The 57,671-nt window shown below is 71.3% G+C and carries 48 protein-coding genes, 1 tRNA gene and 2 pseudogenes (2 of these 51 running past the window's edge); 29 read left to right on the top strand and 22 right to left on the bottom strand.

Translation table 11 applies throughout. The features are described from left to right. From SXIM_RS00955 to SXIM_RS27845, 14 genes and pseudogenes are all read left to right on the top strand, one after another. A protein-coding gene (locus SXIM_RS00955; RefSeq protein WP_046722666.1) for a type I polyketide synthase crosses the window boundary here: on the top strand, positions 1–2,267 show its final stretch. 9,010 nt of this gene lie to the left of the window's left edge; only the last 2,267 of its 11,277 coding nucleotides appear in the window; its start codon lies off the left edge, out of view; the stop codon is at positions 2,265–2,267. Further along, the gene (locus SXIM_RS00950; RefSeq protein ID WP_053116057.1) at positions 2,264–4,684 is read left to right on the top strand and encodes a type I polyketide synthase; all 2,421 of its coding nucleotides are present in this window, start codon (positions 2,264–2,266) and stop codon (positions 4,682–4,684) included. Before SXIM_RS00955 ends, SXIM_RS00950 begins: the two co-directional genes overlap by 4 nt. 46 nt (positions 4,685–4,730) lie before the next feature. Next, on the top strand, positions 4,731–6,074 hold the full coding sequence (gene ccrA / locus SXIM_RS00945) for a crotonyl-CoA carboxylase/reductase (RefSeq protein ID WP_046722665.1): 1,344 nt from the start codon (positions 4,731–4,733) through the stop codon (positions 6,072–6,074). Between the two features lie 572 nt (positions 6,075–6,646). After that, positions 6,647–7,486 (top strand): helix-turn-helix transcriptional regulator, encoded by an 840-nt coding sequence (locus tag SXIM_RS00940; RefSeq protein ID WP_046722664.1) that lies wholly within the window; start codon positions 6,647–6,649, stop codon positions 7,484–7,486. 461 nt (positions 7,487–7,947) lie between these two features. Continuing rightward, positions 7,948–9,320: pseudogene (locus tag SXIM_RS28765) on the top strand (aldehyde dehydrogenase family protein). Positions 9,321–9,446: 126 nt separating this feature from the next. After that, positions 9,447–9,653, top strand: a complete 207-nt coding sequence (locus SXIM_RS00925) for a hypothetical protein (RefSeq protein WP_046722663.1) — start codon at positions 9,447–9,449, stop codon at positions 9,651–9,653. Between the two features lie 129 nt (positions 9,654–9,782). After that, on the top strand, positions 9,783–10,853 hold the full coding sequence (locus SXIM_RS00920; RefSeq protein ID WP_078846801.1) for an IS701 family transposase: 1,071 nt from the start codon (positions 9,783–9,785) through the stop codon (positions 10,851–10,853). Positions 10,854–11,031: 178 nt separating this feature from the next. Continuing rightward, positions 11,032–12,576 (top strand): class I adenylate-forming enzyme family protein, encoded by a 1,545-nt coding sequence (locus tag SXIM_RS00915; RefSeq protein ID WP_053116056.1) that lies wholly within the window; start codon positions 11,032–11,034, stop codon positions 12,574–12,576. 224 nt (positions 12,577–12,800) lie between these two features. Further along, positions 12,801–13,742, top strand: a complete 942-nt coding sequence (gene ubiA, locus SXIM_RS00910; RefSeq protein ID WP_246156806.1) for a 4-hydroxybenzoate octaprenyltransferase — start codon at positions 12,801–12,803, stop codon at positions 13,740–13,742. 44 nt (positions 13,743–13,786) lie between these two features. After that, entirely contained in the window at positions 13,787–14,398 is a 612-nt protein-coding gene (locus SXIM_RS00905; protein WP_046722660.1) for a hypothetical protein, read from the top strand. Positions 14,399–14,406: 8 nt separating this feature from the next. Then, entirely contained in the window at positions 14,407–15,828 is a 1,422-nt protein-coding gene (locus SXIM_RS00900) for an FAD-dependent oxidoreductase (protein ID WP_046722658.1), read from the top strand. Further along, entirely contained in the window at positions 15,828–16,202 is a 375-nt protein-coding gene (locus SXIM_RS00895) for a nuclear transport factor 2 family protein (RefSeq protein WP_046722656.1), read from the top strand. The genes SXIM_RS00900 and SXIM_RS00895 overlap by 1 nt, the downstream gene beginning before the upstream one ends. A 529-nt stretch (positions 16,203–16,731) precedes the next feature. Further along, a complete protein-coding gene (locus SXIM_RS28665; protein WP_342783566.1) occupies positions 16,732–17,112 on the top strand; it encodes an FAD-dependent oxidoreductase in 381 nt (126 codons plus the stop codon). 2 nt (positions 17,113–17,114) lie between these two features. Then, positions 17,115–17,687, top strand: a complete 573-nt coding sequence (locus tag SXIM_RS27845) for an FAD-dependent oxidoreductase (RefSeq protein ID WP_246156804.1) — start codon at positions 17,115–17,117, stop codon at positions 17,685–17,687. Positions 17,688–17,810: 123 nt separating this feature from the next. Here SXIM_RS27845 and SXIM_RS00885 read toward each other — a convergent pair whose 3' ends face one another. From SXIM_RS00885 to SXIM_RS00865, 7 genes are all read right to left on the bottom strand, one after another. After that, a complete protein-coding gene (locus SXIM_RS00885) occupies positions 17,811–18,239 on the bottom strand; it encodes an MmpS family transport accessory protein (RefSeq protein ID WP_046722654.1) in 429 nt (142 codons plus the stop codon). Continuing rightward, positions 18,236–18,388 carry a hypothetical protein gene (locus SXIM_RS27185; protein WP_168222738.1) on the bottom strand — a complete coding sequence of 51 codons (153 nt, stop codon included), beginning with the start codon at positions 18,386–18,388 and terminating at the stop codon, positions 18,236–18,238. The genes SXIM_RS00885 and SXIM_RS27185 overlap by 4 nt, the downstream gene beginning before the upstream one ends. Before the next feature lie 434 nt (positions 18,389–18,822). Further along, entirely contained in the window at positions 18,823–20,046 is a 1,224-nt protein-coding gene (locus tag SXIM_RS00880; protein ID WP_218941152.1) for a lanthionine synthetase C family protein, read from the bottom strand. Then, on the bottom strand, positions 20,043–22,856 hold the full coding sequence (locus SXIM_RS00875) for a lantibiotic dehydratase (protein WP_168222737.1): 2,814 nt from the start codon (positions 22,854–22,856) through the stop codon (positions 20,043–20,045). Before SXIM_RS00875 ends, SXIM_RS00880 begins: the two co-directional genes overlap by 4 nt. Positions 22,857–22,975: 119 nt before the next feature. Beyond that, the gene (locus SXIM_RS27180) at positions 22,976–23,149 is read right to left on the bottom strand and encodes a hypothetical protein (RefSeq protein ID WP_168222720.1); all 174 of its coding nucleotides are present in this window, start codon (positions 23,147–23,149) and stop codon (positions 22,976–22,978) included. Between the two features lie 123 nt (positions 23,150–23,272). Then, positions 23,273–24,493: a methyltransferase, FxLD system gene (gene fxlM / locus SXIM_RS00870; protein ID WP_168222736.1), complete on the bottom strand. Its 1,221-nt coding sequence runs from the start codon at positions 24,491–24,493 to the stop codon at positions 23,273–23,275. A 355-nt stretch (positions 24,494–24,848) separates the two neighbouring features. Beyond that, positions 24,849–25,726, bottom strand: a protein-coding gene (locus tag SXIM_RS00865) for an IS5 family transposase (protein WP_246156950.1) whose coding sequence is annotated in 2 segments (ribosomal slippage) — positions 24,849–25,376 and positions 25,379–25,726 — 876 coding nt in all. Because the reading frame shifts where the segments join, the coding sequence is not laid out codon by codon here. A 554-nt stretch (positions 25,727–26,280) separates the two neighbouring features. Here SXIM_RS00865 and SXIM_RS27840 point away from each other — a divergent pair. The 3 genes and pseudogenes from SXIM_RS27840 to SXIM_RS00850 form a co-directional block, all read left to right on the top strand. Next, positions 26,281–26,598: pseudogene (locus SXIM_RS27840) on the top strand (SDR family oxidoreductase); the annotation flags it as partial. Positions 26,599–27,118: 520 nt separating this feature from the next. Further along, positions 27,119–27,424, top strand: coding sequence for a helix-turn-helix transcriptional regulator (locus SXIM_RS00855; protein WP_246156803.1), 306 nt, complete (start codon positions 27,119–27,121; stop codon positions 27,422–27,424). Beyond that, positions 27,424–28,662: a tyrosine-type recombinase/integrase gene (locus SXIM_RS00850; protein WP_046722649.1), complete on the top strand. Its 1,239-nt coding sequence runs from the start codon at positions 27,424–27,426 to the stop codon at positions 28,660–28,662. The genes SXIM_RS00855 and SXIM_RS00850 overlap by 1 nt, the downstream gene beginning before the upstream one ends. A 70-nt stretch (positions 28,663–28,732) precedes the next feature. On the opposite strand, the gene SXIM_RS00845 is transcribed toward SXIM_RS00850, so the two are convergent. After that, positions 28,733–28,806, bottom strand: a tRNA-Pro gene (locus tag SXIM_RS00845). A gap of 58 nt (positions 28,807–28,864) precedes the next feature. Beyond that, positions 28,865–30,319, bottom strand: coding sequence for a lipase maturation factor family protein (locus tag SXIM_RS00840; protein ID WP_046722648.1), 1,455 nt, complete (start codon positions 30,317–30,319; stop codon positions 28,865–28,867). A gap of 96 nt (positions 30,320–30,415) precedes the next feature. Here SXIM_RS00840 and SXIM_RS00835 point away from each other — a divergent pair, with 96 nt between their 5' ends. The 6 genes from SXIM_RS00835 (at position 30,416) to SXIM_RS00810 (ending at position 36,770) form a co-directional block, all read left to right on the top strand. Continuing rightward, positions 30,416–31,402, top strand: coding sequence for an acetylxylan esterase (locus SXIM_RS00835; protein WP_030726730.1), 987 nt, complete (start codon positions 30,416–30,418; stop codon positions 31,400–31,402). A gap of 142 nt (positions 31,403–31,544) precedes the next feature. Beyond that, positions 31,545–33,149, top strand: a complete 1,605-nt coding sequence (locus SXIM_RS00830; RefSeq protein WP_046722647.1) for an ABC transporter substrate-binding protein — start codon at positions 31,545–31,547, stop codon at positions 33,147–33,149. Between the two features lie 83 nt (positions 33,150–33,232). After that, on the top strand, positions 33,233–34,201 hold the full coding sequence (locus SXIM_RS00825; protein WP_030726727.1) for an ABC transporter permease: 969 nt from the start codon (positions 33,233–33,235) through the stop codon (positions 34,199–34,201). A gap of 7 nt (positions 34,202–34,208) precedes the next feature. Then, positions 34,209–35,093 carry an ABC transporter permease gene (locus SXIM_RS00820; RefSeq protein ID WP_030726725.1) on the top strand — a complete coding sequence of 295 codons (885 nt, stop codon included), beginning with the start codon at positions 34,209–34,211 and terminating at the stop codon, positions 35,091–35,093. Between the two features lie 44 nt (positions 35,094–35,137). Next, positions 35,138–36,070: an ABC transporter ATP-binding protein gene (locus SXIM_RS00815; RefSeq protein WP_046725358.1), complete on the top strand. Its 933-nt coding sequence runs from the start codon at positions 35,138–35,140 to the stop codon at positions 36,068–36,070. Continuing rightward, positions 36,063–36,770 carry an ABC transporter ATP-binding protein gene (locus SXIM_RS00810; RefSeq protein WP_046722646.1) on the top strand — a complete coding sequence of 236 codons (708 nt, stop codon included), beginning with the start codon at positions 36,063–36,065 and terminating at the stop codon, positions 36,768–36,770. The genes SXIM_RS00815 and SXIM_RS00810 overlap by 8 nt, the downstream gene beginning before the upstream one ends. On the opposite strand, the gene SXIM_RS00805 is transcribed toward SXIM_RS00810, so the two are convergent. Beyond that, positions 36,754–36,966, bottom strand: coding sequence for a hypothetical protein (locus SXIM_RS00805; protein ID WP_030726719.1), 213 nt, complete (start codon positions 36,964–36,966; stop codon positions 36,754–36,756). The genes SXIM_RS00810 and SXIM_RS00805 overlap by 17 nt on opposite strands. Before the next feature lie 123 nt (positions 36,967–37,089). Here SXIM_RS00805 and SXIM_RS00800 point away from each other — a divergent pair, with 123 nt between their 5' ends. Genes SXIM_RS00800 through SXIM_RS00790 form a run of 3 tightly spaced genes read left to right on the top strand, consistent with a single transcriptional unit; the run spans position 37,090 to position 39,914 of the window. Then, on the top strand, positions 37,090–38,214 hold the full coding sequence (locus tag SXIM_RS00800; RefSeq protein ID WP_046722644.1) for a sensor histidine kinase: 1,125 nt from the start codon (positions 37,090–37,092) through the stop codon (positions 38,212–38,214). After that, the gene (locus tag SXIM_RS00795) at positions 38,211–38,870 is read left to right on the top strand and encodes a response regulator (protein WP_046725357.1); all 660 of its coding nucleotides are present in this window, start codon (positions 38,211–38,213) and stop codon (positions 38,868–38,870) included. Before SXIM_RS00800 ends, SXIM_RS00795 begins: the two co-directional genes overlap by 4 nt. Before the next feature lie 24 nt (positions 38,871–38,894). Continuing rightward, entirely contained in the window at positions 38,895–39,914 is a 1,020-nt protein-coding gene (locus SXIM_RS00790; protein WP_046722642.1) for an MsnO8 family LLM class oxidoreductase, read from the top strand. Between the two features lie 10 nt (positions 39,915–39,924). On the opposite strand, the gene SXIM_RS00785 is transcribed toward SXIM_RS00790, so the two are convergent. The 5 genes from SXIM_RS00785 to xylB form a co-directional block, all read right to left on the bottom strand. Beyond that, on the bottom strand, positions 39,925–40,743 hold the full coding sequence (locus SXIM_RS00785) for an SAM-dependent methyltransferase (protein WP_030726708.1): 819 nt from the start codon (positions 40,741–40,743) through the stop codon (positions 39,925–39,927). Between the two features lie 114 nt (positions 40,744–40,857). Next, the gene (locus SXIM_RS00780) at positions 40,858–41,637 is read right to left on the bottom strand and encodes a bestrophin-like domain (RefSeq protein ID WP_030726705.1); all 780 of its coding nucleotides are present in this window, start codon (positions 41,635–41,637) and stop codon (positions 40,858–40,860) included. A 9-nt stretch (positions 41,638–41,646) separates the two neighbouring features. Further along, positions 41,647–42,348: a hypothetical protein gene (locus tag SXIM_RS27175; RefSeq protein WP_158707973.1), complete on the bottom strand. Its 702-nt coding sequence runs from the start codon at positions 42,346–42,348 to the stop codon at positions 41,647–41,649. 142 nt (positions 42,349–42,490) lie between these two features. After that, a complete protein-coding gene (locus SXIM_RS00770) occupies positions 42,491–43,717 on the bottom strand; it encodes an ROK family transcriptional regulator (RefSeq protein ID WP_046722641.1) in 1,227 nt (408 codons plus the stop codon). A gap of 76 nt (positions 43,718–43,793) precedes the next feature. Continuing rightward, the gene (xylB, locus tag SXIM_RS00765; RefSeq protein WP_030726696.1) at positions 43,794–45,227 is read right to left on the bottom strand and encodes a xylulokinase; all 1,434 of its coding nucleotides are present in this window, start codon (positions 45,225–45,227) and stop codon (positions 43,794–43,796) included. A gap of 122 nt (positions 45,228–45,349) precedes the next feature. Between xylB and xylA the strand changes: the two genes are divergently transcribed. After that, positions 45,350–46,522, top strand: coding sequence for a xylose isomerase (xylA, locus tag SXIM_RS00760; RefSeq protein ID WP_030726693.1), 1,173 nt, complete (start codon positions 45,350–45,352; stop codon positions 46,520–46,522). 52 nt (positions 46,523–46,574) lie between these two features. On the opposite strand, the gene SXIM_RS00755 is transcribed toward xylA, so the two are convergent. Beyond that, positions 46,575–47,636 (bottom strand): LacI family DNA-binding transcriptional regulator, encoded by a 1,062-nt coding sequence (locus SXIM_RS00755; protein ID WP_046722640.1) that lies wholly within the window; start codon positions 47,634–47,636, stop codon positions 46,575–46,577. A gap of 238 nt (positions 47,637–47,874) precedes the next feature. Further along, on the bottom strand, positions 47,875–49,779 hold the full coding sequence (locus SXIM_RS00750; protein WP_046722638.1) for a glycoside hydrolase family 127 protein: 1,905 nt from the start codon (positions 49,777–49,779) through the stop codon (positions 47,875–47,877). Between the two features lie 134 nt (positions 49,780–49,913). Between SXIM_RS00750 and SXIM_RS00745 the strand changes: the two genes are divergently transcribed. Further along, positions 49,914–51,689, top strand: coding sequence for a family 43 glycosylhydrolase (locus SXIM_RS00745; protein WP_030726685.1), 1,776 nt, complete (start codon positions 49,914–49,916; stop codon positions 51,687–51,689). Continuing rightward, complete coding sequence (locus tag SXIM_RS00740; RefSeq protein WP_030726682.1) at positions 51,686–53,128, top strand: RICIN domain-containing protein; 1,443 nt, start codon at positions 51,686–51,688, stop codon at positions 53,126–53,128. Before SXIM_RS00745 ends, SXIM_RS00740 begins: the two co-directional genes overlap by 4 nt. Positions 53,129–53,194: 66 nt before the next feature. On the opposite strand, the gene SXIM_RS00735 is transcribed toward SXIM_RS00740, so the two are convergent. From SXIM_RS00735 to SXIM_RS00715, 5 genes are all read right to left on the bottom strand, one after another. Next, entirely contained in the window at positions 53,195–54,157 is a 963-nt protein-coding gene (locus SXIM_RS00735) for a DMT family transporter (protein WP_030726679.1), read from the bottom strand. Between the two features lie 204 nt (positions 54,158–54,361). After that, positions 54,362–55,150: an alpha/beta fold hydrolase gene (locus SXIM_RS00730; RefSeq protein ID WP_052385030.1), complete on the bottom strand. Its 789-nt coding sequence runs from the start codon at positions 55,148–55,150 to the stop codon at positions 54,362–54,364. A 195-nt stretch (positions 55,151–55,345) separates the two neighbouring features. Continuing rightward, positions 55,346–56,551, bottom strand: coding sequence for an ROK family transcriptional regulator (locus SXIM_RS00725; protein ID WP_030726675.1), 1,206 nt, complete (start codon positions 56,549–56,551; stop codon positions 55,346–55,348). Beyond that, positions 56,548–56,853, bottom strand: coding sequence for an SGM_3592 family protein (locus SXIM_RS00720; RefSeq protein WP_046722635.1), 306 nt, complete (start codon positions 56,851–56,853; stop codon positions 56,548–56,550). Before SXIM_RS00720 ends, SXIM_RS00725 begins: the two co-directional genes overlap by 4 nt. Positions 56,854–56,957: 104 nt before the next feature. Continuing rightward, positions 56,958–57,671, bottom strand: the 3' portion of a protein-coding gene (locus SXIM_RS00715) for a TerC family protein (RefSeq protein WP_030726672.1). It continues 249 nt past the right edge of the window; the window shows 714 of its 963 coding nt (coding positions 250–963); its start codon lies beyond the right edge, outside the window; the stop codon is at positions 56,958–56,960.

The following is a 57,671-nucleotide window of genomic DNA, read 5'->3' as shown; positions in this document are numbered from 1 at the left end:
CAGCCCGCGCCGAGTCCTTGACGGAATGGCCTCCCTCCGGTGCTGTCGACATGGATGTCGAGCAGCTGTACAGGGACCTGGAGGCCGCCGGGCACAGGTTCGAACCTGCCGCACGAGGGATACGCCGTCTGTGGCGTGCGAGGGAGGAACTGTTCGCCGAAGTAGCGCTGCGGGACGACTCCGTTGCCGGGGATGTCACCGGGTTCCCGCTCCACCCGCTGTTGCTGGACGCGGCGACCCATCCCCTGTTGGACGAGGAGCGCGCTGCCGTCGTCTCATGGTCCGGCCTGAGTGTGCTGTCCGAGGGGGCGCGCACCGTGCGCGTCCGCCTGACTCCCGGCCCCGATGGTGCGGCGCTGCTTCTGGCCGACGCGTCGGGGGCGCCAGTAGCCGTCGCGGAAAAGGTGTGTGTCGGGCCGGTGGCCCAGGACGCCCCCCGCGTGACCGACGCCGGAGTGCGGGAATCGCTGTACAACCTGGACTGGAAGAGAATTCCGGTCGATCTGCACGTCACCATGGACCACGGGTGGTCGACACTGCTGCCGCCGGAGCTGCCGCACGCCGCCACCTGGCCCCTGACAGGTCACCCGGATCTCGGATCGCTGGCCGCGGGCGGGATACCGGAGGTCATCCTGTTGCCACTGACCGGGACCGCCGGCCTCGATGTCCCCGCCGAGACCCACGATCTGGTGCAGAGCGTCCTGGCACTGCTCCAGGCATGGCTGGCTGACGAGCGATTCGAACACACCCGGCTGGTGATCGTCACCAGCGGTGCCGGGCCCACCGTCCGTGACAGCCGACAGGTCGCACTCGGCGCGGTGTGGGGACTAGTGCGGACCGCGCAGTCGGAGAACCCGAACCGATTCGTCCTGGTCGACCTCGACGATGTCACTCGCGCTCAGGCGGTTCTGCCCCAACTGCTCGCCACCGGTGAATCACAGATCGCGCTGCGCGGCGACGCGGCGCTGGTGCCGAGGCTGGCGAGAGAACACGCCGAAACCGACCCGGCCGTGACGTGGGACGGCTCCGGCACGGTTCTGATCACCGGCGGAACCGGCGGCCTCGGTGCCCTGGCGGCACGGCACCTGGTCGACGAACACGGCGTGCGCGACCTGCTCCTGGTCAGCAGGAGGGGACCGGAGAGCCCGGGCGCCGATCGGCTGCGATCGGACCTGGAGCGGCGCGGCGCCCGCGTACGGGTGGCGCGGTGTGACGTGACCGATCGTGCCCAGCTCGCCTCCCTGCTCGCCACGGTGCCCGACACCGCCCCGCTGTCCGCGGTGGTGCATACGGCGGGCGTGCTCGCCGACGGCATCCTCAACTCCCTCACACCGGACCAAGTGGCTGCGGTACTGCGGCCGAAGGTGGACGCCGCCTGGGCACTGCACGACCTCACCAGCGACCTGGACCTCTCGGCATTCGTCGTGTACTCGTCGGTCGCCGGCGTGCTCGGTAACGCCGGGCAGGGCAACTACGCGGCGGCCAACGCGTTCATGGACGCACTCGCCACGTACCGGTACACCGCGGGGCTGCCCGCCACCTCCCTGGCATGGGGGCTGTGGGGAACCGAGAGCGGCATGGGCTCTCACCTCAGTGCGGCTGACTTCCGCCGCATCGCCGACACAGGCGTGAAGCCACTCGACGCCGAGCTGGGCATGCGGCTCTTCGACACCGCAGTGGCATCCGGGCAGGCGCTGCATGTACCCGCTGTGTTTGATCTGGAAACGCTGCGGAATGATGGCGACACACCGTCGCCCGTGCTCCGTGGACTCGTCGGAGCCGGCCCACGCAGGCAGGCCTCCGACGGGAACGAAGAGGCCGGACTCGTGGAGAAGTTGGCCGGTCTCCCCGCGGACGAACAGGAACGAGTGCTGCTTTCGTTCGTCCAGCACCACGTGGCCGACGTCCTGGGACTGGCTACCCCCGCCTCGGTCAAGGCGTCCGGCCCGCTCAGGGATCTGGGGTTCGACTCACTGACCGCGGTCACCCTGCGCAACCGCCTCAAGGCGTCCACCGCGTTGACGCTGCCGGTGACTCTCGTCTTCGACCACCCCACACCGAGCAGCCTCGCCCGGTTCCTGCACCGCGAACTGGTACCGGACTCCGCACCCCGGGCCGCCGTCGTCGAAGGGCAGGCGGCCGGTCTGATGGACGCCGTAGCGGCCGAGGGGACTCCTCAGACGGCGTCCCTCGACGACCTGGACGGCGCAAGCCTGCTGCGTCTGGCCGCCCGGCAGTCATCCGCGCGATCCGGAGGAGACAAGTGACGAACGATTCCGTCGAGCCGTATGTCGAAGCGCTGCGCAACACACTGAAGGAAGTGCAGGCACTGCGGCAGCAAAACCATCAGCTGGCGGCCGCGCTGACCGAACCCGTAGCGATCATCGGCATGGCGTGTCATTACCCCGGCGACGCGGACTCCCCGGACGCCCTCTGGCGGCTGCTGCTCGACGAGACAGACGCGATCTCCTCGTTCCCCCATGACCGGGGCTGGGAACTGGACACGCTCTTCGACCCGGACCCGCACCACCATGGCACCTCCTACACCCACCAGGGAGGGTTCCTCAGCCGGGCCGACCGGTTCGACGCCTCCTTCTTCGAGATCAGCGACCTGGAGGCGCTGTCCATGGACCCCCAGCAGCGGCTTCTGCTCGAAACCGCCTGGGAGAGCGTCGAGGACGCCCGGATCGACGCAACGACCCTGCGCGGGAGCAGTACCGGTGTCTTCATCGGCAGCAACGCCCAGGAGTACCCCACGCTCGCGACCGAGCGGCTCGGTGAGGTCGAGGGCATGATCATCACCGGCAGCGCCACGAGCATCATGTCCGGCCGTATCGCCTACCACCTCGGTCTGACCGGCCCGGCCCTCACCGTGGACACCGCGTGCTCCTCGTCGCTGGTGGCTCTGCACCAGGCCGTCCGATCGCTGCGCACACAGGAGTGTGACCTGGCTCTGGTCGGTGGCGCCACGGTGATGTCGACGCCGACAGCGTTCATCGAGTTCTCCCGCCAGCAGGCGCTGGCAGGCGACGGGCGCTGCAAACCGTTCGCGGCCGCGTCCGACGGCACCGGCTTCGCCGAGGGAGTGGGGATCGTAGTGGTGGAGCGGCTGACCGACGCGGTGAGTCGCGGACACCGGATACACGCCGTGATCAGAGGCAGCGCGGTGAACGCCGACGGGACGTCGAACGGACTGACAGCCCCCAGTGGCCCCGCTCAGCAGCGGGTGATTCGCCGGGCGCTCGCCGACGCGCGGATCAGCGCCGCAGAGGTCGATGTCGTGGAGGCGCACGGTACCGGAACCGAACTCGGCGACTCCGTTGAAGCCGCCGCGCTCCTGGCCACGTACGGCCAGGAGCGTCAGGCCCACGAGCCGCTCCTCCTGGGAACACTGAAACCCAACATCGGTCACACACAGGCATCCTCCGGCATCGCCAGCGTGATCAAGATTGCGCAGGCGATGAAGGCGGGAGTGCTGCCGAAGACGCTGCACATCGATCGGCCGCACCCCGAAGTGGACTGGGCCGGCGGACACGTCGAGCTGATCGACAGAACCAGGAAGTGGCCGGACACCGGACACCCGAGGCGTGCGGGTATCACCGCGTTGGGCATGAGCGGAACCAACGCTCATGTGATCCTGGAACAGCAACCGTCCACAGAACCGGATCGCGCACCCGGGCGCACGCCGCCGGTGCTGCCGTGGCCGGTCTCCGGACACTCGGCGGCCGCACTGGGAGCCCAGGCCCGGCGGCTGACCGAACACCTCGACACCCGTCCCGCCCCACACCCCACGGACCTCGCGTGGTCACTGGTGCACACCCGCGCGGCGCACACCCACCGGGCCGTGGTGGTCGGCAGCGGTCTCGACGATCTGCGCGCAGGGCTGGCGGCCGTCGCGGATGCGCAGCCCAGCGCGTCCGTGGTGACCGGTCAGCCCGTCGCGGGCGGGGTCGGTCTTGTCTTCACCGGTCCCGGGAGCGCCCCCGCCGGCATGGGCCGAGAGCTCTACGAGGCATGTCCGGCCTACGCCAAGGCCCTGGACGAGATATGTTCGCACCTGGGCGCCGAGACCGGGACTGCGGTGCGGGCCGCGGTGTGGGGAGACCGTGCGCCGCAGCCGCCGGGATGGACACCGCTGGTGGAGTTGGCCTTCGGTGTCTCCTACTACCGGCTGCTGAGCTCGTGGGGCCTGCGGCCGTCCCTGGTATCCGGGCGAGGAGCGAGCCGCGTCACGGCCGCGCACGTGGCCGGCCTGCTGTGCCTGGCGGATGCCGTACGCCTGGCCGAAGCGGTGGAAAGCGGCTCCCGAAGCGAGGTCCAGCAGGTCCTGGATGGGTTGTCCGTCGCCGAACTGGAATTTCCGGTCCCCTACGTCCACGCAGAGCTGCGCACCGCCGGGTTCTGGTTCGGCACGGACACACCCCCGCCGGACCTCTGGAAGCAGCGGGACGTGGCCACCGTCGTCGAATGCGGCCCCGCGTCGGTGGAGGCCGGACCCGGCGTCACCGTACTGCGCGCGCCCGCGGCCGAGCCAATGACGGCTATGACGCTCCTGGCTCAACTGTACTGCCGAGGCGTGGAGATCGACTGGGAAGCGGTGTTTCGCGAGGTCGAGCCCGGCACCGTCGATCTGCCCACCTACGCCTTCCAGCGCGAACGCTACTGGCTCGCGGAATCACGCTGACCAGTCCTCCCACTGAACGAAACGACCCCTTGCGAAAGGCGAAACGATGACGACTCTGTCGGAGACAGTACTGAGCGGCGGCACACCTGAGGAGATCGAACGTGCCGACGTCCCACGGGAGTACCTGGCCGCCCACCTCGACGCAGCGGACACGGACATGTTCCGCGGCATGCGGGACAAGGACGTCCGCAAGTCGCTGCGCGTCGGCCGTGTGCCGACACCCGAGCTGGCTCCGGATGAGGTCCTCGTCGCGGTGATGGCCAGCTCAATCAACTACAACACCGTCTGGTCGGCGATGTTCGAACCCATCCCGACGTTCCGGTTCCTCAAGCAGTTCGCCCGCCAGGGCGGCTGGGCGACCCGGCACGACCAGCCATACCACGTGCTCGGCTCCGACGCCTCCGGGGTGATCGTGCGCAAGGGCTCCGGGGTGCGCCGTTGGAACATCGGTGACCATGTCGTCGTCCACCCGGTGCAGGTCGATGACCAGGAGCCGGCGACGCACGACGATGCCATGCTCGGTCAGGAACAGCGGGCCTGGGGGTTCGAGACGAACTTCGGCGCCCTGGCCGAGTACTCGGTGGTCCGCGCCAGCCAGTTGCTGCCGAAACCAGCCCATTTGACCTGGGAGGAAGCCGCGTCCAATCCGCTGTGCGCGGGTACCGCCTACCGCATGCTCGTCGGGGACCATGGAGCCCGGCTCAAGCAGGGGGACGTCGTCCTGGTGTGGGGCGCGGCCGGAGGGCTGGGAGGATACGCCGTGCAGTTCGCCCGCAATGGCGGTGCCGTTCCAGTCGGTGTGGTCGGTTCGCCGGAGAAGGCCGAGGCGGTACGCCGGCTGGGCTGTGACATCGTCATCGAGCGCAGTGAGATCGAGCTGGACGGCGACCCCTCCGACGACCCTGCTCAGGTCATCGCCATAGGCAAGAAGCTGGGCACGATCATCCGCGAGCGCACCGGCCGGGACCCGAACATCGTGTTCGAACACGTCGGGCGTGCCACCTTCGGTATCTCGCTGTTCGTCGCCTCACGCGGCGGAACAGTCATCACCTGCGGGTCGAGTACGGGGTACCAGCACGTCTATGACAACCGGTATCTGTGGATGCGGCTCAAGCGGGTGATCGGCAGCCATGCGGCGAACCTGCAGGAGCAGTCGGAATGCGGGCAGTTGATCGGCTCGGGACGGATCGTCTCGACGATGTCCCAGGTCTTCCCCCTGAGCGAAACCGGCGAAGCCGCCCGACTGGTGCAGAAGAACGGGCACATCGGCAAGGTCGCCGTGCTCTGCCAGGCACCGAGCGCCGGCCTCGGTGTCACCGACCAGCGCCTGCGTGACGAGATCGGCGCCGAGCGCCTGGCTCCGCTGGTGGATGTGGGTGGCACGCAGTGACCGTCCCCGCCATCGGAACATCAAGCATCGGTTTCGGATCGAAGATGTGGTGACAGGCGGCGACGAGATCCGGACGCCACGGAGTGAATCGTCCGTGCGACGGGACTCATGAGAGGCGTCGTCTCGACCGAGCCGGACGCACGGACGACGGCCACGGTCTGGCGACTGCTGGCCGGTACCGCGCCCATGGGGTTTCCCGCCCCGGATGCTGCCCCCGCCGTCGTGGAATGGTCGACGGCGGGAGTGCACGTCAGAGCCGCGGCCCCGTCTCTCCGGTGAAGAAGCCGTAGGGCTGTCGATCTTCGCCGGCTCAGACCGAGACGCGGCCGTCAACCAGGACGGGAGCCGAATCAGCGGTGGTTGCGGGTGGAGAGCGTCTGGCCGTGGACGCGGCAGTCGACCCGTGCGGCGCGATCTCGCCGCCGAGGCCGCGCGGGAAGGCCCGCCGACCGTGCCCCGACGCGGCGACGCCTGTCGTAAGGGGTGATTGACAGGCCGTGGATACGCGCATGCACAGGCGATAGAAGTGGAGCAGCACGGAGAAGAGAGCAACTCTCGGAAGGGATAGCGTCATGATCGATCGCGCAGGGCTGGCGGGCTTTCTCCGCAACCGTCGTGAGGCACTTCAGCCGGAGGACGTCGGGATGCCTCGGGGATGGCGCCGCAGAACTACCGGGCTACGGCGGGAGGAGGTCGCGACGCTGTGCCACATGTCACCCGACTACTACTCCCGCCTGGAGCGCGAGCGCGGTCCGCAGCCGTCGCCGCAGATGCTCGCCTCGATCGCCCAGGGACTCCACCTGTCCATAGACGAGCGTGACCATCTGTTCCGGCTGGCCGGGCACAACCCGCCGCCGCGTGACGGTTCCGGTGAGCACATCAGCCCCGGGTTGCTGCGTGTTCTGGACCGGCTGCAGGACACGCCCGCGCAGATCGTCACCGAGCTCGGGGAGACCTTGCGGCAGACACCGATGGGTGTCGCCCTCACCGGCGATACGACGCAGTACACAGGTCCTGCCCGCAGCAGTGGCTACCGGTGGTTCACCGACCCCGGTGCCCGGGACCTGTACGCTCCGGAGCAGCACGCGTTCATGACCCGGATGTACGCCGCGGGCCTGCGCAGGGTCGCCACCCTCCGGGGTCCCGGCTCCCGAGCCGCGTATCTGGCGGACCTGCTCCTGGACTCCAGCGAAGAGTTCCGGCGGGTGTGGGACGACCATGAGATCGGGATCCGTCCGCGCGAGGTCAAGCACTTCGTCCACCCCGAGGTCGGTGCTCTGGAGCTGAACTGCCAGCACCTGATCGATCCGGACCAGGCTCATTCCCTGATGGTCTACACCGCCGTCCCGGGCACGGAGAGCTACGAGAAACTACAGGTCCTGTCCGTCATCGGCACACAGACGCTGCACTGACCCGGCGCCCCGAAGACGTCGCATCCGTGTGCATACCACCAGCCCGTTGGAGAGATGGCAATCCATGGACTCATTCCGACTCGACGCCAGCATCCTTCCCGGCGCCTCCGCCAGTGCTGAGATAGCCGACATCGGTCGGGGCAAGTGGAGCGCAGCCCCCGACGGCACAGTGAGCCGTTTCCAACCTCGGCTTGACGTCGCGAGGTGGCTGCCTGAAGAACGGGACGGATACCGCTGGTTGGCGGCCGCCAAGCGGCCACCACCTGAGGCGGAGACGCTCTGTTCCAGCCTGCGCCGGATGCTCCGCCACGACGCGGTGACCACCGTCTACCGAAAGAGGCTTCTTCGCGGTGAACACCTCCGCTGCCCCAGCCGCGCCCCGTCCTGCCCCTGCTTTCGCGTCGCAGCCACACGGGCTGTTCATCGACGGCCGTGAACAGCCCGCCACCGACGGCGAGAGCATGGCCACGGTCGACCCGATGACCGGCGCCGACCTCACCACCATCGCCGTCGCTGGGCGCGACGACATCGACGCGGCTGTGCGGGTCGCACGACGCGCCTTCGACGATCCGGCCTGGGGGGCCGTCGGCCCGGAACAGCGCAGCCGCGTGCTGCATCAGATCGCCGACGTCATCGAGGCGAACACCGACGAGTTGGCCACCCTTGACTCCCTGGAGATGGGCGGCCCGTTGATGCTGACGCATGGGATGGTCAACCACACCGTCGAGGTCTACCGCCACTACGCCGGCTGGCCGACCCGGATCTACGGCGCCACCGCGCCCTCCGCTCCCGGCCAGCTGAAGTACACCAAGCGCTCCCCGCTGGGCGTGGTCGCCGCGATCGCTGCCTGGAACGGCCCTCTCGTACAGATGGCCTACAAGATCGCCCCCGCACTGGCTACCGGGAACACCGTCGTTGCCAAGCCCTCGGAGCAGACCTCGCTGAGCCTGCTGCGCCTGGCAGGACTCATCCGTGAGCACACCGACCTGCCTGACGGCGTCCTCAACGTCATCACCGCCCCGGCCAGAGCACCGGGGCGGCCCTGATCACCCACCCGGACGTTAACAAGATCAGCTTCACCGGGTCCACCGCAGTCGGCAGGCACGTCCTGGCGTCCACCGCCCGTGACGTCAAGCGCGTCACCCTCGAGCTGGGCGGCAAGTCACCGTTCATCGTCTTCGAGGACGCCGATCTGGAGGCCGCCGCGTTCTCCGCCGCGCTGGGCTTCTGTGCGGGTAGTGGCCAGGGATGCGTGGCCGGAACGCGCGTCTTGGTGCAGGAATCCATCCGCGAGGAATTCACCAGCCTGCTCGCCGAGAACATTGCTGGGTTCCCTCTGGGCGACCCCTTCGACCCGCAGGCTGTGATGGGCCCTCTGGCCTCCCGCGGCCACTACGAGAAGGTCACCAGCTACCTCGATCTGGCCCGCCAGGCTGGCGGGAAGATCATCGGTGACACCCGAGAGGAGTCAGACGACCTGTTCGTGGGCCCCACACTGGTCACCGGCCTGGACAACACCTCACGCGTCGCCCGGGAAGAGATCTTCGGTCCTATCGCCGTACTACTGCCGTTCCAGGACATCGAAGAGGCGGTGCGCATCGCCAACGACACCATCTACGGCCTGGCCGCCACCGTGTTCACCAAGGACCTCAGCCGCGCCCACACCATGGCCGACCGTCTCCAGGCCGGAACGGTGTGGGTCAACACCGTCAACCAGATGAGCAGCGGACCGCTGCCTTTCGGCGGGTTCAAGCAGTCCGGCATCGGCAGGGAGCACGGAACCGAGGTCCTCGACGCCTACACCGAGACCAAAGCCGTCGTCGTCAACCTCTGAGCCCGGAACCGAGCCCGGCCCCGCGGCGCCCCGCTGACGAAGCAACGCCACGGTGTTCCGGCCCGCAGCCGCTCTGGCGGACGGCCGCGGGTTGGAACCTGAGGGGGGAGATAACAGCGGTGCCCCGTGAACGTCGGCGCGGGCTCCTGGCCCCGGTACGCGGGGGCGAAGTCGCGGGTGGCGGCGGTCCGGCGCCAGCTGGACGACGCGCTCGGCCCGATGTGCGGCGGCTGCGATGGCGCCCTCGGCGTCGAGGCCGATCACGACCACTTCACCGGGCTGCTACGCAGGCTCTTATCCGAACTAGTACTCCAGCAGGATTTCGCTGTCTGAGCTGCGGGTTTCGGTGAGCGGCTGGAGTGTAGCGAGTCTGGAATGGTCGGGGGCGGTCTCACGGAGGCCGCCCCTCGATCGTGTGGCAACGTCGTAGTCGGTGGCAGCGCGGGGGAGATTCTTCGCTACGTGATCACTGAGAGTGCTGTCAAGCAATGGGATCTTGAACTGAACGACCTCTTCGTGGCCATCGGACATCGGTTCGGCCGTGTGGAGCTTCGCCGCCGCATGCGTGACTACGTACGCGGGCTGCTCGCCCCGGTGAGCCGGAAGAACAGCTGGCAGCTGGCCGAGCAGGCGGGCCACTCCACTCCCGACGGCCTGCAGCACCTGCTCGCCGGCGCGAAGTGGGAGTCCGACGATATCCGCGATGACCTGCAGGAATACGTCGCCGACAAGCTCGGCGAAGACAGCGGGGTCCTCATCATCGACGACACCGGGTTCATCAAGAAGGGCACAGCCTCCGCCGGGGTACAGCGGCAGTACTCGGGCACCGCCGGCCGTACGGAGAACTGCCAGATAGGAGTCTTCGCCGCCTACGCCACGCCCAGGTGGCGGGCCCTGGTCGACCGCGAGCTGTATCTGCCCAAGTCCTGGACCGGAGACCGCGAACGCTGCCGGACCGCGAAAGTCCCCGACGATCGGGAGTTCGCCACCAAGGGCGAACTGGCCAGACGCATGGTGCTGCGGGCCCTCGCCTCGCCACTGCCCATCCGCTGGGTCACTGCGGATGCCGCCTACGGACAGGAGAGCCGCTTCCGCCGGCTGCTGGAGCAGTCCGGCGTCGGATACGTGCTGGCCGTGCCCAAGTCGCAGTTCACGGTGGGCTGCCCCCGCATCGAGGCCCTGTTCGCACAGGCCCCGGACAAGGCGTGGGAGAAGATCTCCTGCGGCCAGGGCGCCAAGGGACCTCGCGTCTATCACTGGGCAACGGTGCGACTGCCGGCTGCCGCCGAGTTCGACTACCAGGGCGAGGTCCCTCAGAAGAACGAGTGCGGCCTGGATCAGTACGAAGTCCGCTGCTACGTGGGCTGGTACCGGCACGTCACACTCGCCATGCTCGCACACGCCTTCCTGGCCGCCACGGCACATCAGGCCCAGGATGCTTGTGACGCCCCATCACACATGACGGCCGCGAACCAGACCTTCACGATCTTGCAACGCCCCTGGGCCCGACCGGCGGGGCTGTGGGGAAGTTGACCCGGTGCCGAGCTTGAGCGGGCAGGGCACTGTCACTATGACCGTCATCGGGCTCCGCGACACCGTCCAAGACCAGCGGAAACGGTCCGACGCCGCCCGAACCCCTGAGACTCTGGAGATCTGCCCGTTCGCGCCAGCATAATGGCGCAACGTTGCCCGGATGAGACAGGAGCATCGGGTGGACATACCCGAGAACTTGACGCGCCGTTGGGCGGAGCATGCGCGCGAGAAGGGGTGGAGCGAACGGACCGCGTTCCATGCCGACGGCCGGGCGTGGACCTTCGCGGAGGTGTTCGACGGGGCGGCGAGGGTGGCGGCCGGATACCGGTCGCACGGTCTACGCACCGGTGACCGGGTGCTGCTCGCCTTGCCCGACAGTGTGGAGATGGTCTGGTGTCTGCTCGGCGCGTGGCAGGCGGGTCTCGTCGCGGTGCCGGTGAACGTCCAGATGAGCCGGATGGATCTGACGCGCGACGTGGTCACGGCTGAACCGGCGCTTGTCGTGGTCGACCCGGAGACCGCCGGGTGGCTCGGGGACAGCGGGCCGGCTCCCACCACCGAGGTCGTTCCGCTCGTGGCTGCAGAGCCGGAGGAGGCATTCGCCACGGGCGGGAACGCCGCCGCGCTGGCTGTGTTCACCTCCGGCACCACCGGGGCGCCGAAGTTGTGCTTCTTCCGCCACCGCGACCTCGGCGCCCCACGCGCGCCTGGCCTGGTGAGCGGACCCGACACCGTCGGGCTCTCGGTGTCGCGCATGTACTTCGTGGGCGGGCTGAGCGCGTCGGTGTTCACCACCCTCGAAACCGGGCAGGTGGCCGTGCTGTCGCGGCCCCGCGCGACCCCGGCCGCCGCGGTCGAGCTCATGCGGCGCCACAACGTCACCGTCCTGTTCGCGCAGCCGAGCTTCCTGGCGCGGCTGCTGCTCGAACCCGGCCATGCCGAGGTACTGGGTAACGTCCGTCAGGCCTTCTGCGCCGGGGAAGTGTTCACCGCGCGACTGCGCGAGCAGCTGGTCCCGATCATGGGCCCCCGGCTGCTCAACACCTACGGAACGACGGAAGCCGGTGCCGTCGCAGTCGGCCCGCCCGCGGTCTACGACGTGCCGTCGGCGGTCGGTCCGCCCCTGCCCGGCAGGCCGGTGCGTGTCGTCGACGCCGACGGACACGAGCTGCCCACGGGCAGCATGGGCGAGCTGCACATCCGCGTCCCCATCGCCACCCGCGGCGTCGCCCACGGCAGCCTCGGACCCGACATCCTGACCGACGTGTGGTGGCCGACCGGCGACCTCGCCTCCATCGACGAGAACGGTGTTGTGCACGCGCATGGCCGGCTCGACGACATCGAGGTGATCGGCGGACAGAACCTGGTGCCGAGCGAGGTCGAACGCCTGCTGGAGAGCCACCCGCGCGTGCTGGAGGCGGCGGTCAGCTCCGTGTGGCGCCCGGCCGGGGACACGAGCCTGCGCGCCTACGTCGTCGCCGCCGCGGCACCCGGCTCGTCCGACGAAGGGCCGGTGCGGGGTGACGACGCGCTCGCCGCCGAATTGGTCGAGCTCGCCCGATCCACCCTGTCCTGGTACAAGGTTCCGCAGGACGTCGTATGGCTGGACACACTGCCCCGCAACGGCAACGGCAAATTGCTGCGCAGGGTACTCCGCGCACAGGGCGACGAGTTCATCCAGCCCCATCGTCACTATCCGGCGTCGAATGCGCCTCGAACGTGAACACGGTTCGGCAAACACCGTTAGGACAAGGCGGCGTTGACGCAACGGCTTACTGCGCCGCCAACGAATCGATGGCCCATCAGGAAGACACCACAGCCGACAAATTGAGGATAACGGGACGAGATCGGCGCGGCGCGAACAAACGTGTCCGAGATCACGGGGAAACCGTGTTAGCCGAGGTGGGCTTTCTGCAAGAGTCACAACAATAACCCTCGCCCGGTCAGGTGATCGATATTTCCGCTCAACCCTCGCAGCAGAGCACGCGATATCGGTTCGTCGTGCCGAGCATCGCGGCGTCGGTCGTGCCGAGTGCGCCGAAGGCCGTCCTCCCCTATCTACAACTGGCGCGTATGCACGCGCCCATAGGCAGTTGGCTGTACCTCCTCCCCGGCCTGTGGGGGATCGCGCTCGCCTCGGCGGGGCTGCCCGACTGGCGCCAGGTGCTGCTGTTCACGGTCGGTGGGGTGCTGGTGCGCGGCTTCGGCTGCGTCGTCAACGACCTTGCCGACCGCAAGTTCGACGCCCGGGTGGCACGTACCGTCGGGAGGCCGCTCGTGGCCGGTACGGTCACGGTCACGGGAGCGCTTGTCTTCGCCGTGGTGCAGGCGGTGGCGGGGCTGCTCGTGCTGGCTGCGGCCAGCGTTCCGGCGGCGGTGTTCGTGGCCGCCTCCTATCCGCTCGTGGTCGCGTACCCGTTCATGAAGCGGATCACCTACTGGCCGCAGGCCTGGCTGGGGATGGTCTTCGGCTGCTACATCCTCGCGGGTTGGCTCGCGGTGGCCGGGAGGATCGAGACTCCCGCGCTCCTGCTCTTCGTCGCCGGTGTCTTCTGGACGCTGGGGTACGACACGATCTACGCCCACCAGGACAAGGCGGACGACGTGCAGGTGGGGGTGAAGTCCCTCGCGCTGCGCCTCGGCAGGGCGACCCGGCCCTGGGTCGCCGGGTTTTACGGGGCGACCGTGGTCGGGATCGTGGCTGCCGGAGCCGTCGCCGATCTGCACTGGACGTTCTACGCGCTGTTTCTGCCGGGCGTGGCACACCTGCTCTGGCAGGTGGTGACGGTGGACATCGACAGCCCTGCCGACTGCCGGGAAAAGTTCATGGCAAACCGTTTCTTCGGGTGGCTCGTGCTCGTCGCCATCGTTGCGGGGAGAGTCTTTTGAGGCGCGGCCACGCGGTCGCACCGGAGCGACGGCGGAGGAGATACATGTATGCAGGCCCCTGGTCCGTGCGCACGGAGTCGCGCAGCCTGGCCCAGTTCGTGGCGCTCTTGCGGGAGCCGGCGAGTTTGGCCACCGAGGTGCTGGAGGAGTGGTGCGGTGCTCCGGTCACCGCGGAGATCCGCCACCGCGCGGATGGCCAATTACTCGTCCCGCCGGCTGAGCGGACATTCGGCGGGGGTTCGGCGCAGGCGGAGCGAGCCCCCTTCTTACCGCCGGAGCGGGTGGCCGAACTGATGCGGCTCTCGACGGGTGCCCGTGTGCAGTTCCGCACCGTTTACCTGCGCGCCGGGACCGAAAAGGTCGTCACCGCGGGCGCCGTCGTGGCGCTCGAGCGCATAAGCCCCGAGGAACACGCCGTGCTCAGCACCACCAACGCACCGCTGGGGCCGGTGCTGGCCGCGGGCGGTGGAGTGCGGCGCGTGATGGTCACGTCCGAACCGACCCGCCTCGACCCCGCCGTGCGACCGCCCTGCGACGCCGACGCTCCCGTGCTGACCGTCACCGCGCTGCTGTGTCGTGGAACCATGCCCGTCGGCCTCGTGCGGGAGGCTTTCCTGCCGTGTCTCCTCGATCGAGACGCCGTCCACGACGCATGAGGGATCCCATGCCGAACTCTCCCGCCGCGGTCTTCGAGCGGCTCACCACCACCGTCCCGCCGGTCCGCATCGAGGTTCGTCTCGGCACCGCCTGCGTGCTCGGCGGCGGCGTCGCCGGCCTGGTCGCGGCCCGCGTACTCGCGGACCACGCCAACCGTGTCGTGATCATCGAGCCCGACCTGCCGGAAGCCGCGCTCAGCGGCGCGGCTCGTCCCGGCGTCCCGCAGGGCTCCCAGGTGCACCTCCTGCTGCCCGGCGGACGCGCGCAGCTCGAACGCTTCTTCCCCGGTGTCGTGGCAGAGGCCCTCGCCGGGGGTGCTGTGTCGTGCGGTCCGGAGCGCACCGCCACCTACCTCGACGACATCGAGCAGATCGCCACGCCCAACGCGCGGTTCCTGGGGAGCAGTCGCCCCTTCCTGGAGACGCTGATCCGTCGGCGCGCGCTCGCACTGCCCAACGTCGAGCTGGTGAGTGGACGCGTCATTGGGCTGCGGTACGCGCGCGGCGCCGTCGAGTCGGTGCGCTACGCGGTTGGCGGCGACCACGTCGTCGCCCCAGCCGACTTCGTCGTCGACGCCTCCGGCCGCGGCAGCAGGCTGAGTGACTGGCTGGAGCAGGGCGGCTGGCCCCGACCGGAGACGCAACGGCTCCAGACCGACATCCGCTACTTGTCTGCCCGTTTCACGCGCTCGGCCGACTGGGACGGCCCCCTCAGCGGCATCTCCCGCTACAGCCCGCATTTCCCGAAGGACATCGCCGGAGCGGCGGTCAACCCGATCGAGAACCAACAGTGGGTGGTGATGCTCGCCCACTTCGGCAACGGCGCCGAGGGCCGCACGGCCGACGAGTTCGTCGCCCGGTGCCGTGAGCTGCCACCGATCTTCCAGGAAGCCGTCAAGGGCGAAATCGTCGGCGAGGTTGTCCCGTACCGCCACCCCGACAGCAGGTGGCGCCACTTCGAGGCGCTCGACCGCTTCCCCGCCCGCCTGGCGGTCCTCGGCGACGCCGTCGCCTCGTTCAACCCCCTGTACGGGCAAGGTATGTCCTCGGCCGCGCTCCACGCCTCCTGCCTGTCGGAGTTCCTGCGCTCTGGCCCCGACCTGGACGCCCCGGCCCGGCACTTCCTCGAGCTGGAAAAGGTCGTCGTCGAAGCCGCGTGGCAGACGTCCACGGCCGGCGACGCCATCCGGCTGGGCCTGGCAACGCCACCGGCCACCGATCAGGGGCGGCGGCAGGCGTGGGCCCTGCGACAGGTACGGGAGGCAGCGGGCCGGGACGAGCAGGTCGGCACGGCCCTGCGGGCGGTGGGGTTCATGACCGCCCATCCGGCGTCGCTGATGGCACCGGATTTGGTGCTTCGCGCGGCGCGGGTCAATGGTGTGCCGGAGGAGCGGATCCGGCAGGAGTACACGATGATGGAGACGACGTGATGGGCCAGACGACGCACACAGCACTCGACCGCTACATGGAGCTCGCCGACCGCGCCGTGCGGGACCCCTCGGCGCTGGCGGAGCTCCCCACGATCTTCGCGCCCGACGCCACCGTGACGCTGCGCGACGAGCCGGTGACCGGCATGCCCGCCATCATGGAGTTCTACCGGGTGTTCGTGGCGGCGGTGGCCGAGAGCAAGCACTACTGGACAACCACGATCCTCGAGGACGGCACGATCGAGTCGCACTGGGTCGTCGCGGCGCGCCGGGCCGACGGCAGCCTGATGACCGCAGCCGGGGTCGAGCACGCGACCGTCGACACCGATGGGTTGATCACGAACCTGCGCAACCGGTACACCCGTACGCCGGGCTGACCAGACCCGGCGTACAGGCCTTCGCCGATGCGCCGGTAGCTGCCGAGAAGGGTCGGGCCGCGGTTGCCACACGTCCCGCCGCGCCGCCCGAGGTGACGGGTCCGGCCCGCCGCGGTGCTCCGCGGCGGGCCGGACCCGGCTGATGCCCTGCCTCACCCTCGGCGCGGAGGAGGAACTCGACGATCGGCTCGGCGGCGCGGTGCTGGCGCCCCCCTGCTGGTCGGAGGACTCCCCGCACGTGATCTGCCCCGAATGCGGCACCTGCGGCCGGGGCGCGCGAGCGTCCGCTTGTCCCCGGGGATGCGGCGGCGACGCGCAATGAGCGGAACGGCAGACAGTCCGCGCGGCGGCCCACTGCTGGCTGCGAATACGCGTGTGGGGCGACGACCAGGTCCTCGTACCCCAAGTGCGGCCAGCGCCGGGGCGGGCTGTTCACGCAACGGATCCTGATTGTCGCCGCAGGGTTCGCCGACATTCGCGCCCCGCACCGTCGAGTCGCGAGACACCGCGGTGCCGATAGCGTGCGGACATGCGTGTTGTGGTGATCGGCAGCGGGGTCATGGGCCTGTCCGTCGCAGTACTGCTCGCCGAAGCGGTTGCTGAGGTCCGGGTATGGTCGGGCGAACCGAGCATCCGGGGGGTATCAGCGGTTGCCGGCGCTCTGTGGGAGCCCTACAAGGCCGAGCCCAGGGAACTCATCAACGGGTGGGCGGGCGAACGTTCCACATCCTGTCCTCGCTGGCGTCCCAGGAACGCAGCGGAGTTCACATGGTCTCCGGCCTCAAAGCCGGCCGTGGCGGGGTGCCTCAACGACCTTGGTGGCACTCCATCGCCCCCGTTCGGCATGCTTCCGGCGACGAGGTGCCCGCGGGGTTCAGCTGGGGGATGCGCTCCACGCTCCCGCTCCTGAACATGCCCCGCTATCTCCGCTACCTGCGCGAGCGGCTCGCGGCCCACGACGTCGTGATCGAGCAGCGGACCGTTCGCCGGCTGCCTGAGCTGTCCGCATCGGAAACGGACGCCGTCGTCAACACGAGCGGCCTGGGGGCGCGCGATCTCGTTCCCGATTCCGACGTGCGCCCGGTCCAGGGACATCTGGTGGTCGTGGAGAATCCAGGGATCGACAGCTGGTTCGTCGAAGCGACCGGTGGAGGGGAGGAGGCGTTGTACATTTTCCCGCAGTCCGACGAAGGCACGGTCATCCTCGGCGGCACCGCCTACGAGAACCAGTGGTCACTGACACCCGACCCGGCAATCACCAAGCGCAACATCGACCGCTGCGCTGAGATCCACCCTGCCCTCGGCGATGCCCGAGTCATTGAGGAGCGGGTGGGTCTTCGCCCCTATCGCTCCCACGTCCGGGTCGAGCGGCAGGACCTCCCCGATGGTCTCGTCTGTGTTCACTGCTACGGCCACGGAGGCTCCGGTGTCACCGTCTCCTTGGCCAGCGCCGAAGCGGCAGTCCGTCTGCTCCGGCAGGCTTAGCCAACCCCCCCTTGCTCCATCACATTTGGGTAGGTTGGACCCGGCGGCCGGGAGGCAGTGGGCGGGGATGGGGATCAGGCTGCGGCCCTGGGCGGCCCCGGTGGGGTCGGGGCCGGCCTCGGGTCAGGGCGCGGTGCCCTGACAGGTGACGATGGCGTAGGCCCCGCTGCTGGTGGTCGTGGTGACGACGGTGCCGTCCACGGCGATGGTGCACGTGATGGTGCCGTGGCCCTGGTTCTGGGCCGAGACGTACAGCTGGTCGCCGATGCCCGCGGTGGTGGTGATGGCGGAGGTGCCGATCATCGGGACGGTGCGGCCGGCGGCCTGGCTGATCTGGCCGGCGCTGTCGGTCCAGGTGACGTCAGCGGTGGTCGCGTCGCCGGTGATCCGGTACTCCACGCTGCGCGGCGCGGTGAGCGCGTCGTGCCGTTCAGCGACTTCCCGGGCTTCCTCGGCGGCGCGACGGTGGCCGTCCTGGCGTATCTGCCACCACAACATCCCTCCGCCTACGGCGGTGATCAGGACCATGGCGGTGAGGACGGCGCGCCTCATGATCTGTCCGGGTTGGTGGGGTCGATGTCCTCGGCCAGGTCCTCGGCGCGGGCGAGGAGTTCGGCGCGGCGCTTGGTGTCCTCGGGTGGGGCGGTTTGGTGTTCGCGGTACGTGGCCCAGATCGGGCGGTGCTTCTCGGGGAGGGGCACGGTGTTCTCCTTCGGTGGTGAGTGAGGAAGCACAGTAGCGGTCCCCGGCGCTTCACTGCCGGGGGCCGCTGGTGCTGTGCTACTGCTGGGTGAGGCCCCTGAACTCCGACTGTTCTTGATGCGTGGGGCGATGTTGGCGAAGCCCAGGTGACCGAGCTCGGTCGCGTCGTACCGCCGCGGCGGGGGCGACGTCGGCTGTCGACGGGCGGGAGCCGTCGAGGGGAGGAGGTGGTCCAGACCTGCAGCGGGATCAGCACGCAGCTCGTGCCGGGCATATCACCACGCCGGCGCCGATTATGTTCCTTGCGGCACGGGAGGTCTGCCGCTTTCACTCCGGCGTCGTGGTGGGGCGGGGGGAGGGGGCAGCTTGGTGCGTGATCGGACCAGAGAATCGCCCGTTCCTGGTCTGCACAAAAGCCGTTCTGTAACACGCTTTAGGACAGCAGGAGGAGGCAGTCCCAGCTTTCAGCGGGGGAGGTGGGCAGCAGTCCCGCGTAGTCGGCCAGTGCCAGTGCGGTGCCAGCTCGTCCGGTGAGGAAGCCGGGTGTTCTGGAGTGGGGGGTGTTCAGCGTGAGGTAAGTGGCGCGGTCTGCCAGGTTCGGTTGGTGTAGTCGCTGGGCGGTGTGGAGGATGCCGGCGCTGCCGTGGCAGAGGGCTGTGCCTTCGGTGTCCCAGTCTTCTGGTGGGCGGGTGGCGAGTGCGGCCATGGCTTGTGTGGCGGCTCGGTGGAAAGCGCGGTCGCCGACGGCACGGCTGGCGATTTCGAGGGCCCTGGCGATACCGGGGGTGCCGTAGCACCAGGCAGTGGTGCGTCCTTCCGCGTGGGTGGTGGCTTTGCTGTTTCTGTCGAGGGCGTGTCCGGGGATGTGGGGTGGCCATGTGCGCTGGGGTGTTTGCCAGGCGAGGAGCCATTCGCCGGCGGCCCTGATGGCGTCGTCCTGTCCGGGGACGGTGTGTTGGGCCTGGTGCGCTGTGGAGAGAAGGCTGAGGGGTCCGGCGATTCCGTGGGCGAGGCCGGTGGTGGCGGCGCCGGTGGCCGGCACCTTGACGGTGGGTGGGTGGAGGTCGGCGGGGAGCCACCAGCCCGGTCGAGTTCCGATGGGGGTGAGGATCAGGTGGGTGAGCGCGTCCAGCGCGGCGCGCAGTCCTGGTTCGGCTTCGCCGCCGTAGCCACGGGTGTGGGCGGCGAGGAGGGCACGACCGATGCCGGTGAGTCCTTTGATGGCGTCGTAGATCACCCAGGGCGTGGCTTGCTGTTGCTCGGCGCGTTGATGGTAGTGGCGGGTGAGCGCGGTGGCGCGTGCCGAGAGCCAGGTCGTGGCGCGGGGGACCAGGGCGTGGTGGGGGTCGTGGGGTGGCAGGTATCCGGTGCCGATGATCAGGGAGGCGGCGAGGGCGCCGGGGCCGGTGTGGATGCCGTCGGGGGGTGCGGTGCCCAGCAGGCGGCCGGCGGCTCTCCAGTGGGCTGCCGCTGTGGTCGGGGAGCTGGGTTCGGTGTCCGTGAGGCAGGCATGGAGGAGGGCGGTGCCGGCGAGCCCGTAGCACAGGGTGTGGGCGGCCCGATCAGACAGAGTCGCGGTGACGGTTTCGGGGTCACGCAGCTCGTGGGCGATGTTCATCGCTGCCTGGGCGGCCCGGGTGCTGAGGGTGGTGTTCACGGGCGGTGGAGAAGGTCGGCGGCCAGGGTGCGCGCGATCCGCTCGGCCCCGGGGTCGGTGCCGAGCATGCGGTTGGCGTGGAGGTGGATGACGTCGCTGGCGCACCGCGCGGCGGAGTCCTCGTCGAGCACATCGCGGTAGGCGAGGAACGCCGCGTGGCGCGCGGCGCGGAAGGCCATCAGGTGGACGGGTAGAAGGCCGTCCGTGCCGACCGCGAGGCGGGGGCGCAAAGTGTCACGGTGGCGGCGCTCATCCTGGGTGAGGCGGCCGGGCCGCAAGGCGGTACGGGGTTCGGCGGGGGCGAGGGTACGGGCGATGTCGGCGGCCCCTGCCGCGGCGATCAGGAGCCGTTCGTCCTTGGTGTGGGGAAGGGTGGCCAGGGCGAGACGGCTGTCGGCGCAGAAGACCGTCTCGGCCGGGGTGATGGCCTGGGGCCCGCCGTAGCGTTCGGTCTCCCGCTCGTACGGCTCCAGGTGAAGGGCGGCGGGGCGCAGGAGTCCCTGTTTTTGTAAGCGTTCCGCGAGGTGGGCGAGTTGGGGCTGGACACGGGTGGCCAAGGTGTGAGGGTCGGCGTGGAAGCGCACCCGCAGGTGGGGGCCCAGGGCGGGGGTGGTGTAGCGCAGCCAGAACCAGCGTTCCACCTTGTCGGGAAGTCCGCTGAGCAGCGGGATGAGTGCGGTCAGGACGGTGTCGTGAAGGTGAGCGGGCGCGGCCAGGGCGGCGGAGAGCCACGTGCTGCCGGGCAGATGGATGTCGGTGCCGGGGGCGCGGCGTGTTGTTCGAGGGTCCGGCGGTGTGGGGCGGGGGTCGTGGCGCCGGGTGAGGGGGACGACGAGGTCGATCAGGTGGCGCTGTCCGTGCGGACCGTCCATGACGGCCAGTTCTTCGGGAGGGGCGACGGGTTCCGCCAGGAAGCGGGTGCCTCGGCGTACGCTGCGGCGCAGCAGTTCCCGGTGGTTGTCCTGGCGCAGATCGAGGGGAAGGCGGCGGTCGGCTTCCTCGGCGACGAGAACGGGTGGGGGCCCCGGGAGGCTGTTGGTGCGCCAGGCGGCGAGGCGTTGTGCGAAGGCGGCGCGGTCGCCCGCTGCGGTGGTGAGGTGGTCGGGCAGGCGCCAGCGGGCGGGGGCGAGCAGGATGTCGCGGTAGCGCACACGCGGGGTGTGGGGCCAGCAGTCGAGCGGGGCCCAGTTCCACGGGTGCCAGGGGCGGGTTCCGGTCTGGCCGAGCAAGTAGAGGAGATACGCGGCTGACGGCAGGTGGCGGGGGGTGAGGCGGTTGTAGAGCACGGGGAGGACCGGCCGTTGGTAGCGGGTGGACCACAGTTGCAGGTGGGTTCCGGTGGTGGTCACCGCGAGTTCGTCCGGCAGCAGGTCGCCGTCTCGGGTGGGAACGTCAAGGGGGATGCGCCAGCGCGCCGCACCGGTCTCGGCGGTCAGGGCGCCGGCTGCGGCCGTGCGGGGGCGACCGACGATCTCGGCGACCATGGGACCGCTGCCGCTGTCGGCGGCTTCGCCGGGGATGAGTTCGGGCAGCCAGCGGTGCCAGCGGCCGGGCGAGGCCCCGGCGGTCTGGGAGCCGGTGCCGGAGCAGACCGCCAGACGCACCCGGCCGGTGCCGCGCAGCAGCTGGATGTGGATTTCGGCGCTGCGTGGTGGAGGCAGCGGCGAGTTGTGCGCGAGCTGGTCGATGTGATCGTCACTCAGTACGAGTTCGTCCTTGCCTTCGGCGAGGGCGTCGGCCAGGAGGCGGGCGAGGATTGCGGTACGGCGTCCGTCTGGCTCTTCCTCGGCGCCGAGCCCATCGTGTGGCCCGGGCGGGCCGAGGCCGGTGACAGGATCGAGGAGTTCGCGCAGCGGCACAAGCCGCTGGTGTCCGTAAGCGGTGCGAAAGCGCCGATGATAGTCCGTCAGCGCCCCACTACGGTGTCCGATGCGCCACAGCACGGAGGCGGCTTGGGCGGCCTGCTCGCCCACAGTGGGAGGCAGGGTGATCTCGGCATCGGCAACCGTGTCCACCACCAGCGGACGGCCCGTTTCGTACAGCTGGTCCGCCAGTGCGCGGGCCTCTTCAAGTCGGCGCCGTCGCGGTGGGGAGCCGGGCGGCTGTGTATCGCACTGGGCCAACAGCCGGGCGAGAAGGGACAGGGCGTGCCGCGCGCCGGCGGTCGACGGCAGCCTGGCCAACAGGTGGTGCAGCGGCTGGTCCCGCAAATCAGCGGGGAGCAGGTCGGTCAGCAGCAGACTGGTGTCGATCATGTCGAGGATGGCGCGTCGGACCGCCGGTTCCCCGGCTCCGGGGTGGCGTCGCTGAAGTTCCGCCAGCAACTCGGCAGCCGGTACTCCGCCGCGGCTGGCCTCCAGCAGTCGGCGCGAGACCGCGGTAGCACGCACGCTGCTCAGCTGCGGCCCTCGTGGGGTGAGGGTCTCAACCTCCAACCGCTGACCCCGCTTCATGATCATGGAAGCGGAGGTGAGGGTCAGTGCGGGCAGCAGATCCGGTTCCTCGTGGAGTAGCCGGGTGGCTACGGCAATCAGCCAGGCGGGGCTGAGACCCGTCACGGTCCGGTGAGCGCTCCCCAGACGCAAGACCGGCATGGAGCTGGCGAAGGGGGCGGGAGCGACAGCGGCGAAGACTCCGTTCGGGGTGGTCCGGGTACGGGAGCGCAGGTCGTAACCGCGGCGGGTCACCTGTCCGCGCTCGGTGCCGTCGGCCCGCGCGGCACTCCGGCTGGCCAGGAACACGCCTTCGTCCAGCAGACCGCTGCTCTCCTCGGCCGGGGCGGCGGCGGGGCGGAGGGGGATTCGGGCCATCGCCACGGGGTGGGGATCGAAGAGCCTGCGCATCAACACCGTCCGCTCATCGCGCCGAAAGTCAAGGGCAGGCTGGGCACCCGCCGTGCGCGTGCCCAGCTCCGGGGGCCACCCCGCTGTCAGCAGCCGGTCGACGGGCCCTGCGGCGGTGACTCCCCGCAGCCATCCCCCGTGGTGTCGCCGTCATCGTCGTCATCATCGTCGCCGCCGAGCCAGACCCCCAGCGTGCCGATGTCCTGTCCGATGGGGTCCAGGTCGAAGATGTCGGCCAGCTCTGCGGGCAGCTCACTCACTTCTACGGGCGAATGTTCCCGAGTTGTTGGTGCTGCCATCTGAACTCCCTCCACTCAAGCCCCCGGTCTCGTTGCCGGCAGGCGTGGATTCCGGGTCCGCCCGCTGCGGACGGACCCGCGTCGTCAGGCGATCGTCAAGCGCGTGCTCGGCTTGTCGACGGTCACCCCGTGGAGGACCTTGTCATTGTCGCGCCGGTGGGCGCGCACGACGGGCTCCCCCTCGTTCCTGGCCTCGCGGTCGAACCGGACGACAGCATCGCTCAGACGTGACGCGAGCTGTTCGCGGTCCGGACCATGGGAGATGATGCCCAGCTCGTAGCGCCCTGAATCCGCATGTGGTGCCGAGCGCAGGGTGAGGTAGGCCAGTGAGCCGTGGTCCCACGCGGCGGGCATCCCCCGCTCTAGCACCCAGCCGATCAGGCCGCGCTCGGCCGCCTCCTGCGTGGCCCGCAACCGCCCATACGGCGCTACCGCGCCCGCGAGCCAGACCTCCAGCCGGGGCAGCAACCCCTCCTGCTCGCCCAACTCCACACCGGTCCACCGCTCGTGCCGGGGGCCGGCGAACGCCTCGACCAGTGCGTCCGCGTCAGCTTCCTGGTTCTCGTCCACGACCAGCCGCACATCCCGGCCTGCCAGCCGTACGCTGCGCGGGGCGTGCGCGCTGCCGCCCTGGATCGACACGAATCCGGATCGGATCAGCGTGTCGGAACGCAGATGGTCCTCCTCGCGGGCAAACGCGATCGTGCGGGACAAACCACGGAACCGCAGCGGAACCACCAGACGCCCGTCCGCGGCAAGTTGGTCTACCCACGCCGGCACCAGGTCAGCCGCGCCGACCGTGACGATGATCCGGTCGAACCCGCCCTCGGGAGCGCCCGGGAGCGGCTGCGCGCCGTCCGCCTGCTGGACTTGGACTTGGGAGTAGCCGGCCTCGCCGAGGAACGTCCGTGCCCGCGCGGTGATGTCCGGGTCGATATCCACGGAGGTCACCGACCCTTCCTCGCCGACCAGCTCCGCCAGCAGCGCCGCGTTGCAACCGCCCGAGCCCACTTCCAGCACCCTCATGCCGGGAGCCACCCCCGCCGCCTCCAGCATCCGGGCTTGCAGCCAGGGCGCCGAGATCGAACTGACGGGCTTACCACGGGAGTCGTATTTGATGAAGACGGCCTCCGACGCCGCGTACACCTCCGTTGCGGACACCTCTGGGGCGAACAGGTGCCGCGGCACCGTGAGAAAGGCGTCCGCCACCTCGTCGGAGGCGATCGCACCCCGCGCCCGCAGATTGGCGACCATCCGCTTGCGCAGCACATCTGGCGCTTCCGTGCCCACGCCGGTCTCGCTCACGCGGCTTCCTTTCCTCAACCCGACGGGCCTTGTCTGCACATCTGACGTGTCAGTCGCTGGGAACACCCTCATGGACTCTGTTCTTGAGAGAGTATCCGAGTGAACACAGTCCGAAATGAGTCGGACCACCGCGGCGCGTTGTCAAAGCCAGGCCGGAGATCGCGACATCGCCTGGAGGCGCCCGATGTCCGGCCACATGGTCGGCCCAGCGGGGGCGCCCGTGGTCGTACTACTCGGTGGTCTGGTTGGTGTCGGGCAGCGGGAAGTGCCGCTCTAGGATCTCAGCCCACTGATGGAGGACGACGAAGCCGGTGGTGTCGGCCTGTGTCTGGACTAAGGCGTGTTTGAGATGTGGTTACAGTGCTTGGCGTATAAGGGTGAGTTGGACCGTCGCTTCGTAACGGACAGCGAGTTTGTCGTAGCGTGTCGCGACGCCTCTGGCCTGTTTCAAGAGGCCTATCCGGCACTCGACCCGGTTTCTGCGCTTGTACATCTCGCGGTCGAATCCTGGCGGGCGGCCGCCCGCCGAGCCCCGGCGGAGACGGTGGCCGGCCTGATCGCGTTTCTCCGGGATGGTGTGCTGGATCTGCCGGTGGCGCAGGTACTCGCGGATCTGCCGGGAGGAGTACGCCCGGTCGGCCAGGACGTGGTCCGGGCGGACGCGCGGTCGTCCGCCGCCGGGCAGTGGCACCCGGATGCGGTCCATGACCTCGGTGAACACCGGGGCGTCGCCTCGCTGTCCGGCGGTGATGACAGCGGCAAGAACGTGGAAGGAGGAGTCGACGGCGAGATGGATCTTGGTCGTCAGGACGCCGCGCGAGCGTCCGATCGCATGGTCGGCCGGCTCGGCCGCAAGGCCGTCCTCGCGCGCCCGGCCCGGATCGTCAACCCCCTTTTCCGGGCCCCGGCGGCGTGCTGGTGTGCCCGGCAGATCGTCGAGTCGACGGACACCTCCCATTCGATGTGTCCGGCCGCATCGGCCTTGACCTGCAACTTCTTCAGAACGCGGGCCCAGGTCCCGTCGATCTGCCAGCGCCGGAAGAGCGTGTACGCGGTCTCCCACGGCCCGTATCGCTCGGGCACATCCCGCCACGGAGAACCCGTGCGAGCCCGCCACCAGATCCCGTCGAAGCACTGCCTCCGATCCCGCGGCTTCCGCCCCATCCTCGGCAGCGGCGGCAATACCGCCTCCAGCCGAGCCCACTGTTCGTCCGTCAGATCTCCACGAGCCACTCCCTGATCGTTCCACACCCTTGATCAACATCTCAAACACGCCTTAGAAGCCCAGGTCAAAAAGGGTGCTCTCCGCGCGAGCGGAGGTGGGTCGCCGTTGGCCCCGCCACGGCCCAGCCATGACCAGGTCCCCCCTTCGATGTGTTGATCAGCGCGGTCGCGCAGGAGACTCTTCCGTCATAAACCGGAAGGCACCGTCCCGTCGAATAGGGACCAGATCAGGCTGGGGAAAGGGGCAGGCTTGTGATGGCCCGCCGACCTCGACTCGTGAAGATCGCGCAGGGCGGAACCCTCTCCTTGATTGATCCTGTCACGGGAGCTTGCCTTGCCTGCGCCACTCACTTCAGCGATCAGTCACTTCCGGCTGGTTACGTTGTCATTAGGCTGATTGCTGGCCTGCCGGTGGTATGCGCGACGGAGAGTACCCAGGGCAGACGGCTATTGTTGCTAGTCAGCCGGATGATCGATCTTGTTTGGTCCATCCGTAGCACAGGCTCCGAACGGGTTCGGCGACGGAGGACGGAGGACTAGAAGGGCTGTGGGAAGCCCAGGCTGTGGTCAGAACATCGATGAGTAGAGGACTCGCTGGCTGTGGTTGGCTCTGCCGTACCTATACCGGAGGCAAGGCGCCGCTGGAGCGCTTCACGCGGGCGGCAGCCAAGGAGTTCGCAGACCGCTGGATCTCCGTGAACACGGTGGCCCCGGGGCCGATGGACACGCCGTCCTTCTACGGCCAGGAGACACCGGGGCGCGTGGCATTCCACAAGTCGCAGGCGATGGGCAACCAGCTCACCCAGATTCAGGACATCGTCCCGATCATCAGGTTCCCGGTCACCGAAGGCTGGTGGTTCACCAGGTCAGTGGCTACACCACCCGCTGACCCTGTGCCGTCCCGACGCCGGCGAACCCGGCCGGCCCCCGGGCAGAGCCGGGGTTCGCCCGCGTCACCACGCATGGCTCGCTCACCGGTCCAGCTCGTGGCTCACTGGGGGCCATGCCGGCGGTTGCCGAGGTGATGACGGCCGTCGGGTAGGTGGTGTGAATCGTTGCCAGTGGGGGGAACGTGCCCTTCGCACTGTCGGCCGAACATTTGGGGTCAGCAGGGGGCCAAGTCATGATCTTGGTGCGCCACGGGAGACGCGGGCCTTCGGGAGAAACCGCAGGCCGGGGTGGGGCGGGTGGGACTCGAACTCACGGCCGACGGATTATGAGTCCGTTGGTTGCCTTGGCTATGGGACCGTATGAGATTGAGCGGTCGCTGGCTGGTGATTTTCGGGATGGTGATTCTGCCCCAGGAGAACTTGTATCACGTTTGTTGGGGTGGCCGGATTTTCGTGGCTAATGTTCCGGGCTGCCTGCTCAGATTGGGTGGGCGGGCCGGAAGGAGTTCTTGTGCGGAAATTCACTCGGGGCAGCAATGTGGTGACGCTCGCGCATTTGGCCGGGCTTTTGGGACGGGACGGGGAACAGGGGAGTCCTGATGGTCCCGGTGATCTTCTTCACCAGGGCTGGTATACGACTGAAGAGGTCGCCGCCTTGATAGGTGTGGATGCTTCGACGCTGCGGCGGTGGCGGACGGTATCGCCTCTTCAGGGGCCGCCGTTCGTGCGGCTGACGTCGCGGACGACGGTGTACAGCGCGCCCGATGTCGAAGCCTGGCTGGCCTCACGCCGTATCGTCCCTGACGTGGCTGCCTGATGATGGTGCGGCTGCCTCCGATGGGGGTGAAACTGTCGGAGGACATCGAGTTCCGGGAAGGCAATCCCAATCCTTTCCGGGCCCGTGTGCGCTGGTTCGATCCGGAAACCCGGCGCCGCCTGTCCCGCTCGGAAATGCTGCCGGATGAAGACGCGGCCGAACAGTGGCTGCAGCGCATGCGCCGGGCGGCGAACCGGGGCATCACACCGGATCGTGCGGCGGCGAAACTCGCCGAATACGGGGAGAGTGAATGGGCCCTAGCGATGCGGGGCCTGGAAGCGAAATCCATGGATCCCTACGGTGCCGGATGGCGCCTTCGGATCGTTCCCACACTCGGGCATCTGGAAGTGCGGGACATCTTCGCCGGGACCGTGGACCGTGCCGCCTACGGGTGGATCGCCGATGGCTGCGGCATGTCCACCGTCAAGAACACCCTCGCCGCGCTGGTGCGGGTAATGGAACAGGCGGTGCGCGACGGCATCATCGACATCAACCCGGCCAGGATCACGGGCTGGAATGGCGAGTTCAAGCGTGCCGAGGACGAACTGGATGACCCGCGCTCACTTGCCCTGCGGGACTGGCAGGCCCTGGAGGAACTCGCCCAGGCCCTCGTCGAGCGATCGGCCGACCAGTACGCCGGCTGGGGGAGCGCCGTGAAGTTCACTGCCTGCACCGCAGCACGGATCGGTGAGACGTCCGGGGTGCGGACCAAGGACATCGACACCCGCACCTGGGAGTGGGATGTGTGCCGCCAGACCACGCCTGGCCCCGGTGGGCTGATGGACAAGGCGACCAAGGGCAAGCGGCGGCGGACGGTGCCGATCATCCCGCAGATCCGGCCCCTGGTGATCCAGCGCCTGGAAGCCGTCGGATACCGGCCCATGGCCCGCCTGTTCACCGGACCCAGGGGCGGGAGGATCACCACCGCCGTCCTGCGTGACGCCACGCACTGGGACGAGGTCGTCGTCGCTCTCGGATACGAACATCTGCGCCGTCACGATCTGCGGCACACCGGGCTGACGTGGATGGCCGACGCGGGGGTCAAGGTGCATGTGCTGCGGCTGATCGCCGGGCACGGATCGCTGGCCACCACGCAGCGGTATCTGCATCCCGACCGCCGGGCCATCGGGGAGGCCGGAATGGCCCTGGCAGCTCACCTCGCGGAGGGCCGGGAGGCGGCTGGTCCCAAAGTGGTCCCAAAGGAGAGGCCTCAGCGGCATCTGCGCGTCGTCCGGTGAACCCGGATCCGAGCGTGGAAAGGGCCGGTGAGCTGGGAGGATTCTCCCGGCTCACCGGCCCTTCGCACCGTCGGGACGACAGGATTTGAACCTGCGACCCCTTGACCCCCAGTCAAGTGCGCTACCAAGCTGCGCCACGTCCCGGTGCCTTGTGACCTGGGGCTTTGCCCCTCGTCTGCGTGCAGTAGAACCATACCGCATTTCAGCTGGTGCTTGCTCCGGGTGGCTGTTGGCGGCGCCGGGGCGGGAGGTGATCGCCCAGCTCGGTGCGGTGCCACCAGGCGCGGGTGGTGCGGCGTTCCGCCCGGGTGGTGAAGCGGTAGCGGTACAGGCGGGCCCTGATGTACGTGGGCGGGGTGTCGGGGAAGGGGTTGACGCGCAGCAGGCGCAGGGTGGGGCGGTCGCCGGCCAGGAGGCGGTCGACGAGGCGGGGGAGCCAGGGGGCCGGGTAGCCGGGAGTGAGGGCCGCGAACCACATGAGCCAGTCCAGGCGCAGATGGAACGGGGCGAACTGGCGCGGCCTGTGGTGCACCGCTCCCGGCTTGCCGTGGAACTCGTACGCCCGCCACTGGGTGAGCGTGCCCGGCTCCGGGTCGTCGGTGCCCTCCAGGACCACCTCGTACCGCTGCCGGGTCACGGTCCCGAACGCTCCGTAGGTGTTGACCAGATGGAGGCTGTTGAAGGACCGGTTCATCGCCTGGGCGGGGGAGAGGAGGTTGCGGACCGGCCAGTAGCTGAGCACGGCGATCAGCACCGTCACCGCCCCGACCAGAACGGCGAACCACACCGGGGCCTCGCCCTGGCCGCCCCCCGGTGGGGCCGGCAGGGGCAGGTGGCGGGCCGCCAGGGCGCCGTCCACCGCCGCCACGGCCAGCAGCAGGGTGAGCCAGTTGAGCCAGGCGAAGTTCCCCGAGGCGATCAGCCACAGCTGGGTCACGATCACCACCGCGGCCGCCCAGCTGCCCACCGGCTGCGGTGCGAACAGGGCGAAGGGGACGATCAGCTGGGCCACGTGGTTGGCGGCAGTCTCCACCCGGTGCAGCGGCCGGGGCAGGTGGTGGAACCACCAGCTGAGCGGGCCGGGCATCGGCTGGGTCTCGTGGTGGTAGTACAGGCAGGTCAGCCGCCGCCAGCAGCGGTCACCGCGCCATTTGATCAGTCCGGCGCCCAGTTCGACCCGGAAGACCAGCCAGATCAGCAGGTACAGGGTGGGCACCGGCGGGTCGATCCGCGCGTTGCCCAGGAAGATCGCCACGAAGCCCGCCTCCAGCAGCAGCGTCTCCCAGCCGAACGCGTACCAGACCTGGCCGATGTTCACGATGGACAGATACAGCGCCCACAGAACGAACCACAGCAGCATCGACGTCCACAGCGGTACCGCGTCCGCCGCGCCCAGGGCCACCGCTGCCGCCAGCGCTGCGCCGGCTGCGGCCACCACGGTCAGCCGGCGGTCGGTGTAGCCGAGCGAGAGGAGGCCGGGGGCGTCCCGGAACCGCACGGCCCGCAGGAAGGACGGCGCCGGGGTGATGCCCCGCTCCCCGGCCAGCGGGCGGAACTCCCGCAGCGCCCCGAGGAAGGCGAGCAGGTAGATCAGGGCCAGTCCGCGCTGGATCACCATTCTGCTGAGCCAGGCGTCGGGGTCGCCGAACCACTCCATGCCGTATCCGTATCATCCACCCGTTGACCACGGCGGGAACTGCGGCTTGGCTTCTGTCCTGGTAAGCGCTTGACCAGCGAGAAAACGAGGACCCTGATGCCGCTGACCGATCTGCCGCTCGATGAGCTGCGCGAGTACCGTCCCGAGGTGCCGGCCCCTGCCGACTTCGACGACTTCTGGGCCAGGACCCTGGCCACCGCGCGCGCCGCCGCCGGGCAGCCCGCCACCTACACCCCGGTCACCGACTCGCCGCTGGCCGCTGTCGATGTCTTCGACGTGCGGTTCCCCGGCTGGGGCGGCCAGCCCATCGCCGCCTGGCTGCTGCTGCCGCGCGGCGCGCGGGGACCGCTGCCCGCGGTGGTGCAGTACATCGGGTACAGCGGTGGGCGCGGGCTGCACACCGAGCACCTGCTGTGGAGCGCCGCCGGGTACGCGCACCTGATCGTGGACAGCCGCGGCCAGGGCCACGACACTCCCGACCCGGACCCGGTGCCCTTCCCGCAGCACGTCAGGGGCTTCATGACCCGCGGCATCGAGGATCCGGAGCACTACTACTACCGCCGGATCATGACCGACTGCGTCCGCGCGGTCGACGCGCTGCGCGAGCACCCAGCCATCGACCCCGCCCGCGTCATCGTGGCCGGCGGCAGCCAGGGTGGCGGGCTCGCCCTGTCCACCGCCGGTCTGTTGGGCGACGCGGTGGCGGCGGCGCTGGTCGACGTGCCGTTCCTGTGCCACTACCGGCGCTCCGCCGACATCGCGAGCGCCGGCCCCTATCCCGAGATAGCCGACTACCTCGGGGTCCACCAGCGGGAGAACCCGGACCGGGCCTTCCGTACCCTGAGCTACTTCGACGGGCTGCACTTCGCCCCGCGGGCCGGCGCGCCCACCCTCTTCAGCGTGGCCCTGATGGACCCCGTCTGCCCGCCCTCCACCGTCTTCGCCGCCTACAACCGCTACGCCGGCGAGAAGGACATCACCGTCTGGCAGTTCGGCGACCACGCGGGCGGCCGGGCCTCGCAGCCGGTCGAGCAGCTGCGCTGGCTCGGGGCCCGAGGGCTCGGCGGCGCGACGCTGAGCTGATCACTCTTCCCCCCACCGCCCCCGGTCATCCACCGGGGGCGGTGTCATGTCCGTCACCCGGCTCGCCCTTCCCCGTCTCCTGCGCGTGCGATTTAATTGCGAACGTTTTGCAGGAGCGTCTGGTGATCAGAAGAAGGTGCACATGACGGCCCGGACCGTACGTACGGCGGTCGCGGCACTCGCCGCCGGCTCACTGCTGGCGCTCGCCGCCTGCTCCACGCCCTCCGAAGGCGACAACGGCGACGACGGTGCCCCGGGCGGCGCTGACTCCCTGGTCGTCGGCATCGCGAACGAGCCCGACACCCTCAGCCCGCTGCTCGGCTACGGCAAGGACGGGAACTCCAAGATCTTCGACGGCCTGCTGCGCCGCGACGCCGGAATGAACCTCCAACCGGCCCTCGCCGCCGCCCTCCCCGAGGTCAGCGACGACGGACTCACCTACACCTATCCGCTGCGCGAGGACATCACCTTCAGCGACGGCGAGCCCTTCACCGCCGAGGATGTCGTCTTCACCTACGAGACGATCCTCGACGACACCACCCTCAACCCCAACAAGGACGAACTCGACGCCGTGGAGTCGGTCGAGGCCCCCGACGAGCACACCGTCGTCTTCACCCTCGGCTACCCCTACGCGCCGTTCGCCGAGCGCACCGTGCTGCCCATCGCCGCCGCCCACGCCGCCGCCGGCCAGGACATCAACACCGGCCCCTACAACACCGAACCCGTCGGCACCGGCCCCTACCTGCTGACCGGCTGGACCAGGGGCGAACGCCTCACCTTCGAGGCGAACCCCGACTACTGGGGCGGCGCACCCGACGTCACCCGGCTCACCATGGCCGTCATCCCCGACGACGACGTCCGCGCCACCCGGCTGCGCACCGGGGACCTCGACGCCGCCGTCCTGCCCCCCAACCTCGCCGCCACCTTCGACGGCGAGCCCGGCCTCACCACCCTCCAGGCCGAGAGCGCCGACTTCCGCGCCGTGACCCTGCCCACCGGCCACCCCGTCACCGGCGACCGCGACATCCGCCGCGCCCTCGACCTGGCCGCCAACCGCGAACTGATGGTCGACAGCATCCTCACCGGAGCCGGCCACGCCGCGTACGGCCCGGTTCCCACCGCCAGCGACTGGTTCGCGCGGGGCACCGAGCGCCCGTACGACCCCGAGGCCGCAGTCCGGCTGCTGGAGGAGGGCGGCTGGGAGGCGGGCGGTGACGGCATCCGCGCCAAGGACGGACAGCGCGCCGCCTTCACCCTGTGGTACCCGGCCGGCGACCGGCTGCGCCAGGAACACGCCCTCGCCTACGCCTCGGACGCCAGGGAGATCGGCGTCGACATCACCGTGGAGTCCGGTTCCTGGGAGGTCATCGAGGGCCGCCTGGCCACCGACGCCGTGCTCTCCGGCGGCGGCGACCCCGCCGACCCCGACTTCGAGCTGTACGGCCTGCTGGCCTCCTCGCTGGCCGGCGACGGCTGGAACAACATGGGCCACTACGACAACCCGGCCGTCGACGCACAGCTCGACCTCGGACGCCGCAGCGCCGACCCCGCGGAACGGTCCGCCGCCTATGACGCCGTGCAGCGCGAGTTCGCCGCCGACCCCGGCTACACCTTCCTCACCCACATCGACCACATGTACGTGATGAGGGACGCCTGGGAGAACGTCACCACCCAGGTCGAACCGCACGACCACGGACTCGGCCACGGCCCCTGGTGGAACGTCGAGGAATGGACGATCCGTCCGTGACCACCGCCGGCACCGAGGCCCGGGCCCTTACCGGCCGCGCGCGCGGTACGGGCCCGGACCGTTCCGGGCCGCCCTGGGCCGCCATGGCCCGGCTCGCCGGCCGCCGCGCGCTGGCCGCCGTCCCGGTCCTCGCCGTGGTCACGCTCGGCATGTTCGCCGTCGCCGCCGCCTCGCCCTTCGACCCGGTACGCCAGTACGTCGGCTCCGACGCCCTCGGCGCCTCCCAGGACACCCTCGACACCCTGCGCGCGAACCTCGCAGCCTCCGGCGGCTTCGCCGAACAGTGGTGGGCCTGGCTGCGCTCCGCCCTCACCGGCGACCTCGGCCAGTCCCTGACCCTGCGCCAGCCCGTCACCCAGGTCATCGCCGAACGCGCCGGCTGGTCCCTGCTGCTGTGCGGCACCGCGTTCGTCATCTCCCTCACCCTGGGCACCGCGCTCGGCGTCCTCGCGGCCCGCCGCCCCGGCTCCGTCCTGGACCGCTGTGTCAGCTCCCTGAGCTACGTCCTGCAGGCCGCCCCGCCCTTCTGGCTCGCGCTCCTCGCCATCTGGTTCTTCGCCCTCCAGCTCGGCGTGCTGCCGGCCGGCGGCCTCACCGACACCGGCTCGGACACGGTCACCGCGGGCGCCGTCGCCCGCCACCTGGTGCTGCCCGTCGCCGTGCTCGCCATCTCCCAACTGCCGTGGTTCGTCCTCTACACCCGGCAGGGCGTCCTGGACGCGCTCGGCGAGGACCCGGTACGCGGCGCCCGCGCCCGCGGCATCGGCGAACGCACCGTGCTGCTCGGCCACGCCCTGCGCTCCGGCCTGCTCCCCGTCCTCACCCTCATCGGCACCCGCGTGCCCGAACTCATCACCGGCGCCCTGCTGGTGGAGACCGTCTTCAGCTGGCCCGGCATGGCCTCGGCGACCGTACGGGCCGCCACCGCCGCCGACTTCCCGCTGCTGGCCGCGCTCACCGTGATCTCGGCGCTCGCCGTCCTGGCCGGCAACCTGCTCGCCGACCTCCTGTACGGGCTGGCCGACCCGCGCGTCGACCACGACGGGATGTGACCCCGACATGACCGACACCCACACCGACCTCCCCTGGCGGGAACCGGCCGCCACCGCCCGGCGGCGCGGCACCCGCACCGTACGCGTCTGGTCCGCCGGCGTGCCGGCCGCCGCCGCGGGCGCGGCCGCCCTGCTCGTCCCGCTGTTCGCCCCGCTCGACCAGCAGGCCGTGGACCTGACCGCCAAGCTGCTGGCACCCTCCGCCGACCACCCCTTCGGCACCGACGAGGTGGGCCGCGACATCCTGCTGCGCTCCGTCCACGGACTGCGCGTGTCCCTGCTGGTCGGCATCACCGCCGCCCTCGTCGCCTCGGTGCTCGGCCTGCTCGTCGGCGCCGCAGCCGGAGCCCTCGGCGGGCGCACCGACCGCCTCGTGATGCGCGCCGTGGACACCTTCACCGCCGTGCCGCACCTGCTCATGGGCATCTTCATCGTCGCGATGTTCCGCCCCGGGATCTGGCCCGTGATCGCCTCGGTGGGCCTTACCCACTGGGTCTCCACCGCCCGCATCGTGCGGGCCGAAGTGCTGTCGCTGCGCTCGCGCCCCTACATCGACGCGGCCATCTCCGGCGGCGCCTCCCGCCTGCGGGTCGCCCGCCGCCACCTGGTGCCCGCCGTCCTGCCCCAGGCCGGGCTCGCCGCCGTGCTGATGGTGCCGCACGCCATCTGGCACGAATCCGCGCTGTCCTTCCTCGGCCTGGGCATCCCCGCCCACCAGGCGAGCCTGGGCACCATGATCAACGGCGCCCGTGGTTCCCTGCTCACCGGAGAGTGGTGGCCCACCCTCTTCCCGGGGCTGTTCATCATCGTGCCCACCCTCGCCATCGCCGGACTGGCCGGCGTGTGGCGGGAGCGGATCAACCCGCGCCGCCGATCGGAGCTGGTGCTGTGACCACCCCTCTGCTGTCCGTACGCCGGCTGTCCGTGCGCTTCCTGATGCCCGGCGGGGCAGACATCGCCGCCGTCGACGACGTCTCCTTCGACCTCGCCGCCGGGGAGTGCCTGGCCCTGGTGGGGGAGAGCGGCTGCGGCAAATCCGTCCTCGCCGGGGCGCTCCTGGGACTGCTGCCCGGCAACGCCCGCACCCGGGGCAGCGCCCTCCTCGCCCCGGACCCGGCGGCCCCCGGGAGCGGTGCCCGGCCGCTGGACCTGCTGGCCGCCGACGAGCGCACCCTCGCCCGTACGGTACGGGGCCGCCGGCTGGGCCTGGTGCCGCAGAGCCCGGCCGACCACCTCACCCCGGTGCGCACCGTGCGCTCCCACCTGCGCGAGACCATCCGCGCGCTGCACGGCACCCGTGGCGCTGCCCTCGCCGCCGCCACCGAGGCGGCGGCCGCCCGCGCCGCCTTCCCCGCCGACCACCTCGACCGCTACCCGCACCAGCTCTCCGGCGGCCTCGCCCAGCGCGCCGCCACCGCCCTCGCCCTGGTCGGTGACGCCCCGCTGCTCATCGCCGACGAACCCACCACGGGGCTCGACCGCGACCTCGTCGCCCGCACCGTCGGCGAACTGCGCCGCCACACCGACGACGGACGCGGCCTGCTCGTCATCACCCACGACCTGGCCGCCGCCGAACGCGTCGCCGACCGGGTCGCCGTCATGTACGCCGGCCGCATCGTCGAACTCACCCCGGCCGCCCGCTTCTTCGGCACGCCCGGCCCCCGCCACCCGTACGCCGCCGGGCTGCTGGGCGCCCTGCCGGAACGGGACTTCACCCCCATCCCGGGGCAACCCCCGGGACTCGACGCCCTGCCCGCGGGCTGCGCCTTCGCCCCGCGCTGCGCCCGTGCCACCGCCCTGTGCGCCGAACAGCCCGAGCTGATCGAGGGCACGGCCTGCCACCACCTCCCGGAGCCCGCCGATGCCTGACCCCACGGCACCGACCCCCGCCGTACCCGTGCCCGCGCTCGACCTCACCGCGATCACCGCCGGTTACGAGCGCCGCCCCCCGGTCGTCCGCGACATCTCGCTGCGGGTCGCGGAGGGCGAGGCGGTGGGCCTGCTCGGCCCCTCCGGCTGCGGCAAATCCACCCTGGCCCGGGTCGCCGCCCTGCTGCACCGCCCCCGCTCCGGCACCGTGCACCTGGCCGGACAACCGGCCACCGGCTTCCGGCACCGCGCCCCGCGGGCCCTGCGCACCCGCGTCGGCGTCGTCTTCCAGCAGCCCCGGCAGGCCGCCGACCCCCGTCTCACCCTCCACGACCTGATCGCCGAACCGCTGCGCGCCACCGCCGACACCGCCGCGCTGCCCGACCGCGTCGCCGCCCTCGCCGACGCCACCGGACTCGGCGCCGAACTGCTGCACCGCCACCCGCACCAGGTCAGCGACGGACAACTGCAGCGTGCCTGCCTGGCCCGCGCGCTCGTCCTGCGCCCCGCCCTGCTGATCTGTGACGAGATGACGGCGATGCTGGACGCCTCCACCACCGCCGCGCTGGTGGCCGTCGTCGAGGACTACCGGCGCGAGACCGGCGCCGCGCTGCTCGCGGTCGGCCACGACCGGGTGCTGCTGCGACGCTGGTGCGACCGGGTCGAGGACTTCCCGCTCCCGCTCACCCCGGCCGCCTGACCCTTCCGGCACGCGCGCACACCGCGACCCCCAGCACGATCAGCACGAGGTTCGCGAAGATCTCCATCCCCTCCAGCGGTCCCGCGATCCGGTGCACCAGCGACCACGCCCCGTACCGGCCACTCGCCTCATGGGCCAGCCCGGCCGCCCCGTTCAGCACCAGCAGCACCCCCACGGCCCCCAGCAGACTCCTCATGCCCACCAGATTCCCCCGGCCACCGCCGACGGGCAGCCGCCGAAGGTATCCCCCCGCCCGACTTCGGTACAGCGCTCCCGGCGGCCCCGCCGGCCGCCCCGGTCCGCCCGCTACCGTCGGGGCATGGTCACCCGCAGCAGACGCGACTGGATCGTCGACATCACCGCCATCGCCGTCGCCGCCTGCTTCTCCGTACTCACCTCCGGGGTGCTCTTCGGCGAGGTGCGCCATCCGCACTGGCTGCTGGTCCTCGACCAGATCGCGGCCGCCGGGGCCTGCGCCGCCCTGTGGCTGCGCCGCCGCCACCCCTTCGCGCTCGCCCTCGTCCTCGTCGTGCTGAGCGCCTTCTCGCACTTCATGGGCGGCCCGCTGTGGGTGGCGCTGTTCACCGCCGCCGTCCACTGCCGGCCCCGCGCGGTGGCCCTGCTGGTCGGCATCCAGCTCCTTCTGCGCCCCATCGGGCTGGCGCTGCGCCCCGAGTCCCAGGTCCCGGACGAACTGGCCCTCGCCGCCTCGCTGGTGGCGATGACCGCCGTCATCAGCTGGGGGATGACCGTACGGTACCGGCGCCGGCTGATCGCCACTCTCTACGAGCAGGCCCAGCGCGCCACCCGGGAGAGCATCGCCCGCGAGATGCACGACGTCCTCGCCCACCGGCTCTCGCTGCTCAGCGTCCACGCGGGCGCCCTGGAGTACGCCGCGGGGGCCTCACCGCAGGACGTGCGGCGGGCCGCCGGGGTGATCCGGTCATCCTCCCACCAGGCCCTGGAAGAACTGCGCGACGTCATCGGCGTGCTGCGCGCCGCCCCCGGGGAGGAACCGAGCACCGACGGCACCCGCCCACAGCCCACCCACCGCGAACTGCCGCGGCTGGCCCAGGAGTCCCGGCTGGCCGGTGCCCGCGTCACCCTGGACCAGCGGCTGGCCCCACCCGACGCCGACGCGTTGCCGGAGAACACCGGACGCACGGTGTACCGGATCGTCCAGGAAGGGCTCACCAACGCCCGCAAGCACGCCCCCGGCGCCGAGACCACCGTCACGGTGGACGGCGCGCGCGGCACCGGCGTCACCGTCGAGATCCGCAACCCGCTCGGCGCCCCGCAACGCCCCGGCGCCCGGCTGATCCCGGGATCGGGGCGCGGCCTGACGGGACTGCACGAACGGGTGGCGCTCGCGGGCGGCCGGATCGAGGCCGGCCGGGACCGGGGACACTTCCGGCTGCACGCCTGGCTACCGTGGCCCCCATGACGATCCGGGTACTCCTCGTGGACGACGATCCGCTGGTCCGTGCCGGGCTGCGGCTGATGCTCGGCGCCGCCCCCGACCTGCGGGTGGTGGGGGAGGCGGCGGACGGCGCGGAGGTCGGCGCGCTGGTGGCGCGGCTGGCGCCCGACGTGGTGCTGATGGACATCAGGATGCCGGGGACGGACGGGCTCACCGCCACCGAGGCCCTGCGCGCCGCGCCCGACCCGCCCGAGGTGGTGGTGCTGACCACCTTCCACGCCGATGACCAGGTGCTGCAGGCGCTGCGCGCCGGGGCGGCCGGCTACGTCCTCAAGGACACCCCGCCCGCCGAGATCGTCGAGGCCGTACGCCGGGTCGCCGCCGGTGACCCGGTGCTCTCCCCGGCCGTCACCCGGCGGCTGATCGGCACCCTCACCAGCGCCGGACGCGACACCCGCCGCGCCCGCCGCCGGCTGGACTCCCTCGCGGAGCGCGAACGGGAGGTCGCCGTCGCGGTCGGCCGCGGACTGTCCAACGCCGAGATCGCCGCCGCCCTGTATCTGAGCGTCCCCACCGTCAAGGCGTACGTCTCCCGCGTCCTCACCAAGCTGGAGCTGAACAACCGGGTGCAGATCGCGCTGCTCGCCCAGGACGCCGGCGTCATCGACCGGGAATCCTGAGCGCCCGCCGCTGTTGCACCTGGTGTGGATGCGACGACGAGGACGGTGCGCTGGTCGGTGCTGGACCGGGCGCTGATCAGGCGCGGGCAGAGTGCCGCCGGGGCGCTGCGGGAGACGGTGGAGTTCGCGGCCGAGATCGAACGGCTCGGCTACCGGCGGTTCTGGGTCGCGGAACACCACGCGGTGCCGGGCATCGCCGGCTCCGCGCCCACCGTGCTGGCCGCGGCCGTGGCGGCCGCCACCTCCCGCATCAGGGTCGGGACGGGCGGGGTGATGCTCCCCAACCACCGGCCGCTGGTGGTCGCCGAGCAGTTCGGCGTGCTGGAGGCGCTCTTCCCGGGCCGCATCGACATGGGGCTCGGCCGCTCGGTCGGCTTCACCGGGCCGGTCCGCCGCGCCCTCGGTGTCGACAAGTCGGCCGCCGACCGCTTCGACGAACAACTCACCGAGCTGCTGAGCTACTTCGGGGAGCGGACCACCGGTGGTGCGGCCCTGACCGCGATGCCCTCCCAGGGGCTGCGGGTCCCGGCCCATCTGCTGGCGGTCGGCTCCGGCGCGGAGATCGCCGCCGCCCACGGGCTGCCCGTGGTGATGGCCCTGCACGCCGACACCGACCGGACCGTGGCCGCGCTGGAGCGCTACCGGGCCGGCTTCCGGCCCTCCCCACAGCAGTCGCGGCCGTACGTCCTGCTCGCCGTCAACGCCGCCGTCGCCGCGACCCACGAGGAGGCGGCACTGCTCCAGCTCCCCGAGGCGTGGGCCACCGCCCGCTCCCGGATCGACGGGGTCTTCCCGCCGCTGGACCCGCCCCGGGAGATCGCCGCCCGCTCGATGACCGAGCGCGAGCGCGGCTACGTCGAGCAGACCAGGGCCGGTCAGCTGTACGGGGACGCGCCCGCGATGGCCGCGCGGCTCGACGCGCTGATCGCGCGGACCGGCGCGGACGAGGTGCTGGTCACGCTCAACACCCACGATCCGGCCGACCGCCTCGACTCCTACCGCCGGCTGGCCGCGCTCGCCGCTCTGCCCGGCGGCGCGGCTTGAACCCGCGGTCCTACTTCTTGTACGCGATGCCACCGCTCATCAGCCGCTGCGCCACGCTCAGCGGCTCGTCGACCGGCTGCTCGGGGCGCCACTGCGGCAGGGCCACCACGCCGGGCTCCTGGAGGTCGTACCCCTCGAAGTAGTCCTCGATCTCCGCCATCGTGCGGAACCGGCCGGTGCCCAGGAACTCCAGCATCGTCTCCTCCACGGCGCGGGCCTCCGGGCCCGTGTCGCTGAAGCAGGTGATGGCCAGGTAACTGCCGGACGGTACCGCCGACATGTACGACTGGACGATCCCCTTGGGGTCCTCGTCGTCGTGCAAGTGGTGCAGGATGCCGATCAGCAGCACCCCGACCGGCTGTGAGAAGTCGATCAGCCGCCGCACATCGGGGTGGCCGAGCACCCCCTGCGGGTCGCGCAGGTCCGCCGTGACCACGGCCGTCTGGTCATCGACCTGGAGCAGCGCCTGACCGTGGGCGAGCACGATCGGGTCGTTGTCGACGTAGACCACGCGCGCGTCGGGGGCGTGCCGCTGCGCCACCTGGTGGGTGTTCTCCAGGGTCGGCAGCCCCGCGCCGAGATCGATGAACTGGCGTATGCCGGCCTCGGCGGCCAGATACCGGACGATCCTGCCCAGGATCTGCCGGTTGTACTGACCCACGTCGCCGATGTGCGGCATGGTGACCCGCACCTGGTCGGCGACGACCCGGTCGACGTCGTAATGGTCCTTGCCACCGAGGACAGCGTCGTACACCCGTGCGATGCTCGGCTTGCTGGTATCGATGAAAGTGGACTTGCCCTGCTCGGAGGCGGTGTTCTCGTGTGACATCGCGGTTCTCCATCCCTCAGCACGTGCGGGTCAGACTAACCGCGCCCCACCAGCCCCGCGAAGGTGCCCCGAGCTAAGCCGACATAGTGTCAAGTACACGAAAAGGCAGCCGAGTTACTCATCGGGCAGTACCTGCGGGAAGAGGGTGCGGAACGCCTCCGTCGAGTCGGAGAGCCCACGGGCGAACGGGGCGTCGAAATGCCAGATGAGATACAGCAGGAACACGATCAGCGCGCTGAAGAGCCCCGCCAGCAGCAATTCGCGCCCGGTGCGGCGGATCTGGAGCGCGAACAGCATCCCCACCACCACGACGGCCCCGGTGATCAGCCCCAGCCACACCACGCCCGGCAGCGTGGACTCCGCGCTCATCCCCCGGGAGGTGCGCGCCTCCGAGGCGGTCGCCAGCTGATGGTGCATGCCCTCGTACGCGTAGCTCTCCGGGGCCGTGAACGGCTCCAGCGCGGCCACGCTCTGCCGCACCGCGGCGAACAGCAGATCGCCCTCCTCGCTCAGCCCTTCGTTGTCGATCATGTACGGCCACTCCTCGTCGACCGTGTAACCGACGTACGCCTGCACGGACTCCCGTACGCCCTCCTGACTCGCGGCGGGGAACGCCTGGGCGCGCTCGCCGAGTTCGTGCAGCGCCTGGGCCTCCTGGCGCACCCACTCCTCGGCCGCGCCGCGTTCCTCCCAGACACCGGCGATGGCCAGTCCGAGCACGATGGCGTACACCACGCCCACCATCATCGTCATGTACTCGATCACGTCCGGGGTTTCGGACGGATCGGCCGCTTGATCGTGGACGGTCGCGCGGCGGTGCCGCAGCTGCACGATCACGAAGATCACCGCGCAGGTGGCGATGATCAGGAGCAGGAGAGTGAACCAGTCGGACAATCGGGTCTCCTAGGAGGTGCCGCGCGCGCCCGGCCGGGTCCGCGGGCGAAGGATCGCGGCGGCCAGCACGGCAGGGGCGAGGATGAGCAGGGTGCGGGTGGTCATCGGCATGCCGTGGTCGGGCCGGTCCTGGCCGGCCGGGGGCGGCCCGGCGACGATCTGCACCGGCGCGATTTCCGGCTCGGGTTCGGGTTCCGGCTCGGGGCCGGGCTCGGGGGCCGGCTGGGGTGCGCGTTCCGGCTCGGGCGCCGGCGGCGGGGCGGTCGCCGGGGGCGGTTCGGGGGCCGGCGCCGGGGGAGCGGCCTCCGGCGCGGGTTCCGGCTCGGGTTCGGGTTCCGGCTCGGGCGCCGGTGGCGGCACCGGTTCGGGGGGCTCGGGTGACGCGGGCGGTTCGGGCACGGGCGGCGTCGGAGGCTCGGTGGGCTCCGGAGGCTCGGGCGGGGCGCAGATCCCGTCGGAGATCACCACGGACGAGCCGCCGCGCGACGCGCTCACCGACACCGAGGAACACCCGCAGCGACCGCCGGCCCGGATCACCACGGAGGCGGAGCCACCGGGGCCGTCCGCCTCGATGGTCAGGCTGAGATCGGAGCCGGGGCCGAACGGCTCCGGCCCCGGCGTCTTGGCAGCCGCCCCCGAGGCGGCGGCCAGCACGAGGAACGCGCACCCGACGCCGACCGCGCCGCGTCGCACTTGCTGCCCAGTGGTCACGGGGGCGATTGTGCGCGGGGCGTCCGCGAGGCCGCACGGCCGAGACCATGTTTTCGCCTGATGTGATGAAAAACGGTTCAGGGGCGCATGATGCGGCGCGGCACGTTCACGCGACCCCGAACTGCCTCTGAACGCCGCCTCGTCAGGCCATCAGACCGCCCCCGGGCGGCGCCAGCAGCCGGGCGGGCTTGTCCAGCGCGCCCCGCACCGCGCTGCGCGCCGCCCCCAACAGCGGCCCCGCCGGGCCGATCAGCGAACCGGTCACCGGCGTCTCGGTGGTACGGCCGCCCGCCGTCAGCATGGTGCGGCGCGCCAGCTCCCGGCGGACCGGCGGCAGCAGCCAGGGCGTGAGCCGCGCCAGCGAACCGCCGATCACCACCCGCTGCGGATCCAGCAGATTGACCGCCCCCGACAGCGCGATGCCCAGTGCCGTACCCGCCTGCCGCACCGCCCGCAGCGCGGCCGGGTCCTGCGCCGTGCAGCGGTCGGCCAGTTCACCGGTACGCTCCCCGGGATCGCCCCGGAGGTCCAGCCCCGCGGCGCGCAACAGCGCCGCCTCTCCGGCATAGGTCTCCAGGCAGCCCCGGGCGCCGCACGAGCACAGCGGCCCACCGGGCCGCACCGGAACATGGCCCAACTCGCCCGCGAAACCGTGCGCGCCGCGCAGCACGGCCCCGTCGACCACGATCGCGGCCCCGATCCCGATCCGGGCGGACACATGGACGAAGCTGCCGGGCCCGTCCGCGCCCGGATCCCCCCACAGCTCGGCCAGCGCCCCGTAGTTGGCCTCGTTGTCGACCCTCAGCGGGAACGCTCCCGACGGCAGCAGCGGCGCGAGATCCACCTCGCTCCACCCCAGGTTGGGCGCCCGGGTGATGGTCGCGGTGCCCCGGGCCACCAGTCCCGGCACCGCCACCGCCAGCCCCGCCGGCCACAGGCCGAGCGCGCCGGCCTCGGCGGCCAGCGCCTCCAGCAGCGAGGCCAGTTCGGCCAGCACCGGCACCGGATCGCTGCCCTCCAGCCGCAGCCGCCGCTCCAGGCGGGCCCGCACCGTACCGCGCAGATCCATCGCACACACCGTCAGGTGATCGACCCCGATCTCGGCCCCGAACCCGCACGGCCCCCGGTTCGCGAGCAGCAGTTGGCTGCCCGGGCGCCCCACCGACCCGGACCGGCCGGGGCCGCGCTCGCTGAGCAGCCCGCCCCGCAGCAACTCGTCCACCAGCGTGGACACCGCCGCTCTGGTCAGCCCGATCCGCCCGGCCACTTCCGCGCGCGACAGCGCTCCCTGGTCGGCGAGGGAATGCAGCACCCGCGAGAGGTTGTGCTGCCGCAACTGCGCCTGGGACTGCGGGGATCTGGGCGTCAACGGACCTCCTGGGCCAGGACCGACGGATGGGGGAGCGGGGCGGCGAACGGAGCCCGCGGGCGGTCCCCGGTGCCGCTCAAGGGCGGCCCAGCAGCGGGCCCGCGTCACGCAGCGTCGCCGACAGCCGCTCCAGCGCCGCCTCGTCGCGCTCCACCGCCGCGTACGCCGGGCCCTGCGCGGTGTCCCACTCCCGGGCCACCGCCGCCGCCTCGCGGCCCAGCAGCAGGCCCGCCGCCTGGGCCGCCGCGCCCAGAGCGACCAGTTCCTGGGCCCGGGGAACGACGACCGGACGCCCGGACAGCCGGCGTACCGTCTCACGCCAGGCCACCCCGCGCGCTCCGCCGCCGATCAGCAGGATCGGCGCCGCCGGGTCGGCGTCCTCGTCCAGGACCCGGTCCAGCGCCTCCAGGAGGGCGAACACCGCCCCGTCGTAGGCCGCCTGCAACACCTGGCCGCCGCTCGTGTCGTGCCGCAGGCCGGTCAGCAGCCCACTCGCGTACGGCAGGTCCGGGGTGCGCTCACCGTCGAGGAACGGCAGCACCACGGCCTCGCCGCCGCTCTCCACCTCCTCGCGCTCGCGGCCCAGCAGGGCCGCGAACCGGTCCACCGCCACCGTGCAGTTGAGCGTGCAGGCCAGCGGCAGCCAGTGCCGCCCCGCGTCCGCGAACCCGGCCACCACGCCGCTGCCGTCCGCCGGCCGCCGCTCGGAGACCGCGTACACCGTGCCCGAGGTGCCCAGGCTCAGGACCGGCTGCCCGGGCGCCAGGCCGAGCCCCAGCGCGCCCGCCATGTTGTCGCCGGTGCCGCCCGCCACCAGGATGCCCTCGGGCAGCGGCAGCCCGGACCGCACCGTCCCCGCCGGCTCACCGGCCGCCACCACACGCGGCAGCGCGGCGGGGTCCAGGCCGATGTGGGCCAGGATCTCCGCGTCGTAGGACTCGCTCGCCGAGGACCACCAGCCGCTGCCCGAGGCGTCACCGCGATCGGTGGTGCCCCCGCTCACCCCCTGCCCGGTCAGCCGCCCGGTCAGATAGTCGTGCGGCAGCCGCACCGCCCGGGTGGCGGCCGCCGCCCGCGGCTCGTGCTCGCGCAGCCAGGCCCACTTGGTGGCCGTGAACGAGGTGGCCGGCACGCTGCCGGTGCGCTCCGCCCACCAGGCCGCCCCGCCCAGTTCCTCGACCAGCCGGTCGCGCTGCGGAGCCGAACGGGTGTCGTTCCACAGCAGCGCGTTGCGGACCGGGAGGCCGTCCGCGTCCAGCGTCACCAGGCCGTGCTGCTGCCCGGCCACCGAGACCGCCGCGGCCTCCCGCACCACCGGACCGCACTGGTCCAGGGCCTCGCCCAGCGCCTGCCACCACTGCTCGGGGTCGCTGTCGCCCTCCGCGGTCACCACGTGCGGCGCCTGGCCGCGCGCCACCACCGTGCCGGTGGCGGCATCCACCACGAGCGCCTTGGTGGACTGCGTGGAGGAATCCACGCCCACCACGAGGGGTCCATCGGGTGCGGCCATGATCGCGTCCTTCCGTCGCCCGGCGCCGATGGTGGCGGCCGGGGGCTTCCACTCCGGGGCAGGGGCATACTAATTTGTCAACGGACATGACGAATAGCCGCAGCACACGCCGAGGAGCCGCGATGTCTTACCAGCCCACCCCCGACGACAGGTTCACCTTCGGTCTGTGGACCGTCGGCTGGCGCGGCAACGACCCGTTCGGTGACGCCACCCGCCCCGCCCTGGACCCGGTCGAGTCCGTCCACCGGCTCGCCGAGCTGGGCGCGCACGGCGTGACCTTCCACGACAACGACCTCATCCCCTTCGACGCCACCGAGGCCGAGCGCGACGCCATCATCAAGCGCTTCAAGGCCGCCCTGGAAGCCACCGGGATGAAGGTCCCGATGGCCACCACCAACCTCTTCACCCACCCCGTCTTCAAGGACGGCGGCTTCACGGCCAACGACCGCGACGTGCGCCGCTACGCCCTGCGCAAGACCATCCGCAACATCGACCTCGCCGTCGAACTGGGCGCCCAGACCTACGTCGCCTGGGGCGGCCGGGAGGGTGCCGAGTCCGGCGGGGCCAAGGACGTCCGCGACGCCCTGGACCGGATGAAGGAGGCCTTCGACCTGCTCGGCGACTACGTCACCGAGCAGGGCTACGACCTGCGATTCGCCATCGAGCCCAAGCCCAACGAGCCGCGCGGCGACATCCTGCTGCCCACCGTCGGCCACGCCCTCGCGTTCATCGAGCGCCTGGAGCGACCCGAGCTGTTCGGCGTCAACCCCGAGGTCGGCCACGAGCAGATGGCCGGCCTCAACTTCCCGCACGGCATCGCCCAGGCGCTGTGGGCGGGCAAGCTCTACCACATCGACCTCAACGGCCAGCACGGCACCAGGTACGACCAGGACCTGCGGTTCGGCGCCGGCGACACCCGCGCCGCGTTCTGGCTCGTCGACCTGCTGGAGCGGTCCGACTACACCGGCCCGCGGCACTTCGACTTCAAGCCGCCGCGCACCGAGGACATCTCCGGGGTGTGGGCCTCGGCCGCCGGCTGCATGCGCAACTACCTGATCCTCAAGGACCGGGCCGCCGCCTTCCGCGCCGACCCGGAGGTCGCCGAGGCGCTGCGTGCCTCCCGCCTGGACGAGCTGGCCAGGCCCACGCTGGAGCCGGGGGAGACCGCCGCCGCGCTGCTGGCCGACAAGAGCGCCTTCGAGGAGTTCGACGCGACCGCCGCCGCCGAGCGCGGCATGGCGTTCGAGGCCCTGGACCAGCTGGCGATGGACCACCTGCTGGGCGTCCGCGGCTGACCCCGGCGCCCGCCCGGCCGCCGTACCCGCCCGTGGAGGGCCGGTACGGCGGTCAGGCCGGTGCCCCGGTGGCGGCACGGGTGCGGGGCGGCGCGGTGGAGTCGCGCAGCACCAGGCGGGTGGACAGCTCGGTACGCACTCCTTCCGGCCGGTCACCCGCCATCCTCCGCAGCAGCAGCCGCAGCGCGGTGCCCGCCATCTCGGCCAGCGGCTGGCGCACCGTGGTCAGCCCCGGACTCGCCCAGCGGGCCTGGGGCAGATCGTCGAAGGACACCACGCTCATGTCGCGCGGCACCCGCACCCCGCGTGCGGCCAGCGCCCGGCACGCGCCGAGCCCCATCGGATCGGAGCAGGTGAACACGGCGGTCGGTGGCGCGGGCAGCGCCAGCAGCCGTTCCATCTCCCGCCGGGCGCCCTCCTCGGAGAACCCTCCGTACCCCACGTACTCCGGCGGTACCCGCAGCCCGGCCGCCGCCATCGCCGAGCGGTAGCCGGCCAGCCGCGCCGTGCTGCACTGCTTGCGCCGGAAGCCGCCGATCACCGCGATCCGCCGGTGTCCCAGGGCGATCAGATGCTCGGTGGCACTCACCCCGCCCTGCCAGTTGGTGGCGCCCACCGAGGTGACCCCGGGCGGGGGTTCGAGCACCGGGTCGATCAACACGAACGGGATGCCGTGCTGGTCCAGCCAGTTGTACTGGGCAGTGCTCAGCTCGGCCAGATTGAACAGCATCCCGGCCGACCCTCTGGCACGCAGCCGGTCGAGCCAGCCGCGCTCGGGACGGCCGCCACGCGTCCTGGTCAGCGCGGCCGAGACCACCACCGACACCCCGGCCTCGTGCGCGGCCTCCTCCACCCCGTGCAGCACCGCGCCCGACCACGGCGAATCCAGCTGATGCATCACCAGATCGACCAGTGCCGGGGCCCGTCCGGCGGTGATCCGGGGCCGGCGCACATAGCCCAGCCGGTCCAGCACCTCGGTGACCCGCCGCCGGGTCTCGGGGGAGACATCCTCACGCCCGTTGGCGACCTTGGAGGCGGTGGGCACCGACACCCCCGCCTCCCTGGCGATCACGGCGAGTGTCGGCCCTGCGGCCGTCGCTGCGGGACGGACCATGCGAACTCCTGTTCTCCCGGCCCCGTCCGGCGAAAGTTTCGACTCTCCCGGGTGCACCGGTCGGCGCATTGACCTGGCAGCAAGCGCTTCCCACGGTAATGGCGACCCACCGGCCTGGGAAGGGCCCGACGAGCGGGCGCGGCCACCACGAACGGCTTTCGCAACCCCTGCCCGACATCCCGAACAGTCGCCCCGCTCTGCCGGAGGCGCCTTCTCTTCCTTTCCTCCGGCGTGCCCGTCACGCCCGTGGTACCCACACCCGCATCGCGCCGTCCGCGCGGTTGGCCCAGGCGTAGTACGGCACCGCCGTCAGTTCGACCGGTTCGCCCGCCGGTTCCGGCGCCTCCGCTCCGTACGGCCACCCCTCCTCGCGGCCCCCGGCGGCGCGGGCCCGGCCGCCCGCCGTCAGGACCGTCACGCCGCCCAGCAGTCGCGGCCGGTGTTCGGCCCCGGGGGTGATCGCCGGATCCAGGGTCAGCGCGTCCAGGCGTACCCCCGGCGGCAGATCGGTCTGCTCCAGGCAGTACACCAGCGGCCCCCGCTCCAGGGCGAGGGTGCCGCGCACCGCGTCGACGCGCGGGTCCGGCCGGGTGAAGCGGACCTCCAGCGGCAGCTCCAGCACTACCCGCTCCCCGGCCGACCAGGCCCGCTCAAGACGCAGCCAGCCGGTATCCGGCCGCTTCAGCGTCCGGCCGTCCAGCCGGACGCGGTCCGCCCACGGCGGGACGCGCAGCGCCAGCGTCCAGGTACCGGCCGGTGCCTCGTCCACCGTGATCGCGATCCGCCCGACCCACGGATAGTCACCGGCCACCGTCACCGTGCCGCCGCCCGCCGTGTACGTACCGGCCGCGTACTGGTGCAGTTGCAGGCCCGTGCCGTCGCCGCTGGCCATGTAGTGCGGCAGCGAGGCGAGCAGCCGCATCACGTTGGGCGGGCAGCAGGCGCACCGGAACCACGGCGTGCGGCGCGCCGTGTGGTCGCCGGGCCGGAACTCGTACTCCTCGCGCACCTGGAGCGGGTTGACGTACAGCCAGTGCTCCCCGTCCAGGCCCACCCCGGACAGGAAGCCGTTGTACAGCGTGCGTTCGATCAGGTCCGAGTAGCGTGCCTCACCCGTCAGCAGCGCCATCCGCCAGCTGAACTGGACGGAGGCGATCGCGGCGCAGGTCTCCGCGTACGCCCGGTCCGGCGGCAGTTCGTACGCGTCGCCGAACGCCTCGCCCTCGTGGCGGGCGCCGACCCCGCCGGTCAGATACGTCTTGGTGCCCGCCGTCACCGTCCACAGCCGCGCCAGGGCGTCCCGCAGTTCCGCCTCCCCGGTCTCGGTGGCCAGATCGGCGGCCCCGGCCAGCAGGTACAGCTGCCGTACGGCGTGGCCGGTGGCGGTCCGCGCCTCGCGCACCGGCACCTGGTCCTGCCAGTAGGGGGAGCCGGGCGTGGGCGCACCGCCCCGCCGGAAGCCGGCCTCCAGCGAGCCGTGGCCGCGCAGGTCCACGAAGTACGCGGCGAGGTCGAGCCAGCGCCGCTCGCCGGTCTCCCGGTACAGCTCCATCAGGGCGGTCTCGATCTCCGGGTGCCCGCACACGGCGTCCACGGCCCGGCCTTCACCGAAGGTGGCCTCGATATGGGCGGCGAACCGCAGCGCCACCTCCAGCAGCGCGGTGCGTCCGGTGGCCCGGTGGTGCGCGACGGCGGCCTGGATGAGGTGGCCCGCGCAGTACAGCTCGTGGCCCCAGTCCAGTTCCTTCCAGCGGCGTTCGGGGTGCTTGACCTGGTAGTAGGTCTGGAGGTACCCGTCGGGTTCCTGGGCGGCGGCCACCAGCGCGATCAACCGGTCCACCTCCCGCTCGAGTTCCCGGTCCGGGCCGTGCGCCAGCTGCCAGGAGGCCGCTTCGAGCCATTTGTGCACATCGGAGTCCTGGAACGGGAAATCCCCGGCGAAAGCGGTCTCGGTGCCACCGGCCGCGGCCCGCAGATTGGCGAGATTTCCGGCCGCCTCCAGCTTCGCCGGTCCCTGCGGAATGCTGACGGCGGCGTTGGTCTGCCGCCTCGCCGCCCAGAATCCCCCGGTGATCCGTGCGTCGTCGGCCGGCCGCAGCCGGGCGTGCGCGCGGTGCGTCAGTCGTATCGGGCCGTCCGTCATTCCGAACTTCCTTTCCGCAAGCGTTTACTGCGGCGCAGATCAACAGCCATACGTCCGCTTTCTGTTTCTTTCGAAAGTTCTCAGCGGCCCGGGAGGACTCCCGCCCGGGCGGTGCGGCGCTTACCGTAACGGGCATGTCCCACCATGCGCCGTCGTACACCAATCCCCTGATCCGGCAGCGCGCCGATCCGCACATCACGCGGCGCCCGGACGGCCGTTACTGGTTCACCGCCACCGTGCCCGCGTACGACCGCATCGTGCTGCGCCACGCCGACACGCTCCAGGGCCTGTCCACGGCGCGCGAACACACCGTCTGGAAGCGCCACACCAGCGGCGAGATGAGCTCCCACATCTGGGCGCCCGAACTCCACTTCATCGACGGCGCCTGGTACCTCTACTTCGCCGCCGGGCGCGCCGAGGACCCGTGGGCGATCCGCATGTACGTCCTGCGCAACGCCTCGCCCGACCCGCTGGCCGGGGTGTGGAGCGAACTGGGCCAACTGCGCACCCCGTGGGACAGCTTCTCGCTGGACGCCACCACCTTCGAGCACCGGGGCACCCGTTACCTCGCCTGGGCCCAGCACCACCCCCAGCGGGAGAACAACACCTCGCTGTTCCTGGCCGCGATGGACACCCCGTGGTCGGTCACCGGTGCTCCGCTGGAGGTCAGCCACCCGGAACTGGACTGGGAGACCGTCGGGTTCAAGGTGAACGAGGGCCCGGCCGTCCTCATCCGCAACGGCCGGGTGTTCCTCGCCTACTCGGCCGCCGCCACCGACGCCAACTACTGCGTGGGGCTGCTCACCGCCGACGCCGACAGCGATCTGCTGGACGCGGCGTCCTGGACGAAGAGCCCGGTGCCGGTGTTCCGCAGCAGCGAACAGACGGGCCAGTACGGCCCCGGGCACAACAGCTTCACCGTCGCGGAGGACGGCACGACAGACATCCTCGTCCACCACGCGCGCAACTACCGCGACATCACCGGCGACCCCCTGGACGACCCCAACCGGCACACCCGGATCCAGCCGCTGGGCTGGCACCCGGACGGCACGCCCGACTTCGGGGCACCCGCCGCGGACGGACCCACCGATCCGCTCCCGGTCACCGGAGCGTCGACCGGCTTCCGGTACACGCTCACGGGCTTCACCCAGCACGGCGAGGCGGCCCTGTTCACCGCCGAGTCCGCCGACGCGCTGCACTACGAGCCGCTGCCCGGGCCCGGTTACGTCCCGCCCGCCGGTCTGCTGCGCGACCCCAGCCTGCTGCGGCACACCGACGGTTACTACTACCTCGTCTACACCACCGGCTGGGAGGGCGACACCATCGGCTTCGCGCGCAGCGCCGACCGGCTGCGCTGGAGCCATCTGCGCGACCACCGGCTGCGGGTGCCGGGCCTGGCGCGCACCTGGGCGCCGGAGTTCTTCCGCGACGAGGACGGCAGCATCCATGTGATCGTCTCCCTGGACACCACGGGGGACCATCGCTTCACCCCCCACGTGCTCACCGCGACCAGCGGGAGCCTGACCTCCTGGACGGAGCCGCAGCCGATGGCAGGTCTTGACGGGTCCAACTACATCGACACCTGTGTGATCCGCGTGGACGGCACCTATCACGCGATCACCAAGCAGGAGACCACCAAATACCTGGAGTACGCCACCGCCCCGTCCCTGCGGGGCCCGTACACGGTGAAGGGCACCGGCGACTGGGCCGGCTGGGGCAACTGGGTCGAGGGCCCGGCGCTGGCGCCGCTGGACGGCGGCGGCTGGCGGCTGTACTACGACGCGTACCGGGACGGCGCCTATCGCTACAGCGACACCCACGACGGGCTGCGCACCTGGAGCGCCCCGCGCGAGCTGCCCGGACTGTCCGGCACCGTACGGCACTTCTCGGTCCTGCGGGAGGAGATATGAGGACCTCGCGCGGAGCGTGGCGGCTGTCGGTCGCCGCCGTCCTGGGGCTGCTGCTCTCGCTGCTGACGGTCTCCCCGGCACAGGCCGCCCCGGTGTCGGTGCTCAACGGCACCCAGTTCACGGACCCAGGCGGCCAGCCCGTGCACGCGCACGGCGGCGGGGTCATCGAGGTGGACGGCTACTACTACTGGTTCGGTGAGAACCGGCAGGAGAACAGCAACGGCTTCCGTTACGTCTCCGCCTACCGTTCCACCGACCTGCGGAACTGGGAGTTCCGCAACCATGTGCTCACCCAGGCGTCCGCCCCCGAGCTGCAGGCCGCCAACATCGAGCGGCCCAAGGTCATCCACAACCGGGCGACCGGCCAGTTCGTGATGTGGATGCACAAGGAGAACGACCAGAACTACGCCGAGGCCCGCGCCGCGGTCGCCGTCTCCGACACGGTGGACGGCGACTACACCTGGCGCGGCAGCTTCCGCCCGCTGGACCACATGTCGCGCGACATCACCGCGTTCGTCGACGACGACGGGACCGGCTACATGGTCTCCGCCGCGCGCGAGAACTACGACCTGCACATCTACCGGCTGACCGCCGACTACACCGCCGTCGCCGCGCTGGTCGCCAACCCGTGGCCGGGCGGCCACCGCGAGGCACCCGCCCTCTTCAAGCGCGACGGCGTCTACTTCATGCTGACCTCCGGCGCCACCGGCTGGAACCCCAACCAGCAGCAGTACGCCACCGCCACCTCGCTCGCGGGTCCGTGGAGTGCGATGGCCAATGTCGGCGACTCCACCACCTTCAACTCGCAGACCGCCTACGTGCTGACCATCCAGGGCATGGCCGGCACCTCCTACCTCTACATGGGCGACCGCTGGGGAAACTCCTTCGGCGGCCGGGTCAACGACTCCCGCTACGTGTGGCTGCCGCTGACCTTCCCCACCTCCCGCACCCTGAGCATGAGCTGGTCGCCCCAGCTGACCATCGACACCGCCGCGGGTACGGTGCGCGGCGAGGGCGGACCGTACCGGACGCTGGCCGCCCGGCACTCCGGCAAGTGCGTCGACATCCCCGGCCAGTCCCAGACGGTGGGGGCCCAGGCCATTCAGTACAGCTGCAACAGCGGCCTCAACCAGCGCTTTTGGACCCGGGACGCGGGCGGCGGGTACGTCGAGCTGATCTCGCGGCACAGCTCGCTGTGTCTGGCCGCCTCCGGTGGTTCGACTGCGGACGGCGCGGCCGTGGTGCAGACCACCTGTTCGGGGGCGAGCAGCCAGCAGTGGCGGCTCGCGGACGCCGGGAGCGGCCATGTCCAGCTGATCGCCCGGCACTCCGGCAAGTGCCTGGACGTCTCGGACGAGTCCACCGCCGACAACGCCCGGCTGATCCAGTACGGGTGCGGGTCCGGCGGTCACCAGCAGTGGCGGACCACGACGGTGTGAGCCGGTACGCGGTGCGCGGCGCTCCTTCCTCCCCGCACCGGGGGAGGAAGGAGCGCCTTCGCGAACTCAGCGGCGCCGTACGGTGAGCACCAGCAGCCCGGCGACCACCAGCGTCACCCCGCCCCAGCCCCAGGGGTTCAGCCGTTCACCGACCACGGCCACGCCGAGCGCGGCGGCCACCACGGGCTCGAACAGCGTCAGAACCGTCGCTGCGCTGGCCCGGACCCGGACCAGGCCCGCGCCGAAGAGCAGATAGGCCAGGCACATCGGGATCACCGCGAGATAGCCGACGACGGCGAGCCCTCGGTCCGATGCCAGCAGTTCCCCGCCGGTCAGCGCGAACAGCGGTACCAGCAGTACGGCGCCCAGCCCGAAGAGCGCGCCCATCGCGGCGCGTGAGGAGTGGCCGTGCCGGATGAGGCGCCCGGCGTAATAGGCGTACCCGGCGTACGCGGCGCCCGCCAGCAGGCCGAGCGCCACCCCGGCCGGCACCCGCGCGCCGTCGGAATGGCCGTGACCGCCGGCCGCCACCAGGAGGGCACAGCCGCCGGCCGCCGCCCCTGTCGCGGCGACCCAGCGGCGGGTCAGCACGGCGCCGTCCAGCACGCGTTCGAGGAGGGCGGCGAAGACGGGGGCACAGCCGAGGGAGACCACCGTGCCCACCGCGACCCCGGCCCAGGCCATCGAGGTGTAGAAGGCCAGCGGGTAGATCACCACGCCGAGGGCGCCGAGCAGCGCCCAGCGCAGCGCCTGTGTTCCGGAGCGCAGCACCGCGAGGGCGGAACGGCGGGCCAGGGCGAGGGTCAGCAGCCCACCGATGCCCATGGTGCCGGCGCCGATGGCCAGGGGTGAGGCACCGGCGGGGGCGAAGGAGGCCACGGTGCCGGTGGTGCCCCACAGGGTGGCGGCGGCCAGGATCAACAGCGGTCCGCCGCCCGGTCGGCCGCCGGAGGTGTCCGGGCCGTTCGGTACGGCGGGGGAGCCGGGGGCCGGGGAGGAAGGTGAGGGGGATGATGCGGTCGAAGACATGAGGTGAGTGCGTCCTGCTCCGTCGAGATCCGGTCGGGGATGCGGAGTGAGGACACACGGAACGAAGGCTCCGGCCCGGATCAGGTTCCGGGCGGGCCGGTCACGCGGGGATGCGCCGTGCCGTGGGCCCTCAGCGGGCGGACGGCGGCGGAGTGACAGCGTGCCAGTATGTCGATCGCATGAGCGTAAGAATAGGGGATTGGTTCAGCCCTGTGGCCCCCCGGCGCCGGTCCGCGCGCACCACCCGATCAGCAGCTCCACCAGCTCCGCGGGGCGCTCCTCGTGCGGGTAATGCCCGGTGCCCTCCCACAGCACCGCCCGCGAGAGCGGATGGTTGAACGTCGTCTCCTCCCAGCGCGCCGCCGGCCGCCCGGTGTGCAGTCCCAGAGCCGGGCAGCGCCGCCGCGCCAGATACCCCTCGGCGGCCGGCCGCAGCCCGAACGCGCCGGGAGCCAGATACATCGCCTCGCGGTACGCCAGCAGCACCGCGGGATCCATCGCCGCCATCAGCCGCTCGTGACGGGCGCGCACCCGCGCCGGCGTCGCCTCGGTGAAGGCGCCGCGGACGAAGCGCAGCGCCCACGCGACTCCCTCACGGCGCAGTGCCTCCTGCTCACCCGGCAGCCGGCCCGCCCGCGCCGGATCGCCGCCGTAGGCGGTGGCGATGGTCACCACCGAGCGCACCAGCTCCGGATGCTCCACCGCCAGCGCGGTCACCACCTGCCCGCCCATCGAGTGCCCGACGGCCACCACGGGGCCCGTACGGGTGCGGTGCAGCTCGGCGGCCAGCCGGTGGGCGACGGCGAGCGGCGACAGTTCGAACCCAGCCGCCGGGGTACGCCCGTGGCCCGGCAGATCGGGCACCAGCACCCGGTGCCGGGCGGTCAGCGCCGGCAGATGCGGCGCCCAGTCCTCCCCGTCGCTGCCCCAGCCGTGCACCAGCAGCAGCGGTGCCGTGCCCGTGCCAGCGGGGACCTCCCCGGAATCCGTCATCCACCATGTCATCGCACACCCCGTGGTCGCCCCACCGCCCGGCCCGGCGCGGGCAGCATAGCGGCGCCCTCGTCGGCGACCCCCGGGCGGGAGAACCCGAGCGGGCCACGGCAACCCCGCCTAGGCAGGAACCGGGGGGAAACCCGCCGCATCGGCGTCCGCGACCCGCGCACGTTCGCGCCGCACTCCCCGCCGCTACGCCAACGCGCCCTCCAGCGCGAAGGTCGCCGCCCCCAGACTCACCGGATCACCCTCGACCGGCGAGAGCACGATCTCGGCGCTCGCCAGCGGACGCCCCAGAGCGTACCGGCCGACCGCCCCCCGTACCGCCTCCAGCAGCGGCGCCCCCCACTCCCGCGCCACCCAGCTGCTGAGCACCACCACCTCGGGGTTGAGCAGATTCACCAGGTCGGCGACCGCCGCCCCCAGCTGGTCCGCGCACACCTCCAGTACCCGCCGCGCCACCGGATCCCCGGCAGCCGAACCGGCCGCCAGCGCCGCGATCGTGCCCATCTGGTCCCCAGGCCGCAGCAGGGCGCTCCCGGGGGCCACTTCCGTCAGCGTCCGGATGATCCCCGGCGCCCCCACATAGCTCTCCACACACCCGTGCCGCCCGCAGCGGCACGACCGGCCCCCGTGCACGAGCGTGGTGTGCCCCCACTCCCCGGCACTGTTGGAGGCACCCCGGTGCACCGCCCCGCCCAGTGCGAGCCCGGCCCCCACCCCGGTGCCCAGGTTCACCACCACCGCGTCCCGCCGCCCGCGCGCCGCCCCGAACCACAGCTCGGCCACCGTGGTGGCCCGCAGCGGATTGTCCAGGTACAGGCGGTACGGGATGTGGCGGGCCAGCAGCCCGAGCAGCGGAACCCCGTGCCAGTCCCAGTTCGCGGCGAAGACCGAGACGCCGCCTTCCCGGTCCACCATGCCCGGCATGGCGACGCCCACGCCCAGCACCGGCACCCCGGGCGGTGCGCCCCGCTCCCGCACCCGGGAGACGGCCTCGGCCGTCCGCTCCACCACCAGCTCCGGGCCGTCCTCGCCGGGCGCCAGCGGCAGCCGTACGGTGGCCAGCACCCGTAGCGTGAGATCGAACAGCTCGGCGTGCACATAGGTCTCGGCCATATCGACCCCGATCAGCGCACCGCCCACCGGATCCATCGCCAGCAGCGCGGCCGGCCGGCCCCCTGCCGAATCCTCGAAACCGGCCACCCGCACCAGACCCCGCCGGTGCAGCTCCCCGGTGACCGTGGCCACCGTCGCCCGGCTGAGCCCGGTGGCCGCGGCCAGCGCGGGCCGCGAGACGGGGCCGTCGGCCAGCACCTGCCGCAGCACCCGGTAACGGTTGGCGGTACGGATGAGCCGGGAGGCATCCCGCGCCCCCCGGCCGCCCGCCGCGCTCACTCCTGCTCGTCGCCCTTGTTCTTGCGACGGAACCAGCGCCGCTTGCGCGGACGCTGCGCCCGCTGCCGCCGCCGGGACGAGCTGAAGATCCAGCCCGCCGGCGGCTCGTCCGAGCGCCACGGCTGCGGGTCCGGAGCCTCGTTCTTCCAGCGCTCGGTCAGCATCCTGGTGCGCGCGGTCGGCTCGGACACCTCCGCGCCACGGACGAAGTTCTCGTCCAGTACCACGTCGTCCCAGCTGTCACCGGGCTCGGGCTCGTCCTCGCCACCCCGCTCGTCCCGGCTCTTCGGCCCCGTCCCCATGACCCGCCTCCCGTCCCGCCGACTGCGTGCGGACGTCACACCCAAAGGAGTAAACGTTCCATCTCCCTGTCGTGTTCCTGCCCGCACGCACCCTACCGAAGACCTCAGGAACCGGTCTTCGAGCCCTCCCGGGTCTTCCTGGTGGCGTACAGCGAGGTGATGGTGGTGATGACCAGCACGCCGCCGATCACGGTGAGCGAGAGCGGGATACCGATCTCCGGCACGTGCACCCCGCTCTCGTGCAGCGCGTGCAGCACGAGCTTGACGCCGATGAAGCCCAGGATGATGGACAGCCCGTAGGACAGGTGGACCAGCTTCTTCAGCAGCCCGCCGATGAGGAAGTACAGCTGCCGCAGCCCCATGAGGGCGAAGGCGTTGGCGGTGAAGACGATGTACGGGTCCTGGGTGAGCCCGAAGATCGCCGGGATCGAGTCCAGCGCGAACAGCACATCGGTGCTGCCGATCGCCAGCATCACGATCAGCATCGGGGTGATCAGGCGCTTGCCGTTCTCCACGATCGTCAGCTTGGTGCCGTGGTACTCGTCGGTCGCCGGGAAGCGCCGCTCGACCGCCTTCATGAAGCGGTTCTCCTCGAAGTCCTCCTCCTCGTCGCTGCGCGCGTCCTTGATCAGCTTCCAGGCGGTCCAGATGAGGAAGGCGCCGAAGATGTAGAAGACCCACGAGAAGGTGGAGATGAGCGCCGCGCCGGCGGCGATGAAGATCGCCCGCAGCACCAGGGCGATCAGCACACCGACCAGCAGGACCCGCGACTGGTACTGGGGCGGCACCGAGAACTTCGCCATGATCAGCACGAAGAC

The organism is Streptomyces xiamenensis (assembly GCF_000993785.3).
Classification (GTDB): Bacteria; Actinomycetota; Actinomycetes; order Streptomycetales; family Streptomycetaceae; genus Streptomyces; species Streptomyces xiamenensis.
The sequence above is the reverse complement of the archived record's forward strand: the minus strand, read 5'-3'. Positions and strand labels throughout refer to the sequence as shown.

Excerpts from the sequence above, each read along its gene's own strand:
- ccrA (WP_046722665.1), top strand. The coding sequence starts at position 4,731 with ATGACGACTCTGTCGGAGACAGTACTGAGCGGCGGCACACCTGAGGAG.
- SXIM_RS00940 (WP_046722664.1), top strand. The coding sequence starts at position 6,647 with ATGATCGATCGCGCAGGGCTGGCGGGCTTTCTCCGCAACCGTCGTGAG.
- SXIM_RS00905 (WP_046722660.1), top strand. The coding sequence starts at position 13,787 with ATGTATGCAGGCCCCTGGTCCGTGCGCACGGAGTCGCGCAGCCTGGCC.
- SXIM_RS00900 (WP_046722658.1), top strand. The coding sequence starts at position 14,407 with ATGCCGAACTCTCCCGCCGCGGTCTTCGAGCGGCTCACCACCACCGTC.
- SXIM_RS00895 (WP_046722656.1), top strand. The coding sequence starts at position 15,828 with ATGGGCCAGACGACGCACACAGCACTCGACCGCTACATGGAGCTCGCC.
- SXIM_RS28665 (WP_342783566.1), top strand. The coding sequence starts at position 16,732 with ATGCGTGTTGTGGTGATCGGCAGCGGGGTCATGGGCCTGTCCGTCGCA.
- SXIM_RS27845 (WP_246156804.1), top strand. The coding sequence starts at position 17,115 with ATGCCCCGCTATCTCCGCTACCTGCGCGAGCGGCTCGCGGCCCACGAC.
- SXIM_RS00885 (WP_046722654.1), bottom strand. The coding sequence starts at position 18,239 with ATGAGGCGCGCCGTCCTCACCGCCATGGTCCTGATCACCGCCGTAGGC.
- SXIM_RS00875 (WP_168222737.1), bottom strand. The coding sequence starts at position 22,856 with ATGGCCCGAATCCCCCTCCGCCCCGCCGCCGCCCCGGCCGAGGAGAGC.
- SXIM_RS00850 (WP_046722649.1), top strand. The coding sequence starts at position 27,424 with ATGATGGTGCGGCTGCCTCCGATGGGGGTGAAACTGTCGGAGGACATC.
- SXIM_RS00840 (WP_046722648.1), bottom strand. The coding sequence starts at position 30,319 with ATGGAGTGGTTCGGCGACCCCGACGCCTGGCTCAGCAGAATGGTGATC.
- SXIM_RS00835 (WP_030726730.1), top strand. The coding sequence starts at position 30,416 with ATGCCGCTGACCGATCTGCCGCTCGATGAGCTGCGCGAGTACCGTCCC.
- SXIM_RS00830 (WP_046722647.1), top strand. The coding sequence starts at position 31,545 with ATGACGGCCCGGACCGTACGTACGGCGGTCGCGGCACTCGCCGCCGGC.
- SXIM_RS00825 (WP_030726727.1), top strand. The coding sequence starts at position 33,233 with ATGGCCCGGCTCGCCGGCCGCCGCGCGCTGGCCGCCGTCCCGGTCCTC.
- SXIM_RS00820 (WP_030726725.1), top strand. The coding sequence starts at position 34,209 with ATGACCGACACCCACACCGACCTCCCCTGGCGGGAACCGGCCGCCACC.
- SXIM_RS00815 (WP_046725358.1), top strand. The coding sequence starts at position 35,138 with ATGCCCGGCGGGGCAGACATCGCCGCCGTCGACGACGTCTCCTTCGAC.
- SXIM_RS00810 (WP_046722646.1), top strand. The coding sequence starts at position 36,063 with ATGCCTGACCCCACGGCACCGACCCCCGCCGTACCCGTGCCCGCGCTC.
- SXIM_RS00805 (WP_030726719.1), bottom strand. The coding sequence starts at position 36,966 with ATGAGGAGTCTGCTGGGGGCCGTGGGGGTGCTGCTGGTGCTGAACGGG.
- SXIM_RS00800 (WP_046722644.1), top strand. The coding sequence starts at position 37,090 with ATGGTCACCCGCAGCAGACGCGACTGGATCGTCGACATCACCGCCATC.
- SXIM_RS00795 (WP_046725357.1), top strand. The coding sequence starts at position 38,211 with ATGACGATCCGGGTACTCCTCGTGGACGACGATCCGCTGGTCCGTGCC.
- SXIM_RS00785 (WP_030726708.1), bottom strand. The coding sequence starts at position 40,743 with ATGTCACACGAGAACACCGCCTCCGAGCAGGGCAAGTCCACTTTCATC.
- xylB (WP_030726696.1), bottom strand. The coding sequence starts at position 45,227 with ATGGCCGCACCCGATGGACCCCTCGTGGTGGGCGTGGATTCCTCCACG.
- xylA (WP_030726693.1), top strand. The coding sequence starts at position 45,350 with ATGTCTTACCAGCCCACCCCCGACGACAGGTTCACCTTCGGTCTGTGG.
- SXIM_RS00755 (WP_046722640.1), bottom strand. The coding sequence starts at position 47,636 with ATGGTCCGTCCCGCAGCGACGGCCGCAGGGCCGACACTCGCCGTGATC.
- SXIM_RS00750 (WP_046722638.1), bottom strand. The coding sequence starts at position 49,779 with ATGACGGACGGCCCGATACGACTGACGCACCGCGCGCACGCCCGGCTG.
- SXIM_RS00745 (WP_030726685.1), top strand. The coding sequence starts at position 49,914 with ATGTCCCACCATGCGCCGTCGTACACCAATCCCCTGATCCGGCAGCGC.
- SXIM_RS00740 (WP_030726682.1), top strand. The coding sequence starts at position 51,686 with ATGAGGACCTCGCGCGGAGCGTGGCGGCTGTCGGTCGCCGCCGTCCTG.
- SXIM_RS00735 (WP_030726679.1), bottom strand. The coding sequence starts at position 54,157 with ATGTCTTCGACCGCATCATCCCCCTCACCTTCCTCCCCGGCCCCCGGC.
- SXIM_RS00730 (WP_052385030.1), bottom strand. The coding sequence starts at position 55,150 with ATGACGGATTCCGGGGAGGTCCCCGCTGGCACGGGCACGGCACCGCTG.
- SXIM_RS00720 (WP_046722635.1), bottom strand. The coding sequence starts at position 56,853 with ATGGGGACGGGGCCGAAGAGCCGGGACGAGCGGGGTGGCGAGGACGAG.